This is a genomic window from Flavobacterium orientale (genome assembly GCF_014638005.1).
Lineage (GTDB): Bacteria > Bacteroidota > Bacteroidia > Flavobacteriales > Flavobacteriaceae > Flavobacterium > Flavobacterium orientale.
The window spans coordinates 408,652-466,322 of sequence record NZ_BMFG01000002.1; the positions used below are offsets into that span (position 1 = coordinate 408,652).

At 33.2% G+C, this 57,671-nt stretch carries 48 protein-coding genes and 1 riboswitch (1 of these 49 running past the window's edge); of the genes, 36 read left to right on the forward strand and 12 right to left on the reverse strand.

What is annotated here, in order from left to right; translation table 11 throughout:
* Window positions 1–87: 87 nt before the first annotated feature.
* Window positions 88–405 (forward strand): hypothetical protein, encoded by a 318-nt coding sequence (locus IEV15_RS04325; RefSeq protein WP_188361273.1) that lies wholly within the window; start codon window positions 88–90, stop codon window positions 403–405.
* Window positions 406–442: 37 nt separating this feature from the next.
* On the opposite strand, the gene IEV15_RS04330 is transcribed toward IEV15_RS04325, so the two are convergent.
* Together IEV15_RS04330 and IEV15_RS04335 are read right to left on the reverse strand one after the other, a co-directional pair.
* Window positions 443–934, reverse strand: coding sequence for a dihydrofolate reductase (locus tag IEV15_RS04330; RefSeq protein ID WP_188361274.1), 492 nt, complete (start codon window positions 932–934; stop codon window positions 443–445).
* On the reverse strand, window positions 934–1,275 hold the full coding sequence (locus tag IEV15_RS04335; RefSeq protein ID WP_188361275.1) for a 2TM domain-containing protein: 342 nt from the start codon (window positions 1,273–1,275) through the stop codon (window positions 934–936). Before IEV15_RS04335 ends, IEV15_RS04330 begins: the two co-directional genes overlap by 1 nt.
* Before the next feature lie 240 nt (window positions 1,276–1,515).
* On the opposite strand from IEV15_RS04335, the gene IEV15_RS04340 reads away from it, so the two are divergent.
* A complete protein-coding gene (locus IEV15_RS04340) occupies window positions 1,516–1,812 on the forward strand; it encodes an isoamylase early set domain-containing protein (RefSeq protein ID WP_188361276.1) in 297 nt (98 codons plus the stop codon).
* A gap of 52 nt (window positions 1,813–1,864) precedes the next feature.
* Here IEV15_RS04340 and IEV15_RS04345 read toward each other — a convergent pair whose 3' ends face one another.
* The 6 genes from IEV15_RS04345 to IEV15_RS04370 all read right to left on the reverse strand — a co-directional run bounded on the left by IEV15_RS04345 (window position 1,865) and on the right by IEV15_RS04370 (window position 8,119).
* On the reverse strand, window positions 1,865–2,662 hold the full coding sequence (locus tag IEV15_RS04345) for an energy transducer TonB (protein WP_188361277.1): 798 nt from the start codon (window positions 2,660–2,662) through the stop codon (window positions 1,865–1,867).
* Window positions 2,663–2,671: 9 nt separating this feature from the next.
* A complete protein-coding gene (locus IEV15_RS04350) occupies window positions 2,672–3,496 on the reverse strand; it encodes a thymidylate synthase (RefSeq protein WP_188361278.1) in 825 nt (274 codons plus the stop codon).
* Window positions 3,497–3,843: 347 nt separating this feature from the next.
* A complete protein-coding gene (locus IEV15_RS04355) occupies window positions 3,844–5,502 on the reverse strand; it encodes a NupC/NupG family nucleoside CNT transporter (protein WP_188361279.1) in 1,659 nt (552 codons plus the stop codon).
* Between the two features lie 42 nt (window positions 5,503–5,544).
* Window positions 5,545–6,171 carry a bifunctional nuclease family protein gene (locus IEV15_RS04360; protein ID WP_188361280.1) on the reverse strand — a complete coding sequence of 209 codons (627 nt, stop codon included), beginning with the start codon at window positions 6,169–6,171 and terminating at the stop codon, window positions 5,545–5,547.
* 127 nt (window positions 6,172–6,298) lie between these two features.
* Window positions 6,299–7,267: an electron transfer flavoprotein subunit alpha/FixB family protein gene (locus IEV15_RS04365; RefSeq protein WP_188361281.1), complete on the reverse strand. Its 969-nt coding sequence runs from the start codon at window positions 7,265–7,267 to the stop codon at window positions 6,299–6,301.
* A 105-nt stretch (window positions 7,268–7,372) separates the two neighbouring features.
* Complete coding sequence (locus IEV15_RS04370; RefSeq protein WP_188361282.1) at window positions 7,373–8,119, reverse strand: electron transfer flavoprotein subunit beta/FixA family protein; 747 nt, start codon at window positions 8,117–8,119, stop codon at window positions 7,373–7,375.
* A gap of 262 nt (window positions 8,120–8,381) precedes the next feature.
* Between IEV15_RS04370 and IEV15_RS04375 the strand changes: the two genes are divergently transcribed.
* The 4 genes from IEV15_RS04375 (at window position 8,382) to IEV15_RS04390 (ending at window position 15,095) form a co-directional block, all read left to right on the forward strand.
* Entirely contained in the window at window positions 8,382–9,359 is a 978-nt protein-coding gene (locus tag IEV15_RS04375; RefSeq protein WP_188361283.1) for a pyruvate dehydrogenase complex E1 component subunit beta, read from the forward strand.
* Between the two features lie 68 nt (window positions 9,360–9,427).
* Complete coding sequence (locus tag IEV15_RS04380) at window positions 9,428–11,905, forward strand: DUF5686 and carboxypeptidase-like regulatory domain-containing protein (protein WP_188361284.1); 2,478 nt, start codon at window positions 9,428–9,430, stop codon at window positions 11,903–11,905.
* A 148-nt stretch (window positions 11,906–12,053) separates the two neighbouring features.
* Complete coding sequence (locus IEV15_RS04385) at window positions 12,054–12,584, forward strand: inorganic diphosphatase (RefSeq protein ID WP_188361285.1); 531 nt, start codon at window positions 12,054–12,056, stop codon at window positions 12,582–12,584.
* Window positions 12,585–12,695: 111 nt separating this feature from the next.
* Window positions 12,696–15,095 carry a sodium-translocating pyrophosphatase gene (locus IEV15_RS04390; RefSeq protein ID WP_188361286.1) on the forward strand — a complete coding sequence of 800 codons (2,400 nt, stop codon included), beginning with the start codon at window positions 12,696–12,698 and terminating at the stop codon, window positions 15,093–15,095.
* A 64-nt stretch (window positions 15,096–15,159) separates the two neighbouring features.
* Here the strand turns inward: IEV15_RS04390 and IEV15_RS04395 are convergent, their stop codons facing one another.
* Window positions 15,160–15,774 (reverse strand): deoxynucleoside kinase, encoded by a 615-nt coding sequence (locus IEV15_RS04395; RefSeq protein ID WP_188361287.1) that lies wholly within the window; start codon window positions 15,772–15,774, stop codon window positions 15,160–15,162.
* Window positions 15,774–16,565 (reverse strand): hypothetical protein, encoded by a 792-nt coding sequence (locus IEV15_RS04400; RefSeq protein ID WP_188361288.1) that lies wholly within the window; start codon window positions 16,563–16,565, stop codon window positions 15,774–15,776. Before IEV15_RS04400 ends, IEV15_RS04395 begins: the two co-directional genes overlap by 1 nt.
* A 129-nt stretch (window positions 16,566–16,694) precedes the next feature.
* On the opposite strand from IEV15_RS04400, the gene IEV15_RS04405 reads away from it, so the two are divergent.
* Both IEV15_RS04405 and IEV15_RS04410 read left to right on the forward strand, forming a co-directional pair.
* Window positions 16,695–17,612, forward strand: coding sequence for a GLPGLI family protein (locus IEV15_RS04405; RefSeq protein WP_188361289.1), 918 nt, complete (start codon window positions 16,695–16,697; stop codon window positions 17,610–17,612).
* Between the two features lie 41 nt (window positions 17,613–17,653).
* The gene (locus IEV15_RS04410) at window positions 17,654–20,392 is read left to right on the forward strand and encodes a TonB-dependent receptor (protein WP_188361290.1); all 2,739 of its coding nucleotides are present in this window, start codon (window positions 17,654–17,656) and stop codon (window positions 20,390–20,392) included.
* Between the two features lie 73 nt (window positions 20,393–20,465).
* Here IEV15_RS04410 and metK read toward each other — a convergent pair whose 3' ends face one another.
* On the reverse strand, window positions 20,466–21,716 hold the full coding sequence (gene metK / locus IEV15_RS04415; RefSeq protein ID WP_188361291.1) for a methionine adenosyltransferase: 1,251 nt from the start codon (window positions 21,714–21,716) through the stop codon (window positions 20,466–20,468).
* A gap of 326 nt (window positions 21,717–22,042) precedes the next feature.
* On the opposite strand from metK, the gene IEV15_RS04420 reads away from it, so the two are divergent.
* The 11 genes from IEV15_RS04420 to IEV15_RS04480 all read left to right on the forward strand — a co-directional run bounded on the left by IEV15_RS04420 (window position 22,043) and on the right by IEV15_RS04480 (window position 36,256).
* Window positions 22,043–23,137 (forward strand): T9SS type A sorting domain-containing protein, encoded by a 1,095-nt coding sequence (locus IEV15_RS04420; RefSeq protein WP_188361292.1) that lies wholly within the window; start codon window positions 22,043–22,045, stop codon window positions 23,135–23,137.
* Window positions 23,138–23,311: 174 nt separating this feature from the next.
* Window positions 23,312–24,217, forward strand: coding sequence for a T9SS-dependent choice-of-anchor J family protein (locus IEV15_RS04425; protein ID WP_188361293.1), 906 nt, complete (start codon window positions 23,312–23,314; stop codon window positions 24,215–24,217).
* Between the two features lie 571 nt (window positions 24,218–24,788).
* On the forward strand, window positions 24,789–26,081 hold the full coding sequence (locus IEV15_RS04430) for an O-acetylhomoserine aminocarboxypropyltransferase/cysteine synthase family protein (protein WP_188361294.1): 1,293 nt from the start codon (window positions 24,789–24,791) through the stop codon (window positions 26,079–26,081).
* Between the two features lie 2 nt (window positions 26,082–26,083).
* Window positions 26,084–26,542: an OsmC family protein gene (locus IEV15_RS04435; RefSeq protein ID WP_188361295.1), complete on the forward strand. Its 459-nt coding sequence runs from the start codon at window positions 26,084–26,086 to the stop codon at window positions 26,540–26,542.
* A gap of 98 nt (window positions 26,543–26,640) precedes the next feature.
* Window positions 26,641–27,633, forward strand: a complete 993-nt coding sequence (locus IEV15_RS04440; RefSeq protein WP_188361296.1) for an alpha/beta fold hydrolase — start codon at window positions 26,641–26,643, stop codon at window positions 27,631–27,633.
* Window positions 27,620–28,720 carry a homoserine dehydrogenase family protein gene (locus IEV15_RS04445; protein ID WP_188361297.1) on the forward strand — a complete coding sequence of 367 codons (1,101 nt, stop codon included), beginning with the start codon at window positions 27,620–27,622 and terminating at the stop codon, window positions 28,718–28,720. Before IEV15_RS04440 ends, IEV15_RS04445 begins: the two co-directional genes overlap by 14 nt.
* A 139-nt stretch (window positions 28,721–28,859) precedes the next feature.
* A riboswitch (SAM riboswitch) is annotated at window positions 28,860–28,962 on the forward strand.
* A gap of 265 nt (window positions 28,963–29,227) precedes the next feature.
* Complete coding sequence (locus tag IEV15_RS04450; RefSeq protein WP_188361298.1) at window positions 29,228–30,217, forward strand: homocysteine S-methyltransferase family protein; 990 nt, start codon at window positions 29,228–29,230, stop codon at window positions 30,215–30,217.
* Entirely contained in the window at window positions 30,217–33,327 is a 3,111-nt protein-coding gene (gene metH, locus IEV15_RS04455; protein WP_229734091.1) for a methionine synthase, read from the forward strand. The genes IEV15_RS04450 and metH overlap by 1 nt, the downstream gene beginning before the upstream one ends.
* A gap of 65 nt (window positions 33,328–33,392) precedes the next feature.
* Entirely contained in the window at window positions 33,393–34,349 is a 957-nt protein-coding gene (gene metF, locus IEV15_RS04470) for a methylenetetrahydrofolate reductase [NAD(P)H] (protein ID WP_188361299.1), read from the forward strand.
* Between the two features lie 78 nt (window positions 34,350–34,427).
* Complete coding sequence (locus tag IEV15_RS04475; RefSeq protein ID WP_188361300.1) at window positions 34,428–35,516, forward strand: acyloxyacyl hydrolase; 1,089 nt, start codon at window positions 34,428–34,430, stop codon at window positions 35,514–35,516.
* 2 nt (window positions 35,517–35,518) lie between these two features.
* The gene (locus IEV15_RS04480; protein ID WP_188361301.1) at window positions 35,519–36,256 is read left to right on the forward strand and encodes a head GIN domain-containing protein; all 738 of its coding nucleotides are present in this window, start codon (window positions 35,519–35,521) and stop codon (window positions 36,254–36,256) included.
* A 1-nt stretch (window position 36,257) separates the two neighbouring features.
* On the opposite strand, the gene gldA is transcribed toward IEV15_RS04480, so the two are convergent.
* Complete coding sequence (gene gldA / locus IEV15_RS04485) at window positions 36,258–37,157, reverse strand: gliding motility-associated ABC transporter ATP-binding subunit GldA (protein ID WP_188361302.1); 900 nt, start codon at window positions 37,155–37,157, stop codon at window positions 36,258–36,260.
* Window positions 37,158–37,424: 267 nt separating this feature from the next.
* Here gldA and IEV15_RS04490 point away from each other — a divergent pair, with 267 nt between their 5' ends.
* The 17 genes from IEV15_RS04490 to IEV15_RS04570 form a co-directional block, all read left to right on the forward strand.
* The gene (locus IEV15_RS04490; RefSeq protein ID WP_188361303.1) at window positions 37,425–38,261 is read left to right on the forward strand and encodes a prephenate dehydratase; all 837 of its coding nucleotides are present in this window, start codon (window positions 37,425–37,427) and stop codon (window positions 38,259–38,261) included.
* Between the two features lie 48 nt (window positions 38,262–38,309).
* Window positions 38,310–39,392: a bifunctional 3-deoxy-7-phosphoheptulonate synthase/chorismate mutase type II gene (locus IEV15_RS04495; RefSeq protein WP_188361304.1), complete on the forward strand. Its 1,083-nt coding sequence runs from the start codon at window positions 38,310–38,312 to the stop codon at window positions 39,390–39,392.
* Window positions 39,393–39,471: 79 nt separating this feature from the next.
* On the forward strand, window positions 39,472–39,993 hold the full coding sequence (locus tag IEV15_RS04500) for a hypothetical protein (RefSeq protein WP_188361305.1): 522 nt from the start codon (window positions 39,472–39,474) through the stop codon (window positions 39,991–39,993).
* Between the two features lie 101 nt (window positions 39,994–40,094).
* Window positions 40,095–41,063, forward strand: a complete 969-nt coding sequence (gene rsgA, locus IEV15_RS04505) for a ribosome small subunit-dependent GTPase A (protein ID WP_188361306.1) — start codon at window positions 40,095–40,097, stop codon at window positions 41,061–41,063.
* A gap of 15 nt (window positions 41,064–41,078) precedes the next feature.
* Window positions 41,079–41,531 carry a D-aminoacyl-tRNA deacylase gene (dtd, locus tag IEV15_RS04510; protein WP_188361307.1) on the forward strand — a complete coding sequence of 151 codons (453 nt, stop codon included), beginning with the start codon at window positions 41,079–41,081 and terminating at the stop codon, window positions 41,529–41,531.
* 116 nt (window positions 41,532–41,647) lie between these two features.
* Window positions 41,648–43,543, forward strand: a complete 1,896-nt coding sequence (locus IEV15_RS04515; protein ID WP_188361308.1) for a DUF3858 domain-containing protein — start codon at window positions 41,648–41,650, stop codon at window positions 43,541–43,543.
* A 7-nt stretch (window positions 43,544–43,550) separates the two neighbouring features.
* Window positions 43,551–45,569, forward strand: coding sequence for a transglutaminase family protein (locus IEV15_RS04520; RefSeq protein ID WP_188361309.1), 2,019 nt, complete (start codon window positions 43,551–43,553; stop codon window positions 45,567–45,569).
* A gap of 3 nt (window positions 45,570–45,572) precedes the next feature.
* Complete coding sequence (locus IEV15_RS04525) at window positions 45,573–47,585, forward strand: DUF3858 domain-containing protein (RefSeq protein ID WP_188361310.1); 2,013 nt, start codon at window positions 45,573–45,575, stop codon at window positions 47,583–47,585.
* Window positions 47,586–47,588: 3 nt separating this feature from the next.
* On the forward strand, window positions 47,589–49,574 hold the full coding sequence (locus IEV15_RS04530; protein ID WP_188361311.1) for a DUF3858 domain-containing protein: 1,986 nt from the start codon (window positions 47,589–47,591) through the stop codon (window positions 49,572–49,574).
* Window positions 49,575–49,590: 16 nt separating this feature from the next.
* The gene (locus tag IEV15_RS04535) at window positions 49,591–51,573 is read left to right on the forward strand and encodes a DUF3858 domain-containing protein (RefSeq protein ID WP_188361312.1); all 1,983 of its coding nucleotides are present in this window, start codon (window positions 49,591–49,593) and stop codon (window positions 51,571–51,573) included.
* Between the two features lies 1 nt (window position 51,574).
* Window positions 51,575–51,901: a nucleotide pyrophosphohydrolase gene (locus tag IEV15_RS04540; protein ID WP_188361313.1), complete on the forward strand. Its 327-nt coding sequence runs from the start codon at window positions 51,575–51,577 to the stop codon at window positions 51,899–51,901.
* A gap of 1 nt (window position 51,902) precedes the next feature.
* The gene (locus IEV15_RS04545; RefSeq protein WP_188361314.1) at window positions 51,903–52,121 is read left to right on the forward strand and encodes a hypothetical protein; all 219 of its coding nucleotides are present in this window, start codon (window positions 51,903–51,905) and stop codon (window positions 52,119–52,121) included.
* Window positions 52,122–52,169: 48 nt separating this feature from the next.
* The gene (gene aroA, locus IEV15_RS04550; protein ID WP_188361315.1) at window positions 52,170–53,423 is read left to right on the forward strand and encodes a 3-phosphoshikimate 1-carboxyvinyltransferase; all 1,254 of its coding nucleotides are present in this window, start codon (window positions 52,170–52,172) and stop codon (window positions 53,421–53,423) included.
* A 160-nt stretch (window positions 53,424–53,583) separates the two neighbouring features.
* The gene (gene queA / locus IEV15_RS04555) at window positions 53,584–54,633 is read left to right on the forward strand and encodes a tRNA preQ1(34) S-adenosylmethionine ribosyltransferase-isomerase QueA (protein WP_188361316.1); all 1,050 of its coding nucleotides are present in this window, start codon (window positions 53,584–53,586) and stop codon (window positions 54,631–54,633) included.
* Window positions 54,634–54,926: 293 nt separating this feature from the next.
* Window positions 54,927–56,207 carry a kynureninase gene (gene kynU, locus IEV15_RS04560; protein ID WP_188361317.1) on the forward strand — a complete coding sequence of 427 codons (1,281 nt, stop codon included), beginning with the start codon at window positions 54,927–54,929 and terminating at the stop codon, window positions 56,205–56,207.
* 39 nt (window positions 56,208–56,246) lie between these two features.
* A complete protein-coding gene (locus tag IEV15_RS04565; protein WP_188361318.1) occupies window positions 56,247–57,335 on the forward strand; it encodes an agmatinase family protein in 1,089 nt (362 codons plus the stop codon).
* A gap of 218 nt (window positions 57,336–57,553) precedes the next feature.
* Window positions 57,554–57,671 carry the 5' end (the start) of a hypothetical protein gene (locus IEV15_RS04570; RefSeq protein WP_188361319.1) on the forward strand. 671 nt of this gene lie beyond the right edge of the window, so the window shows 118 of its 789 coding nt (coding positions 1–118); the start codon lies at window positions 57,554–57,556; the stop codon falls past the right edge of the window.

Below are 57,671 nucleotides of genomic sequence, written 5' to 3' on the forward strand. Positions count from 1 at the left end.
TTAGGGATAAAAAAATATCCTTAATTATGGGTATTGTAGTATTCATTTGATTTAAGCAATTTTACAAAAGAATCAAATAATTAAAGTATGTTATCAAGAATAGTTAAAACAGAAATCAAGTGGTTGCTTTTGGCACTGGTAATTACTTGTGTTTTAGTTATAAGTATCAACAGCAATGTTTTCGCAAACACTTCAGAAATTGAAGTGCCTAATACGTTCTTAGGGTTAAATTTGTTTTTGGAAATTTTAGTTTTTTACGCCTTTAGTACCTTTGTGGTATTTGGTATTAAAGGTTTTTTTGAGATGTATTCTCAAAAGTTTGCTAATGTCATCATTTTCTTTTCAGGAATTTTTTTGGCAGTGGTAATATTTATATTAAGTTATCAGATACTTACGCTGGAATAGCTTTGAGTACAGCTTTAATGATTCTAAAAACATCCCTTTACGGGATGTTTTTTTTTAGGTAAGTTTGATAAGTAAAGTCAAATTTATGTTTCTCATCTTTTGGATGGTATTCTTCATGGTGTAAAATCCAATCTGATTCCGGAATTTCAGGGAAAAAAGTATCTGCTTCAAATGAATGATGCACTCTGGTTAACTCAATTTTATGAGCAATATCCATAGATTGAGCGTATATTTCGCCACCACCAATTATGAACAAGTTTTCATCTGATGGACAAAGAGCTATTGCTTTTTTTAAACTACTCACCACAATGCAGTTTGGTGCGTCGTAGTTTTTCTGTCTTGTAATTATAACATGAGTTCTGTTTGGTAATGGTTTTGGAAAACTTTCAAAAGTTTTTCTTCCCATTATTATATAATGTCCTGTGGTTAGCTGCTTAAATCTTTTAAAGTCATCGGGCAAATGCCAAATTAAATCATTGTCTTTTCCTAGAGCTCTATTTTCAGCCGCAGCTGCAATTATTGTAATCATTATTCGGTAGTGTTGGAATTCTCAGACTCAATCTTTTTTTGCAGCTGTTCTATTTTTTTATCTTGTAAAGCTACTAATCGATCAATTTGTTCACGCTCCCAATTTTTGTTCATAAATCGGTCGGTAATATAAACTTTGATAAAATGTAAAATAAAAAAGAAAAACCACAAAGTTACTGCCCATAAATACCAACCTTCAAAAGGTTGTATGTCATAAATTTTATCAACTAATAAAAAGAATAAACTACCAATTAAGAAAAGAATGAAGTGGAAATACAAACGCTTCTTTTGTTTGATTCTTCTTCTTGCATATTCGTATTTTTCGTGCTGTTGATTTTCCATTTTGTGCTTAAATTTTGAATTTAAAGGTATACTTTTTTTTGAAAAGATGAAACACCAAATTAAGATATTTTAACATGAAAACGTTTTCTTATTTTCAGATTGCAATTTAATTCCTTATAAATTAATAATATAGCGAACTTTAGCTGGCTAAAATACGAATATGATAAAAATGAATCTAACTATTTGAAATTCAACATTCTGTTTGTTACTTTGTGCCGTAACTATTTAAATACAAATAAGATGGCACTTAAGAAACAATTTATAAAAACGAAACCGGTTTGTAAAGTAACTTTTTCAATCGAGGCAAAAGAAGCTACAACTGCTGCAGTTGTTGGTGATTTTAACAATTGGAATCCTGCTGAAGGAGAATTAGCAAAATTAAAAAACGGAACTTTCAAAGCTACATTTGATTTACCGGCTTCAAATTCATACGAATTCCGTTATTTAGTTGATGGAGAATTCGTAAACGATGACCAAGCGGATGCTTACAAATGGAATGATTTTGCAGCGGCTGAGAATAGCGTTGTTGCAGTATAATTTTTGTTTTAAAGAAAAGTTAATCCGTTTGATTCTTCAAACGGATTTTTTTTTAATCTAATTTGAATGTAATTGGTATATTATAAGAAAATTTTGCAGGTATACCTTTGATGGTGCCATGCTGAAATTTTGGTAAGCGTCTCAAAATACGTTCCGCTTCTTTTTCTAATAAAAAATGCGGTCCATCTAATTTTTCAATTTGTAGGTAACCATTTCTATCGATTATGAATCTACAAGTTACTTTTCCCCTAATGCCCCTGTCTATAGCTTCTTCGGGATACCTGAAATTTTTTATAATGTGGTTATTCATAAATTGATTCACACAATTATCTAAATCATTAGAATTTTGACATTCAAAAGGATATGGACTTGTTCCAAACTTGAGTTCTGATTTGTGATTCATTTCTTTCAACTGTCTCTCGGTTGCAATTGACAGATTTTTTTTAGATTTATTAGTTATAAAAACAAATTCATAATGTCTAACCTTTAGTGTGTCATCAATTGAATCATTTTTTGGAAGAGGCTCTAATTGTAAAAGAAAATTTTTAAGTTTTTCTTTTAGGTCATTATTTGAAAAATCTATATCAATATCTTCCCTTATTGGTTTGTTATTTTGATAAACAAATGCAAGAGTCAAAACTGCTTTATTGTTTTTTAAATTTATTAGAATTTCTTTTAGAATTTCAGGCGTAATTAAATTTAAAATCTCTCTTTCAAAAATTTCTCTTTCGCATTCACGATACTTGCTTTTATTGGTACAATTATCATGAAACGGAAAATATTTTTGAGTTTTTTTTTCTTGTCCAGTTAATGAAATGGAAAACAATAAAAAGTAAATTAAGATCTTCATAGAAATAAATTAAATTGCCACAACTCCTTTAATATGTGGATGTGGATCATATCCTTCCAACGTAAAATCATCAAAAGTGAAATCGAAAATGGATTTAATATCCGGATTTAAAATCATTTTTGGCAAAGGTTTTGGCTCACGCGAAAGTTGTAATTCCAATTGTTCAATATGATTGTTATAAATATGAGCATCACCAAAAGTGTGAATGAATTCTCCTGGTTGTAAATCGCAAACCTGAGCAATCATCAACGTGAATAATGCATATGAAGCAATATTAAAAGGTACGCCTAAAAAGATATCGGCACTTCGTTGATACAATTGACAACTCAATTTTCCATCAGCTACATAAAATTGAAAAAAAGCATGACAGGGCGGAAGTGCCGCTTTTCCATTGGCTACATTTTCGGAAAATGATTTAGAAGTATCGGGTAAAACTGAAGGATTCCAAGCGGAAACCAACATTCTTCTGCTGTTTGGGTTTTTCTTTAATGTTTCAATTAATTCAGTAATTTGATCAATTTCTTCGCTGTTCCAGTTTCGCCATTGATGACCATAAACCGGACCTAAATCGCCGTTTTCATCAGCCCATTCGTCCCAAATCTTAACACCGTTTTCTTTGAGATAACTGATATTTGTTTCGCCTTTGATGAACCAAAGCAATTCGTGTATAATTGATTTTAAATGTAATTTTTTGGTGGTAACCATAGGAAAACCTTCGCTTAGATCAAAACGCATTTGATAACCAAAAACACTGATTGTTCCGGTTCCGGTTCTGTCTCCTTTTTGCGATCCGTTTTCTAGAACGTGTTTTACTAGATCGTGGTATTGTTTCATTTTTTTCTTATTCTGTAATTATTAAAAGTTTTCACAATGCTGTTCTCATAAACAAATAGGATTGTTGGTATACTGATAATTGCAGTTGATATTATTATAATATTCGGTAGCGTAAAAAGTAAAATGATAGTCAATACCAATCCTATAATAAAACCAGTAACTATCGTTTTTCTGGAAACTTTACCATAAACATCATTAATATGTGTTTTTTCTTTTCTTAAACAATTGAAACAAGTTGTTTCTTTAAAATCTCCATGTTGCATTTGATAAGTTCCTCTATCGCTTTCGTTAATTGAAACTTTATTTTCATATTTGCAATGATTGCATATAAAATGATGTGTCATATCTTATCCTATTATCATTCCCGCAATGGTAGCTGATAGCAAAGAAGCAATACTTCCTCCAATCACCGCTTTTAAGCCAAATTCTGAAAGTGTTTTGCGTTGTCCCGGTGCTAATGATCCAATGCCGCCAATTTGTATTCCGATGGATGCAAAATTAGCAAAACCACATAACATATAGGTTGCCATAATAACTGATTTGTCATACGTAAAATGGATGGTTGAAGCTACATTTTTTAATTCAGCTAATTGAATATACCCTACAAATTCAGAGGCTGCTAGTTTTATTCCAAGTAGTTGTCCCATTAACATTACGTCTTCTTTAGCAACACCAATTAACCACATTAAAGGAGCAAAGACAATTCCTAAAATAGTTTCTAACGAAAATTTAGAATAAGGTGTGTTTGCAGCAATTACATCGTTTAAACCAGACCACCCTCCAATCCAACTTAAAGTATAATTAATCATCGCAATAAAAGCAATAAAAACCAACAACATCGCTGCAACATTGGCTGCTAATTTCAGTCCTTCTGTTGTTCCGGTTGCAATAGCATCAAGAATATTTGACCCAATTTTTTCTTTTGAAACTTCAACATTTGTGTTAATTAATTCTGTTTGAGGATATAAAATTTTTGATACTACAATAGCTCCGGGTGCCGCCATAACGGATGCCGCAAGTAAATGTTTGGCAAATTCCAATCGCAAAACAGGATCATTTCCTCCTAAAAATCCAATGTAAGCCGCTAAAACTCCTCCGGCAACAGTGGCCATTCCTCCGACCATAACCAAAAGAATTTCACTTTTATTCATTTTCTCCAAGTACGCTTTAATCATCAGCGGAGCTTCGGTTTGACCTAAAAAGATATTTCCTGCAACCGATAAACTTTCAGCACCTGAAATGCCTAAAATTTTGGTTAGAAGCATCGCTAAACCTTTAACAACGATTTGAATTATTCCTAAATAGAATAACAGAGAAGTTAGAGCAGAAAAGAAAATAATGGTTGGTAGAACTTGAAACAAAAAGATGAATCCAAAATTATCAACATTCATCATTCCGCCTAATAAAAATTCGCTTCCGGCTCTTGTAAAATCTAAAACTTTAACAAATAATCCGCCTACAAATTCAAATATATTTTTTACAAAAGTAACTTTCAAAACACCAATTGCAAGTATCAATTGTGCCAAAACTCCAATTCCAACAGTTTTCCAGTTGATAGCTTTTCGATTGGCACTAAATACAAAAGCTAAGGCTAAAAGTGAAAGCATTCCAAGAATTCCTTTCCATAAGCTTGTAACGGTAAAACCTTCACTAGCAATTAGTTTTGATTGGGTTTGTTCAGGTTCTATTTTATTGGATGAGAAAAACGAATAGGCTTTATCTTTTGATTTTAAAGTTAATAGCGAATCAGATTTTGTTGCAATTGTAAATCGTTTGGTTGGAGCATCAGAGCCGTTTTCAAAAAGAAATAAATAGTTGTCCTGAACCAAATAATCTCCTTTTTGGGTTAAACTATCGGCACTTATTTTTAGTTCGTAGCTGCCTTCTTTTAATTCTAAATAATCCGTTTTTGATGAACTTAATTGCCACTTTTTCTCAAGTTCTTGTGCACTTAAACCTAACGAGAATAGCAAAGTAAGTGTTAGTAAAATTAATTTTTTATACATTTTTAAGAGGTACTTTTTGGATTATTTATTTAGAATAAAAAGCTAAGATTCTTTCTTTGAAATTTCGTCTCTAATTTTTGCAGCCTTTTCATAATCTTCATTTTGAACAGCTTCATTGAGCATTTCATAGAGTTCCTGAACGCTTTTACTGCTATAGCTATCTTTTGGGGCAGAAGTGTCTTCTAAACCAAAAGTTTCAGGGGTACTCAAAACAGCGTCGTTTTCTTCAACGGCATTTTCAGGCTCCATAGTGTTTCCTTTGAGATAGACACCCGCTTTGTCTAAAATGTTTTTATAGGTGAAAATGGGGGCGTTAAATCGCAATGCCAAAGCAATAGCATCGGAAGTACGAGCGTCAATAATTTCCTCAATTTTATCTCTTTCACAAATAATACTCGAATAAAAAACACCATCAACCAATTTGTGAATAATCACCTGTTTGACAATAATGTCAAATCGATCGGCAAAATTTTTAAACAAGTCGTGAGTGAGTGGACGAGGTGGTTTTATCTCTTTTTCTAAAGCAATTGCAATCGATTGTGCTTCAAAAGCTCCAATAACAATTGGTAGTTTTCGTTCGCCGTCAACTTCATTCAAAATTAAAGCATAAGCACCATTTTGTGTTTGGCTATAAGAAATTCCTTTTATGGCTAGTTTAACAAGACTCATATTATATCAGTACAAAGTAGTAAGTACAAAGTACATAGCTAAATTAATAATTAAAAAATGGGCTATCCAAACAAAGATACAACTATCTCAATTTAGATAGCCCAATGAGGGCACAATTTATAAAAAATTATGAATTTTGAGCTTTAAATTCTTTTAATTTTTGAGTCAATTTAGGAACAATTTCAAATGCATCACCAACCACTCCATAATCGGCAACTTTAAAGAAAGGTGCTTCAGGATCAGAATTGATAACTACTTTTACTTTTGAGGAATTGATCCCTGCAATGTGTTGAATTGCTCCTGAAATTCCAATAGCAATATATAAATTGGTTGCTACAGGTTTTCCCGTTTGTCCAACGTGTTCGCTATGAGGTCTCCAACCTAAATCGGATACCGGTTTTGAACAAGCTGTTGCAGCACCTAAAACGGCAGCTAAATCTTCTAATAACCCCCAGTTTTCAGGACCTTTTAATCCGCGTCCGCCGGAAACTACAACTTCTGCATCGGCAATCGTTACTTTTCCGCTTACCTTTTCTACGCTTTCAACTTTTACATTAAAATCGGCATCATTTAAATTTGGTGAAAAATCTTCGGTTGTTAAATTTGAATTGCTTTCTACCAAACCATAAGAGTTTTTCGCTAAGCCTAAAACTTTTACATCAGTAGAAATTTCAGTGATGTTGAAAGCTTTATTTGAAAAAGCATTTCTTTTTACTTGAAAAGGTGAAGTGCTCAAAGGCAAACCAACCACATTTGATGTAAATCCTGCTTCTAATCCTACAGCAACTAATGGTGCAAGATAAATACTATCGGTAGTTGAAGAAAGAACAATTACTTTAGCACCTTCTTTTTGAGCCGCTTGTTTGATGGCATCAGCATAGGCTTTTGCGTTGAAAGTTGCCAACTTGTCATTGGTAATTTTCAATACTTTGTCAACGCCATATTTTGATAATTCTGAAACATCAGAAGCGTTTACCGTTACGGCTGTTACTGTTGTTCCTAATGATTCAGCTACTTTTTTTGCATAGGAAGCTAATTCGAAAGCTACTTTCTTAAATTTTCCTTCTGCCGATTCTGCATATATTAATAATGACATAATTTTTTTGTTTAAAAGTTTAATAATGGTTTAAGAGTTTACAGGTTTAAGGATTTAAAAGTTGGTGTAATGCCTACTCCCAAAATCCCAACTAAAAACTCCTTACTAAATAACCTTAGCTTCGTTGTGTAACAAACTCACTAATTCATCCAAGTTATCAGCACTTACTAATTTCACCGCTGATTTTGGAGTCGGCTTTTCAAACTTAACCGCTTTCGTGCTGTTATTTGCATCAATTGGTTCTACAACTGTTAATGCTTTTGTACGAGCTGTCATAATTCCTCTCATGTTTGGAATTCGCAAATCTTTTTCTTCAACCAAACCTTTTTGTCCACCTATAATTAATGGTAAAGATGTAGAACTAGTTTCTTTTCCACCATCAATTTCTCTGATTGCTTTAACAGAAGTACCGTCAATTTTTACATCGATGCAAGAATTGATAAAATTATATCCTAATAAACCTGCAATCATTCCCGGAACCATTCCGCCATTATAATCCAATGACTCTTTTCCACAGATAACTAAATCATAGTTACCTTGTTTAATTACTTCCGCTAGTTGTTTTGCAACAAAAAATCCGTCAGTTGGAGCTGCATTTACACGAATGGCTTCATTAGCTCCAATAGCTAATGCTTTTCTTAACGTTGGTTCTGTGTCAGGTCCGCCAACATTTACAACGGTTACTGTTGCTCCTTGTTGTTCTTGAAACCAAACGGCACGTGTCAAACCAAATTCATCATTTGGATTAATTACAAACTGAACACCATTTGTGTCAAATTCAGAATCACCATTAATAAAATTAATTTTTGAAGTAGTATCAGGTACGTGACTGATGCAAACTAATATTTTCATATAATAGGTTTAAGTTATTTTTCGGTTACGAAAGTACAAATAAAATTTCTAATTTTAGTATGCGTGCATAATAAATTTTCAGTAATATATCGTTTTCGTAACCTATTAAAATAGAATTGTGTCAAATTAAGTCTGAAAAATGAAGAATCTTTAAAATTTAAACACAAAAAATGTGCACTATTTTACATTCAAAATATGCAGTAAAGTGATTTTAAATTTTTATTTTTGCCTTTCGTAAAAATGACATTAAGAAAATTTCCATATGAGAACAATTCAATTTAGAGAAGCCATTTGTGAAGCCATGAGCGAAGAAATGCGTCGTGATGAAAGCATTTATTTAATGGGTGAAGAAGTAGCAGAATATAACGGAGCCTACAAAGCTTCAAAAGGAATGTTGGATGAGTTTGGGCCAAAAAGAGTAATTGATACACCAATCGCTGAATTAGGTTTTGCAGGAATTGCCGTAGGTTCAGCCATGAACGGTTGTCGTCCTATTGTTGAATTTATGACCTTCAACTTCTCTTTGGTTGGAATTGATCAAATTATAAATAACGCAGCAAAAATGCGTCAAATGTCTGCAGGACAGTTCCCAATGCCAATGGTGTTTCGTGGGCCAACAGCTTCTGCAGGACAATTAGGAGCAACACACTCACAAGCTTTTGAAAACTGGTTTGCTAATACTCCGGGTCTAAAAGTGGTTGTTCCATCAAATGCTTATGATGCAAAAGGTTTATTAAAATCAGCAATTCGTGATAACGATCCTGTAATTTTCATGGAATCAGAACAAATGTATGGTGACAAAATGGAAGTTCCTGATGGAGAATATACAATTCCTTTAGGAGTAGCTGATATCAAAAGAGAAGGTGCTGATGTAACAATTGTTTCTTTTGGAAAAATTATCAAAGAAGCTTTCATAGCTGCTGATGAATTAGCCAAAGAAGGAATTTCATGTGAAATCATTGATTTAAGAACGGTTCGTCCAATGGATTATGATGCCATTTTAAAATCGGTTAAAAAAACAAATCGTTTAGTGGTTTTAGAAGAGGCTTGGCCGTTCGCAAGTGTTGCTTCGGAAATTACCTATATGGTTCAAGAGAGAGCTTTCGATTATTTAGATGCTCCAATTCAACGAATTACAACAGCGGACACTCCGGCACCTTATTCACCAAGTTTGTTAAAAGAGTGGTTGCCAAACTCAAATGATGTTGTCAAAGCAGTAAAAAAGGTTTTGTATAAATAATCAAAATAAAAACTATATTTGAAACTTCATCAAGGTAATTTTGATGAAGTTTTTTTTTACAAATTGTTATGAATAAAAACCTACTGTTATTTTTTATTTTAATAGCCACTTCTGTCTTTGCTCAAACAAAGGTTAGTGGCGTGGTGTTGGATGAATTCAATCAACCGATACCTTTTGCTAATGTCTATTTCAAAAATTCCAGTGAAGGATTAATCACCAATGAAAATGGTAGATTCTATCTTGAATCACAAAAAAATTACACTACACTAGTTGTTTCATTTATAGGTTTTACAACTGTTGAACTTCCGTTAACAAAATCAGTGACTTATGACATAAAAGTAAATTTGGCAGCCGGCGAAACCTTGCGAGAAGTCGTTTTGATATCCGGAAAAATGTCAAAAAAGAACAATCCTGCTATTGATATTCTTAGAAAAATTTGGGCTCGAAAAAAACAAAATGGATTACGTCAATTTAAACATTATCAGTATGATAAATATGAAAAGGTTGAATTCGATTTGAATACAATTGATAGTGCCATGATGAAAAGTAAGCTTTTCAAAGGAATGGAATTTGTTTTTGAACAAATGGATACTTCTCGAATTACTGGAAAAACGTATTTGCCAATTTTTATTAATGAATCCATTTCTGAAGTTTATGGAAATAATACGATAAACAAAGAAAAGGAAATTCTAAAAGCCAATAAAAATTCAGGATTCAACACAAACCAACAGATAATTGCATTCATTAAAGATTTGTATGCAGAATATGATATTTATGACAATTACCTCAAGTTCTTTGATAAAGACTTTGTGAGTCCGTTGTCTAGAACAGGTATAGATGTTTATAATTATGCATTGACCGACAGTATGTATATTGATAACAAATGGTGCTACAACATTGTTTATTATCCAAGAAGAAAAGGGGAACTGACTTTTAAAGGAGATTTTTGGGTAAATGACACCACTTTTGCTATAAAATCAATCAATATGGCAGTTACCAAAAGTGCCAATATCAACTGGGTTAAAGAAATTTATATCGAACAAGAATTTGATGTGGTAAACGATTCTGTTTTTCTATTAAAAAGAGACCACATGATGTCTGATTTTGCATTCAATAAAAAAGAAGAATCAAAAGGTGTTTATGGAAAGCGAACCACTTTATTTAAAAATCATGCCTTCAATCAAGAAAAGCCGAAAGATTTTTATAAAGAAGAAGTGAATTTTATTGATAATTCAGTCTATGCGAAAAGCGATGATTTTTGGCAGGAAAACCGTTTTGAGAGTTTAAGCAAAGACGAATTAGGAGTTTATAAAATGCTCGATACCTTGCAAACCGTAAAAAAGTTCAAGCAAATGTATAATTTGGTCTCCATTTTAGGAAGTGGCTACATTCAAAAAGGCAACTTTGATTTTGGTCCCATTTTTTCAACGATAGGCTACAATGAAGTGGAAGGAATACGTCTTCGTGTTGGAGGTAGAACTTATTTTGGACAAAATGATCCTTGGCGATTACAATTTTACACCGCATATGGATTTGAAGATGATCAGGTAAAATATGGCCTGTCAGGTAAGGTTTTGTTAAACAAAAAAAACCGATTAATTCTTGAAGTCGGAAACAGAAGGGATATCGAACAGATTGGTGCAAGCTTAACAACATCCAACAATGTGTTGGGTAGAAGTTTTGCTTCATCGGGATTATTCATGGCAGGATCTAATACTAATTTAACAAGTATTAATTTGAGTATGATGTCTTTGAATATTGAGCCGGTTAAAAACCTAACATTAGAAGCCGGAATGTCATATCGAACCTTAAAATCGGCTTCTTCTTCTTTTAGTTTAGATTATTTTACCGATGAAACCTTTACCACCACTGCAAGTGATGTAAAACAATCTGAATTTTCAGTCTCAGTCGATTATACACCAAAAAGAAAAACAATTGGTTATGGAGTTGAACGCAGTATTGTAGATAGTCCTTACAGTAGATTGTTTGTAAACTACAGTCAGGGTGTAAAAGGTGTTTTTGACAGCGATTTTGATTATCAGAAATTACAATTATATTTTAAACAACCTATTCTAGTTGGCGGTTTTGGTCGATTGAATGTGATTACAGAAGTAGGGAAAACATTCGGAGATGTTCCATTGGGATTGATGAGTGTAGTTCCCGGAAACCAATCCTATTTTTTAATTGAAAACACGTTTAATAACTTGAATTTCTATGAATTTGTAACCGATCAATATGCAACTTTTCAATTAGAACATCATTTTTTAGGCAGAATTTTATCTAGAGTACCGGGTTTAAGAAAAATGAATCTTAGAGAAGTAATAGGAATAAAAGGTGTAGTTGGAAGTGTTTCAGATAGCAATAGAAATTTAAATGCATCGAATTTAATTTACTTGGCTCCCGAAAAACCCTATTGGGAATACAGTGCCGGAATAGGAAATATATTTAAAGTTTTCAGAATCGATTTCTCTTGGAGAGGAAATTACAGAGATTTACCCGATGCTAATAATTTTACAGTGAAAGGATCCTTCGGGTTTTATTTTTAATTTAAAAATTTTCAATCCATTTTATTTCATTGTTCTTAATCTTTTATGGACAATATTGTTATTTTATTAAAAGTTGGTTTTAGGCTTAACTTTTAATTGTAAGGTCTTACCTTTGTGTCCCTAATTTTTTGTAAAGAAAAAAGAACTTATGAGTCCAGCAAAACAAAAATCTTTCGATGTATTAATTGAAATACCAAAAGGAAGTCGAAATAAATATGAATACGATTTTGAATTAAAAAAAATCCGTTACGACAGAATGATTTTCTCTTCGATGATGTATCCTGCGGATTACGGATTTATTCCGGAAACCTTAGCATTAGACGGCGATCCATTGGATGTCTTGGTTTTAGTAACCGAACCTACTTTTCCGGGATGTGTGATGGAAGTAAAACCAATCGGTGTTTTCCATATGGCAGACGAAAAAGGGCCTGATGAAAAAGTAATTTGTGTGCCGGTTTCAGACCCAATTTGGAATAAATTAAACGACTTATCCGATGTAAACCCGCATTTACTAAAAGAAATAGAACATTTTTTCAAAGTTTATAAAGATTTAGAACAAAAAAAGGTAGATGTGGAAGGTTGGGGTGATGTGAATGAAGCCAAAGAAATCATTGAACAATGTGTTGACCGTTTTGCTAATTTGGAAAACAAAGTAGCAGGTTTGTTTAGTATTCGTTAAAGATTTTACTATTTTAATAAAAAAAGCAACATTCAATTTAGATTAGTTGCTTTTTTTTATTCCTATTTTGTTACTTTTGCAATCGTTAAAAAAATTATAAAATACATAGTTATGGATTCAATTATGATTTATGTGCCAATATTTATGGCATTATTAGGATTAGCTTTTATGTGGGCCAAAAGAGCTTGGGTTTTAAAGCAAGATGCCGGAGATGGAAAGATGAAAGAGATTTCAGATTACATCTATGAAGGTGCTTTAGCCTTTCTTAAAGCCGAATATCGATTGTTGACTTACTTTGTTATTGGAGCTAGTATTGCATTAGCCGGAATATCATATGTCGTTCCAACAACACATATATTAATAGTGGTGGCTTTTATTTTTGGTGCTGTTTTTTCCGCTTTGGCAGGAAATATGGGAATGAAGATCGCTACAAAAACAAATGTTAGAACAACGCAAGCGGCTCGAACGAGTTTGCCACAAGCTTTAAAAGTTTCTTTTGGTGGTGGAACAGTTATGGGATTAGGTGTTGCCGGTTTAGCTGTTTTAGGGCTAACAGGTTTCTTCATTATATTATTCCATTTCTTTATGAATGGTACCTGGACTTCTACTAGTGACATGACAATCGTTCTTGAAACACTAGCCGGATTTTCTCTTGGTGCTGAATCAATTGCTTTATTTGCTCGTGTTGGTGGTGGTATTTATACCAAAGCTGCCGATGTTGGTGCCGATTTAGTAGGTAAAGTAGAAGCAGGAATCCCTGAGGATGACCCTCGTAATCCTGCAACTATTGCAGATAACGTAGGTGATAACGTAGGTGACGTTGCCGGAATGGGAGCCGATTTATTTGGTTCGTATGTAGCAACTGTTTTAGCAGCTATGGTTTTAGGAAACTATGTGATCAAAGATATGGGCGGTTCAATTGATGATGCTTTTGGCGGAATCGGTCCAATTTTATTACCAATGGCAATTGCCGGTTTCGGAATTTTATTCTCGATCATCGGAACGATGTTAGTAAAAATTAAAGATAACAATGCAAAAGAAAAAGAAGTACAAGGTGCTTTAAACTTAGGAAATTGGGCTTCAATTGTGTTAACAGCTATCTCTTGCTTTGTATTAGTAAAATATATGTTGCCTGAAACAATGAATATGGAATTCTTTGGTGAAGGTTTAAAAGAAATTTCATCAATGAGAGTATTCTATGCTACCATTGTTGGATTATTTGTTGGAGGTGTTATTTCATCTGTAACTGAATATTACACAGGATTAGGAACAAAACCGGTTTTGGCAATTGTACAAAAATCATCAACCGGAGCAGGAACAAACGTAATTGCCGGTTTGGCAACGGGTATGATTTCTACTTTTCCAACGGTATTAATTTTTGCAGGTGCTATTTGGGCTTCGTATGCATTAGCTGGTTTCTATGGTGTGGCTTTAGCTGCTTCAGCTATGATGGCTACAACTGCAATGCAATTAGCTATCGATGCATTCGGACCAATTTCTGATAATGCCGGTGGTATTGCTGAGATGAGTGAATTACCTAAAGAAGTTCGTACACGTACCGATATTTTAGATTCTGTTGGAAACACAACGGCTGCAACCGGAAAAGGTTTTGCAATCGCTTCTGCAGCTTTAACTTCATTAGCGTTATTTGCGGCGTATGTAACTTTTACTGGTATTGACGGAATCAACATCTTTAAAGCTCCAGTTTTAGCGATGTTGTTCGTAGGTGGAATGATTCCGGTAGTTTTCTCTGCTTTAGCAATGAATTCAGTTGGAAAAGCAGCGATGGATATGGTGTATGAAGTGCGTCGTCAGTTTAAAGAAATTCCTGGAATCATGGAAGGAACAGGAAAACCGGAATACGGCAAATGTGTTGAAATTTCTACAAAAGCGGCATTACGCGAAATGATGTTACCTGGAATTTTAACGATTGGTTTTCCTATTTTAATTGCAGTTTTACCTAGTTTATTAGGATACGACAATAAATTAATTGCTGAAATGTTAGGTGGTTATATGGCTGGTGTTACGGTTTCTGGTGTACTTTGGGCTGTGTTCCAAAATAATGCCGGTGGTGCTTGGGATAATGCTAAAAAATCATTTGAAGCAGGTGTAATGATTAATGGAGAAATGACTTATAAAGGTTCAGATGCTCACAAAGCTGCCGTAACCGGAGATACTGTTGGTGACCCATTTAAAGATACATCTGGACCATCGATGAACATCTTAATCAAATTAACTTGTTTAATTGGATTGGTAATTGCTCCAATTTTAGGAGGTCACGATGCCGTTACGGTTGTGGAAGAAGTAGAAGCTATTGAAGTTGTTGATGCAGTTGTAAAATCTGAAAACAAAGAAATCTCAATTGATAAAACAAAATCAGCTGATGGTGTTGTAACCGCAAATGTTACAATTAACACAACTGTGGACGGTGAGTCAAAAACTGCTACTCAAACTTTTGAAGGAACAGAAGAAGAAGTTAACGCAGCAATCGAAGAATTCAAAAAGCAATAAATTACTTTTATGATATAAAAAATCCCGTTTCTTGGTTTAGAAACGGGATTTTTTTATGATTTATCTAAAATAATCCGTTAAGTTCAGCGTCAATTCTGTTTAAAATCATTCCTAAATCTTCAGGATTATCAACAAAATTTATGTTATCTACATCAATAATAAGTAGTTTGCCTTTGTCATACGTTTGAATCCAAGCTTCATAACGTTCGTTTAATCTACTCAAATAATCAATAGAAATGGTGTTTTCATATTCTCTTCCTCTTTTGTGAATTTGACTTACTAAATTAGGAATAGAACTTCTCAAATATATTAGCAAATCAGGAGCTTGAACCATGCTTTCCATGAGTTCAAAGAGGGATATGTAATTTTGAAAATCACGATTGGTCATTAAACCCATTGAATGCAAATTGGGAGCAAAAATATGAGAGTCTTCATAGATGGTTCTATCTTGAATTATCTTTTTTCCACTTTGTCTGATTTGTAAAATCTGACGAAATCTACTGTTCAAAAAATAAATCTGTAAATTGAATGACCAACGTTCCATCTGATGATAGAAATCATCCAAATAAGGATTGTCAACTACATCTTCAAAATGAGGTTCCCATTTAAAATGTTTGGCTAACAATCTGGTTAAAGTGGTTTTTCCGGCTCCGATATTTCCTGCTATGGCTATGTGCATTATGGTAATTGTATTTTAAAAGTGCTTATTTCACGGTCTGTAAAAATAGTCAAAATTTGCTCTTTATAGCTAAAACTTTTGAACGATTTTCTATCTATTGTAATAGGGTTGGTTTCATTTTTACTACTATCTACCAGATACAGTTGATTGTCTTTTGAATAAATATATTCTTGAGTTGATATAAATTTTATTTCATCTGCAATAGGAATTTTGCCTAAAGAATTTATTTTTCCAAACAAATCACAACTATAAGCATGGTTTAAAATATCAACCCAATAAAAATGATTGTAATCACTTTGATATAATTTAATAGAAGTAGAAAACGGAGTGGCCAACGGTTGGAAATTATTTTTAACCAAGTCAAACAATCCCAATTGTTGAGTAAGGTTATTAAAAAGCCACAACTTATTTTGTGCTGCAATCCCAAAAGCACTGGCTACTATTGGCGTTTGATTTTCGGAGAAATTGATTTTTTGAATTTCGTTGAGTTGATTGTCTACAATAATAATAGTATTGAAATCTTCATATAACAGTATTATTTTTAATGGATTCAAAAGGTCAACTTTCGTAATTTTTCCTAATGCAACATTTTTATATTGAAATAGTTCCAGATTGTCATTTTTAAAAAAAACATTGTTTTTAATATAGTAATTAAAGCCAAACTTATCTTTTCCAACAAAAGTGTCAGCATCTAAAAATTCAGTTGCTATGAATGAGGTAGCAATTGATTTCTCCTGTGAGAAAATAGTAGTAGAGATAATGACAATAATAAAAAGGAAATAAATTTTCATAAACACGAAGATACAATTAAACCTTTAATTATAGATTAAGTCAAATAAAGAATAATTTAACAAATGTTTGGTAACTATATTTGATATTTAAAGACATATTTGTTAACGTAATTTTGTAATTTTTAACTTATGAATAAAATAGTCTCACTTTCTCTAGTTGTATTTGGTTTATTTACGACTATTCAAGCTCAAGATTTTCAAGGAATGGCTGTATATGAATCAAAAACAAGTACGGCCGATATGACATCCGGTTTTAGAGGAAATCGTGAAATAACTCCTGAAATGCAAAAGCAAATTGAAGAACGAATGAAAAGCATGTTTGAAAAAACTTTTATTCTGAACTTTGATAAAACCGCTTCAATTTATAAAGAAGAAGAACGTATTGAGCAACCTGGACAAGGAGGTGGCATGCGTTTTATGTCATCTATGTTAGGAGGTGGAGGAACGCATTATAAAAATGTAAAAGAAAAAACCTTTTCGGTCGACAAAGAATTTATGGGAAAAGAATTTCTGGTTAGTGATTCGTTACCCAGATTAGATTGGCAACTAAGTGGCGAAACAAAACAAATAGGAAATTATTTGTGTTTCAAAGCTACTGCAGTTCGCAAAGTAGAGCAGTCTGATTTTAGAAATTTCAGAAGAAATGCTACTGCAAAAGAGGAAAACAAAGACGAAAAGAAAGAAGAAACTAAAGAGGAAAATAAGGAAGAGAAAAAAACAACCAATTTTACAGATGGTTGGGAAATGCCAAAAGAAGTGGTCGTTACTGCTTGGTATACGCCAGACATTCCAGTTAGTCAAGGTCCGGAGAGTTATTGGGGTTTACCTGGTTTAATATTAGAAGTTAGCGATGGAAAAACAACAATCTTGTGTTCTAAAATAGTAATCAATCCAAAAGAAAAAGCATCCATAAAAGCTCCAAAAAACGGTAAAGTTGTCACGCAACAAGAATATGATAAAATTGTTACCGAAAAAATGGAAGAAATGCGTCAAATGAATCAAGGTCAAGGTGGAAATAGAGGTTTTCAAATGAGAGTTGGCGGATAATAACGCTGTAACTTTTATTTCATTTTATCAAGACATTCATTATGACAAAAATTAAATTAGCATTTTTATTTTTAGTAGTTGCAACAGGTATTCAAGCTCAAAGTATCAGATTTGAAGGTGTTATTCAAGACACATTAGGCAAACCCTTGGAAATGGCAAATGTTATGGCCATCAATCAAGAAACAAAGGGAATGGACGGCTACGGAATTACCAATGACAAAGGTAGGTTTCAATTAAGTTTAAAAGCCAATTCCAAATATACAATAAAAGTTAGTTATATAGGTTTTCAAGCTTACGAAACTACTATAGAAACAACAACAGAAGATGTTCAACAACGAATTTCTTTAAAAGAAGGCGGTTTTGCTCTTGATGGTGTTGAAGTGGTTCAGGAAATGCCTGTTTCCATAAAAGGGGATACCATTATTTATAATGCCGATTCATTTAAAACGGGAACAGAACAAAAACTGGAAGATATTCTAAAAAGACTTCCCGGCGTTGAGGTTAATGCTGATGGTGAAATTGAAGTAGAAGGAAAGAGAGTCACACAAATGTTAGTTGACGGAAAGAAATTCTTTGAAGGGGATACTAAACTAGGTTCCAAAAACATTCCCTCAGATGCGGTTGATAAAGTTCAGGTTTTAAGAAACTTCACAGAAGTAAGTCAACTTCGAGGTTTGGAAAACAACAATGATGACGTTGCTATTAATATTAAACTGAAAAAAGGGAAAAATAAATTTTGGTTTGGAGATATTTCTGCAGGAGCCGGACCTGATGAACGTTATGTAGTAAATCCAAAATTGTTTTATTATAGTCCAAAAACCAGCATCAATATTTTGTCAAATTTCAACAACATTGGCGATGTTCCGTTTTCTCTTAGAGATTATTTCAGATTAACAGGAGGTTCACGAAACACTATCGCAAGAAGTGGAACAAATTTTAATGTGTCAAGCAATGATTTAGGAATTTCAACGCAACGAAACGATAGAGCAGAAGAAATAGACAATAAATTTGGTGCAATTAACGTAACGCAACAAATTTCAAAAACTTGGAATATTAGTGGATTTGGAGTTTTATCTTCAAACAAAACAACTACTAATACACAATCGCGTAACGGAATTTTTCAACCCAATTCTACAGAAATTTTAACTCAGGAAAGCAGATCAGATTTGTCAAATGTTAGAAATAATTTGGCGATTTTTAAATTTGGATCTAAATTTAAACCCAATGCCGCTTTTCAGTTTGATTATGATGTTTCTATGAGAAAGTCATCACAATCTGAAGATAATGCTGTTTTCTCAAATTCGATAACTTTTAATCCGGATGGAAATTTAGAGCAAACCAACACTGTTTTTTCATTTAAAGAACAAGATCCAATTGCTGTAAACCAAAGTTTAAATATGTTTTGGACACAAAATGACAAAAACACTTGGGCTCTTGAAATGCAACATTTGTATCAAGATGAAGATCCGTTCTATAATCCCGATTTAGCAAATGACCCTTTTCCTGTAATTGGTTTTGATGGTGATCAAAGTAGTTTTAATATCAATCAAAATCGTTTTGTCAAGACCAATAAATTGGATGCAAAAATTGATTATTACTATTCGTTAAATTTGAAATCGATTTTTAATATCACTCTTGGAAATACCAATTCTTATCAGAGTTACAATTCAAGTATTTTTCAACTTTTAGATAACGGAACACAATTTTCAATTGATAATGATTTGTATAAAAACCAAGTTCAATACAGTTTTAATGATGCCTACATCGGAGCTCATTATAAATTTATCACAGGGAAATTTACGTTTAATCCCGGACTAACATTTCATAGATACAATACCTATAACGACCAGCTAAACTCAAGAGTTCGCGATGATTTCAGTAGGCTTTTGCCGGATTTATTTGCTCAATATCAAATAAAAAAATCAGAATCACTGACATATAATTTTAGAATGGCCAATATTTTTAGTGATATCAATTCCTTTACTCAAGGGTTTACTATCAATAACTTTAATGCTCTGGGAAGAGGTAATCGATATTTAGAAAATGCTTTACAACAAACACATTCGTTACGCTATTTTAAATATAACTTATTTAATTTTACATCTATTTTTGGAAATTTAAACTATTCTAAAACAACAGATCCTGTAGTCAACAGAGTGTTTTTCAATCAAATTTATCAAATTAGTGAGCGTGCAAATTTAGATGTAGAAAATGAAAGTGTTAATGGAAATATTGGTTACCAACGTTCGTTCATGAAATTTTACAAAGCATCGGTTGGTTTAAATATGAATTGGTCGCGATTCAATACACGTCGTATAAATAGTGCTGACCCTGAAAATCCTGATGCCGATTTAATTCAAACAACAGAATCATTTGGTCAATCTTATAGGGGTTCATTAGGAACTCAATTTAAAAAATGGCCTAATGTAGAAGTTGGTTATGCGGTAACTTTAAATGATTACCAAGGCGAAACTTTTAAAACACAACAACCTTTTGTGAAAGTAGATTATTTCTTCTTGGACGGATTTTCATTTGTTGCTAATTATGATTATTATAATTATAGCAATACATCAGGAACGGTTGACAACAAATACGATTTCTTGAATGCAAGTTTGAATTACAGAAAGAAAGATGCAAAAATGGAATATCGAATTGGAGCAACAAACTTACTTAATACAGGTTCCTTAAATGACGATAGTTTCAATCAAACGGGATTCAGAACTTCGCAATATTTTGTGCAACCTCGTTATATAATTTTCTCCTTGAAGTATAATTTATAGTATAAAATTGAACCTAAAATAAAAAGGCTTCTGATTTTGTTTCAGAAGCCTTTTTAGTATAATATAAATTAATTTACAGTTTAAAAGCTGCTTTAACCTGATCTACAAAATCTAGTTTTTCCCAAGTAAACAATTCCACTTCAACGGTTTTTGATAAACCTCCCGGTGCTGTAAAAGTTTTCGTTACGGTTTCAGGTTTTCTTCCCATATGACCATAAGCTGCAGTTTCACTATAGATAGGATTTCTTAATTTCAAACGTTGCTCAATAAAGTAAGGACGCATATCAAAAATGCTTTCAACGATAGAACTGATTTCTCCGTCTTTTAAATTTACTTTTGCCGTGCCGTAAGTGTTAACATTAATTGATGTTGGTTTTGCCACTCCAATGGCATAAGAAACTTGTACTAATATTTCATCACATAATCCCGCAGCGACTAAGTTTTTAGCAATATGACGGGTAGCATAAGCTGCAGAACGATCCACTTTAGATGGGTCTTTCCCTGAAAAAGCACCTCCGCCATGAGCACCTTTTCCACCATAAGTATCCACAATAATTTTTCTTCCGGTTAAACCGGTATCACCATGTGGACCACCAATTACAAATTTTCCGGTTGGATTGATGTGATAGGTGATGTTGTCATTAAATAAATGAGCATATTGTGGGTATTTAGCTTTAATTCTTGGAATTAAGATAGCAACTAAATCACTTTTGATTTTAGCCAACATTTCTGCTTCCGGTCCAAAATCATCGTGCTGCGTTGAAATTACAATAGCATCAATTCTAACAGGTTTGTTATCGTCTGAATATTCTAGAGTCACCTGTGATTTTGCATCAGGACGTAAATAGGTAATTTCTTTGTTTTCTCTACGTAAATTGGCTAATTCAATTAAAATTGCATGCGATAAATCCAATGCTAAAGGCATGTAGTTTTCAGTTTCATTTGTGGCATAACCAAACATCATTCCTTGATCACCGGCACCTTGGTCTTCTTTGTTAGCTCTGTCAACACCTTGATTAATATCGCTCGATTGCTCATGTATTGCAGATAAGATGCCGCAAGAGTTGGCCTCAAACATGTATTCACTTTTGGTGTAACCAATTTTTTTAATAACATCTCTTGCAATTTGCTGTACATCTAAATAGGTGTTCGATTTAACTTCACCTGCTAGAATCACTTGTCCGGTTGTAACTAAAGTTTCACAGGCTACTTTTGATTCCGGATCAAATGCTAAAAAGTTATCAATTAAAGCGTCACTGATTTGATCGGCTACTTTGTCAGGATGTCCTTCACTTACCGACTCTGACGTAAATAGATATGCCATAATTATTTTTTTAATTTTACTGAATTACTTCAGGATTAATAAATATAAACTAGGAAAAAAAGGGGAGACTGCAAAAAATAACTAAAGTAGAAAGCTGCTTTAGCATTTTTTAACGAGGTTGCAATCAGTACAAATTTTTCCTCTCATTTGAATTTGCAAATGTAGTAAAGCAATTTAAATAGCAAAATTAAAATTTGATTTAATTATGTTTGAAACTCTAAATTTTGTTTCAATTTCAAAAATAAAGTTAAAAAACATAGCAATTGTTTTAGGTCTGATTTTTTATTATAACTTTGGTAAGTTTAAAACTATAAAAATTTTAATTTATGAAAAAATTATTACTTTCTCTTTTGATGGTCTCATCAACATTAGCATTTTCTCAAGTATTAAAAAATGAAAATTTTAATACATTTACTGTTGGTAATATTGGAACTGATTTAACTGGCGTTACAGCTGGTCAGGGCGGTTGGTTTACCTTTAATCAGGCAGGTGGAACAAACGGTGGAAATAACAACTATCAAGTTGTTGTAGAAGGTGGGGTTTATGGAAATGTGTTTCAATTTACTGGCTCAGATGCTGCTCCCATTACAAATGCTTCGGGAGGAAAATTTATGTGGCAAAATGATTTGACAACCGTTTGGGCTACAAGAACCGCAGGAAATAACATTATTGAAATTGAGTTTGATTATTTCACAGGACCTACAACAGCAAGTACAAACTCTTTCAGATTGTACATTTACAGTGCTGAGGCAGCCCCTAGAGTGTTAGCTGGTATTGGTATTACAAAAAATGCTACGGTATCATCTGTGGCATATCCAAATGTAGTTAATGGATTTGGTCATTGGACATCTACACCGGGTACAGGTACATATTCTTTTGGATTAGGACCTAATGCTACTACTCCAATATCTTTGACTGCAAATACTTGGGTTAAATTAGGCTTTAGCTTTAACGTAACAACTGGTCAAATAAGATGGAAAGGCCCTGGATTTGACGCGTCTTTCAGTGGAAGTGTAGATTTTCCTGTAACAACTGCTGGAACTGCGCCAGGTGAGATTGATTTTATTGCTTTAGCAGGAACTGCTAATACAGTCGCTTCTGTTTCTAAATTTGATAATTATCTTGTTAAAGCAAGCAATGCAGACACATTATTATCTATTGATGATCAAGCTTTAGTTTCTAGTGAAATTTCGGCTTACCCAAACCCTACAAAAGATAGTTTTGTAATTGATACAAATGATTTAGGTTTGGTTAATTCAATATCTTTAACTGATATCAATGGTAGAGTAGTTAAAAACATTACTTTTGATGGTGTATCTGGTTCTACTAATGTTGATATTTCTGATTTAAATTCAGGGATGTATCTTCTAACAGTAAAAACAGATAATGGAGTTGGGACAACGAAAATTATTAAAAATTAATTTTTTTTATATAAATTTTAGAAACCGGATAAGAGATTATCCGGTTTTTTTTTGGTAGATATAATCTAGATGAAATTGTTAAACTTGTTGATTGATTATATAACTTGTTGATTTTATTATAATTGTATGATATTTTTTATTAGTTTTGTAATTATTAACTTAATCTTTTTACATATGAAAAAACTATTACTTTCTGTCTTTACAATCATTACTCTATCTACAAATGCTCAAACTGTATTGTTTGAAGATAGTTTTGAAACTTATGCCGACTTTATTGTTTCAGGAATAGGAAACTGGACAAATTTAGATGTTGATTTACGGCCAACTTATGGTTTTGAAGGTGTTACTTTTACAAACTCTAATGCAGCAAAGGCTTTTCAGATATTTAATTCTACAACTACCACGCCTCCATTAACCCCTTCAGCAACAAGTAATTGGTCGGCAAGAACGGGAGTTAAGGCTGCGGTATGTTTTGCAGCAGTTCCTAACGTATCAGTATCAGCTAATAACGACTGGCTAATATCTCCGCAAATTCAACTAGCTCCTTCCGGAAACACCCTTTCATTTTGGGCAAAATCTTGTGATACCCAGTATGGGCTTGAAAAATTTAGAGTTGGAGTTTCAACGACTGGTACTGCTCCAGCAGATTTCACTATAATTTCTGCTGGCAATTTTATTACAAACCCTGCTACTGCTGCCTGGGTCGAATATACATTTTCCTTAGGTGCTTACAATAGTCAAAATGTATATATTGCTATAAATTGTGTTTCTGATGATCAATTTGGATTTGCTGTTGACGATTTTAAAGTTACAACGACAGATTTGAGTGTAAACGAATTTGCCAAAAACAATTTTTCATTATATCCAAATCCTTCGAAAGATAATTTTACTTTAGATACTAATTCAGCAGTAATGAGTTCTATTCAGATCACTGATGTTAATGGTAGAATTGTAAAAAACATAAATCTATCAGGTGTTTCAAATACTTCAGTTGATGTTACCGATTTAACTTCAGGTATGTATTTTGTTTCAGTTGAAACTGATTTAGGAAAAGGTACTACCAAAATAGTTAAAAACTAATTAATTTTTAAATATAAATTAATCCGGACTTAGTTCCGGATTTTTTTAATTTATTTTTCCGTAATATTTAAAAAAATTAGAATAAAAATCTATTAAATTATTTTTAAGAAACAAAATTTAGAAAAATAATCTAAATTATTTTTTTATTTAGAAAATGTTTCTACATTTGCCAAATCAATTAATGAAATAATGAAATAATGAAATTTACAATTTGCAATATGTGTTGTCGTATGATGTGGAAATCTCCGCAGAGGAAACCTATTGCATAAATTTTAAATTTTTTAAAATAAATACAATCGAACCTCTGCCCAAAAGCAGAGGTTTTTTTATTATAAAATCTCAGCAACTCAGAACCTCAGTAACTCAGCAACTAAAAAAAAATGAACACTACAAAAAAAATAATGATGAACCGTATGATGATGCACATGTGTTGTATCACAAATCCTCATTGCCAAAAGCGAAAGACATAATCTAGTTATACACTTGTTTTAAAGTCCTTTTGGTAAGCCATCCAAAAGGACTTTTTTTTATCCAAAAATCAAATAATCCAACAATCTAAAAATCCAAAATCATGAGTACACAAAAATTCTCCACAAACGCATTACACGCAGGACACGATGTAACTAAAAACGCAGGAACAAGAGCCGTCCCAATTTATCAAACATCTTCGTATGTATTCAATAACTCGCAGCACGCAGCCAATCTTTTTGGTTTAGCCGAAGCCGGTTTTATCTACACCCGATTAAACAACCCAACCAACGACATTCTTGAGCAACGTTTAGCTGCACTAGAAGGCGGAATCGGAGCCGTTGTCACCGCATCAGGAACGGCCGCTATCGCAACAACATTCTTAACGTTATTAAAAGTAGGTGACCATATCGTTGCTTCCAACAGTTTGTATGGCGGAACCTATAATTTATTGAGTGTAACCTTACCAAGATTAGGCATCACCACCTCATTTGTAGATCCATCAAATCCCGAAAATTTCACCAAAGCTTCGCAAGAAAATACCAGAGCTTACTTTGTTGAAAGTCTTGGTAATCCAAAATTAGACGTTCTCGATTTAAAAGCCATTTCAAAAGAAGCAAAAGCGTTCAAAGTGCCTTTTATTGTTGATAATACCGTGGCAACTCCTTATTTGTTAAACCCAATTCAACACGGAGCAGACATTGTTATTCATTCCTTAACCAAATACATCACCGGAAACGGAACATCTTTAGGCGGAGTCATTATTGATGCCGGAAATTTTGATTGGAGCAACGGAAAATTCCCTGAATTTACAGAACCTTCAGCTGGTTATCATGGATTAAAATACTACGAGGTTTTAGGAGCAGCATCGTTTATCGCTAAAGTTCGTATTGAAGGTCTTCGTGATTTCGGTGCAGCTCTAAGTCCGTTCAACGCCTTTCAAACCATTCAAGGATTAGAAACGTTAGAAATCAGAATCAAAAAGCACAGCGAAAATGCTTTGGCTTTAGCACAATGGTTGCAAAGTCAAGAACAAGTAGCTTGGGTAAATTATCCCGGTTTGGAAACTTCAAAATACAAAACCTTAGCCGATGAATATTTACCTGAAGGAAAAAGCGGCATCGTCACATTCGGACTCAAAGGCGGTTTTGAAGCAGCCAAAAAAGTAGCCGATGAAACCAAATTATTTTCGCTTTTAGCGAATATCGGTGATACAAAATCATTAATCATTCACCCAGCAAGTACAACGCATCAACAATTATCGGATGCCGATCAAGAAGCAACCGGCGTTACCAAAGATTTAATTCGTCTTTCCGTCGGATTAGAAGACATCGAAGATTTAAAAGCCGATTTAAAAGTAGTATTTCAAACCATAAAAACTCCTCAATTAACCTAGTTATGAGTCAGAAAATAGTAAACGTTTTAGGCTATGCTAAAGCCAATAATCAATTTGTTGTAAAAGCACAAAATTTTGATGTTCGGATCAGTAAAAATGAAAATTTTCCCGAGTTAGAAGGACCAAGTCCTTTGGAATATTTGCTCGCCGGTTACGCCGGATGCATTAATGCGGTTGGAAAATTAGTAGCTAAAGAACAAGGAATATCCTTAAAATCACTTCAAGTTGAAGTTTCCGGAACCCTAAGTTTAGACAAATACCAGGGAAAAATTAGCTATGAAAGAGCCGGATTCAAATCAATTCAAGTCGTTGTTAAACCAACTTCTGATGCCACTTTAGAGGAGTTGAAAAATTGGATTGAAGCCCTTGAAAACCGCTGTCCCATTCAAGACAATCTGATTAATCCCACTCCGGTTGAGCTGACTTTATTAAAAGAATTCTCAACCACAGAAGCAGCATAATACAACTTTTATGTTTGTATAGGTTTTGTTTGTTTGTTTAAAGCTGTCTTTTTTCCACGTTTGAAAAAAGACAGTTTTTAAAAAAAAGCTAGAAAAAAATGAAAAACTTAAAAAAAATAGATTTATTTAATTTCAATTTAGAAATTGGAAAAGTCAGACCCTATATTCCACTTTATTTCGAAACGTTCGGACAACCCGTCGGTTCTGCTCCGGTAGTATTAGTTAATCACGCCTTAACCGGAAACTCAACAATTACGGGGGAAAACGGTTGGTGGAATGATTTAATCGGCGAAAATAAAACCATTAATACAAATGATTTCACCGTCATCGCTTTCAATATTCCCGGAAACGGATACGATAATGTTTTCGGAAATTTAATCTCTGATTACAAAGATTTTACCATTCTCGATGTCGCAAGAATTTTTTGGGAAGGATTATTTCATCTCAATATCGATGAACTTTTCACCGTCATCGGCGGAAGTTTAGGTGGTGCAATCGCTTGGGAAATGGCTGCACAACATCCCACCAAAATTAAAAACCTAATCCCAATTGCCACCGATTGGAAAGCGACTGATTGGGTGATTGCGAACGTACTCATTCAAGATAAAATTCTCAACAATTCCGATGATCCCATTGCCGATGCTCGTTTGCACGCGATGTTGCTTTATCGAACACCGCAGTCCATTAATCAACGTTTTAAACGCAAACAAAACAACGTTTTTGAAGTTGAAAATTGGTTAACAAATCACGGTTCCAAGCTAAAAAACCGCTTCCGATTATCATCCTATAAATTGATGAATCATCTGCTAAAAACAAATGATATTACCAAAAATAGAAAGGATTTTGTAACCGTTGCAAGTCAAATTCAAGCCAATATCCACATCGTTTCTGTCGATACCGATTACTTTTTCATTGCCGAAGAAAATCGTGAAACCTATCAAAACTTAAAAAAAATAAAAGAAAATGTTTTCTATCACGAAATTCAATCCATTCACGGTCACGATGCTTTCTTAATCGAATTCAATCAATTAGCCACTTTTTTATCACCCATTTTCAATACTCAAAACACGCATAAATATGTCAACGCTTAGAATAAATGTCATCCTCTTCGGAATCGGAAACGTAGGAAGCACGCTCATCAGTCAAGTTTTAGAAAGCCAACAATTTTTTCTCGAAAAAAGAAATATTGATTTGCGATTTCCCATCATAACCAATTCAACCGTAGCATTCTTCGAAAAAGACGGCATCAAAAACCAATGGGAAAGCAATTTTCAATCCACCGCTTTTCCTTATTCCATCGAAGATATCGTAGATTATGTTCAAACCAATAACCTCGAAAATCTCATCGCCGTCGATGCCACTGCCAGCGAAGAGTTGATTAAATTTTACATTCCGCTCATTCAAAACGGATTTAGCATCGTAGCAGCCAACAAAAAAGCAAATACCTTGCATTCCGATTTCTACAAAGAATTACGTCGAAATCTTCAAAAATTCGACCAGTCTTTTTTATACGAAACAAATGTCGGTGCCGGTTTACCCGTCGTTCAAACCATCAATGAATTATACCTTTCCGGCGAAAAAATCACGAAAATCAGAGGCGTTTTTTCCGGTTCATTAAGCTATATTTTTAACCGATTTGGAAACGAAAACACACCTTTTTCATCCATTTTAAAAGAAGCCGAAAAATCCGGCTACACCGAACCCGATTCCAGAGAAGATCTTTCAGGAAACGATGTCGCCCGAAAATTACTCATCTTAGCCAGAGAAATAGGCATTCAAAAAGAATTTTCAGATGTGCAAATTTCATCGCTTTTACTACCTAATTTAAACGAAGAAAACACCAAAGCTGAATACGCTTCCAACAAACAATTGCTCGATAAACCCTATGAAATAGCCAAAATTACGCAAGCCGAAAACCACGTACTTCGTTATGTTGGCGAACTCGATGTAACCAACCAAAAACTCCAAGTCAAACTCATTTCAACTCCAAAAAATTCAGCCCTCGGACAACTCAAAGGAGCCGATAATCTCATCGAAATTTACACAAAATCCTATGGCGAAATACCAATCGTCATTCAAGGTGCCGGTGCCGGAAAACAAGTCACAGCCAGAGGAGTTTTTAACGATATTCTCAAAATTGCCGAAAAAATCAAGCTAAAAGAATCGGTTTTTAATTAATTTAAGCCAATTAAATGTTTGTCAAATTCATTATTTATAGAATATTTTTCTGTAAAATAGCAAATTTTAATAAAAAACAGAAAATTATTCTATAATCCCAAATTACTCATTATATTTGCCCCGTTCATACACATACTGATCGTTATCACGAAAGCCGGAGGGACTAGACCCTGTGAAAGCTTAGCAACCCTGCAACTGTAGAAGGTGCTACATTCTATTCGCCGCGGCGAAACAGATAACCCATTTATTTCCTCTATTTTCCTGATAATTTTTTTAGTTAGAAGCTAATCCCGCTTTCCGCTGCAATTTTTTGCCGCATCTGGCTTTTTTTCTACGCTTCAAAAAGAGTATCCTTTGGTCGCTTTTTTAAAGCAAGAAAAAATACCCGTCTGCTGCAAAAAATTTCCGCTACAATCGGGGCTATGGCTTCAGTGCAACAAACAAATCATAGCGAACTTTGCGTAAACCCTTTGCGAACTTTGCGGTTAAAAAAGATTAATAAATAAAATGTCAAAAATAGAAAAAGCCATTCAAGAAAGAATCCTCGTCCTCGACGGAGCGATGGGAACAATGCTGCAACGAAACAATTTCTCCGAAGAAGACTTTCGCGGAGAACGTTTCAAAGATTTCCCACATCCATTAAAAGGCAACAACGACTTACTCTCCATCACCCAACCCGAAGCCGTAAAGGCCGTTCACCGAGACTATTTTGAAGCCGGAGCAGATATCGTAGAAACCAACACTTTTTCCGGAACTACCATCGGAATGGCCGATTATCATCTGGAAGATTTAGTGTACGAACTTAATTACCAATCCGCCAAAATCGCCCGTGAAGTAGCCGATGAATTCACCGATAAACCACGATTTGTCGCTGGTTCCATCGGACCAACCAACCGAACCGCATCCATGAGCCCGGACGTAAACGACCCCGGATTTAGAGCCGTTACGTTTGACGATTTACGCATCGCCTACAAACAACAAGTCGAAGCTCTGATAGACGGTGGTAGTGATGTTTTATTAGTTGAAACTATTTTCGACACACTCAACGCCAAAGCAGCCCTTTTCGCCATCGAAGAAGTGAAAGAAGAACGAAACCTCGATATTCCGGTGATGGTTTCCGGAACAATCACAGATGCTTCCGGGCGAACACTTTCCGGTCAAACAGTAGAAGCTTTTCTAATTTCTATTTCGCATATTCCATTGTTAAGCATCGGATTTAATTGTGCGTTAGGAGCCGACCAATTAAAACCATACTTGAAAAGATTAGCTCATAACACCCAACTCAATATTTCTGCTCATCCCAATGCCGGACTACCAAACGCATTCGGGCAATATGACCAAACACCGGAAGAAATGCAAGCGTTAATCCGTGAATATTTGCAGGACAATTTAATCAATATCATTGGTGGTTGTTGTGGTACAACTCCGGAACACATCAAATTAATTGCTGAAGTGGCCAAAGAATTTAAACCCAGACAAATTTTAGAAAAGATATAATGCCTGAATCAGATTGTAAAAAATATTTAAAATTATCCGGTCTCGAACCGCTCATCATAACTCCTGAAACGAATTTCGTAAACGTCGGCGAACGAACAAACGTAACCGGTTCACGAAAATTCCTTCGTTTAATAAAAGAAGAAAAGTACGAAGAAGCTCTCGATATCGCTCGAAATCAAGTAGAAGGCGGAGCCCAAATCATCGACGTCAATATGGACGAAGGAATGCTGGATGGTGTTTATGCGATGACCAAATTCCTAAACTTAATCGCCGCCGAACCTGATATTGCTCGAGTTCCGGTGATGATTGACAGTTCCAAATGGGAAATCATCGAAGCGGGATTAAAAGTCATTCAAGGAAAAGGAGTCGTAAATTCCATTTCGTTAAAAGAAGGAGAAGAAACGTTCATCCATCACGCCAAATTAATCAAACGTTACGGTGCTGCCGTCATCGTGATGGCTTTTGATGAAAAAGGTCAAGCCGATAATTATGAAAGACGTATCGAAATCTGTAAAAGAAGTTATGATATTCTTGTCGAAAAAGTTGGTTTTCCAGCGGAAGATATTATTTTCGACCCTAACATTTTCCCGGTTGCCACAGGAATGGACGAACATAAATTAAATGCTTTAGATTTTTTCAGAGCCACCAAATGGATTAGAGAAAATCTACCACACGCTAATATTTCAGGCGGAGTGAGTAATGTTTCTTTTTCTTTCCGTGGAAACGACAAAGTACGTGAAGCGATGCATTCTGCTTTCCTATATCACGCCATTCAAAACGGAATGACGATGGGAATTGTGAATCCCGAAATGCTCGAAATTTATGATGAAATTGATAAAAAACTATTAGAACACGTTGAAGACGTTTTATTGAACAGAAGAGAAGATGCCACTGAATTGCTCTTGGCTTTAGCCGAGAGTTATAAGGGAGATTTTAAAGTCAATGAAAAAGCGATTCAAGAATGGCGAAATGGTTCTGTTCAAGAAAGATTAACCCATTCATTAGTCAAAGGAATCGATGAATTCATCGAAATTGATGTAGAAGAAGCCAGACTAAATGCTACAAAAGCCATCGAAGTCATCGAAATTAATTTAATGGCAGGAATGAATGTAGTAGGCGATTTATTTGGAAGTGGAAAAATGTTTTTACCACAAGTTGTTAAGTCTGCCCGAGTGATGAAAAAAGCGGTGGCTTACTTGCTCCCTTTCATCGAAGAAGAGAAAGATTCAACTGCTTCGTCTTCAGCCGGAAAAGTCTTGATGGCAACCGTGAAAGGCGATGTGCATGATATCGGTAAAAATATTGTCGCGGTAGTTTTAGCTTGCAACAATTTTGAAATCATCGATTTAGGCGTAATGGTTCCGACGGAAAGAATCATCGAAGCGGCCATCCGTGAAAAGGTAGATATCATTGGTTTAAGCGGATTAATCACACCATCGTTGGATGAAATGGTTTATTTGGCGAAAGAAATGGATAAGTTGAACATCAAAATTCCAATTATGATTGGCGGTGCAACGACATCTCGTGCTCATACTGCCGTGAAAATTGCACCTGAATATAAAGAAACCGTTGTGCATGTAAATGATGCTTCGCGAGCGGTTACTGTTGCTACAAGTTTATTGCAACCGGAAACAAAAACAGCCTACGCCAAAACAGTTCGAGAAGATTATGATCATCTTCGGGAAGGTTATTTAAATAGGAGTAGAGAAAAGAATTTTCTATCGATCGAAGAAGCCAGAAAAAATAAATTACAACTCAATTGGAAAAATTACCATCCAACAAAACCCAATTTTATTGGCACTAAAACGGTAGAAGTTGAATTATCCGAATTAGTTGATTTCATTGATTGGACACCGTTCTTCCAATCGTGGGAATTATTTGGAAAATACCCAGCTATTTTAACCGATGAAGTCGTAGGGCAACAAGCCACTGATTTATTTGAAGATGCACAAAAAATGCTACAAAAAATCGTCTCTGAAAAATGGCTTACTGCCAAAGGAATTTTGGGAATTTTTCCGGCGAATCAAATCAATGATGATGATATCGAAATACAAGCCCCCCCCGCCCCCGAAGGGGGAGCTCTCAAAATGCCGGAAAAGCAAACGTGGGAAACTGCAAGTCCAATAATATATGATCAATTGAAATTGAAGGCAAAGGAAATGCGAAATATACCTACTGATGCTGAAAAAATGCTGTGGAATGTTTTGTCAAATAAAGGGCTTGATGATTTTAAGTTTCGAAGACAACATATTATTGGAGAATATATTGTAGATTTTGTTTGTTTAGAAAAAAAACTAATAATTGAAGTTGATGGTTCAATTCACAATTTACCGGAACAAATTGCACATGATAAATTAAGAACAGAGTGGCTGGAATCTAAAGGTTTTAAGGTGGTTAGATTTTTAAATCATGAAGTTTTAAGTGATTTATTCAATACAATAGAATCTATCCGCAAAGAATTATCCGCAACGAACGGAGCTCCCCCTTCGGGGGCGGGGGGGGCTCGTTTCTTGACTTTACGCCAACAATCTCAAAAAACCGCCGGAGCACCAAACATTGCACTAGCGGATTTCATCGCTCCAAAGGATTCAGGAATTCAAGATTACATCGGTTGTTTTTGTGTTACAACCGGATTTGGAGTGGATGAAAAAGCATCAGAATTTGAAAAACAATTGGATGATTATAATTCCATTTTAGTAAAAGCATTAGGTGATCGATTAGCAGAAGCTTTTGCAGAATATTTACACCTAAAAGTGCGAAAAGAAATTTGGGGTTATGCATCCGATGAAAAATTATCAAATGAGGATTTAATAAAAGAAAATTACACCGGAATTCGTCCTGCTCCCGGTTATCCTGCTTGTCCGGATCATTTGGAAAAACCACCCATTTGGAAATTATTAGATGTAGAGGAAAAAATAGGTGTAAAATTGACTGAAAGTATGGCCATGTGGCCAGCCGCATCGGTTTCGGGATACTATTTTGCCCATCCGGAAAGCAAATATTTCGGATTAGGAAAAATCAAAAAAGACCAAGTAGAAGATTACGCCAAACGAAGAAACATTAGTTTAGAAATGGCGATGAAATGGCTTTCGCCGAATATAGCAGAGTAAAAACAGTTGTCTGTTGTCCGTTATCAGTTAACAGACAACCGACAACCGATAACAGATAACCGAAAATGAAAGTAACCCAACATATCGAAAACGCCAACGGAAAACCTTTATTCTCATTTGAGATTTTACCACCTTTAAAAGGTCAAAATATTCAATCTATTTTTGATTCGATTGATCCATTGATGGAATTTAATCCACCATTTATTGATGTCACATATCATCGGGAAGAATATGAATTCAAGGAATTACCAAGCGGATTATTACAAAAGAAAATTGTGAAAAAACGTCCCGGAACGGTTGGAATTTGTGCCGGAATTCAAAATAAATATGATGTAGATGCCATTCCGCATATTTTGTGTGGCGGTTTTACCAAAGAAGATACCGAAAATTTATTAATCGATTTGGATTTTTTGGGAATAGATAATGTAGTGGCATTGCGTGGCGATGCACTGAAAAACGAAATTTATTTCAGACCCGAAAAAGAAGGAAATGAGTACGCTTCCGAATTAGTGACACAAATCCACAATTTGAATAAAGGAATTTATTTGGATGAAGATTTACAAAATTCATCATGCACTAATTTCTGTATTGGCGTTGCCGGTTATCCTGAAAAACACATGGAAGCTCCTAGTGTTGACAGCGATATTCATTTCTTAAAACAAAAAATAAAAAACGGAGCCGATTACATTATTACCCAAATGTTTTTTGACAACAAACGTTTTTTTGATTTTGTTGCAAAATGCAGAGCAGCAGGAATTACTGTGCCAATTATACCCGGATTGAAACCCATTGCGACCAAAAAGCAGTTAAATTTGATTCCGCATCGATTCAAAGTTGATTTGCCGGACGAATTGATTATGGCCGTTGTAAAAGCAAAAGACAACGAAGCCGTAAAAGAAATCGGAGTCGAATGGTGTGTTGAACAATCAAAAGGATTGGTTGCAGCAGGTTTTCCGGTTTTGCATTATTATTCGATGGGGAAAGCCGAGAATATTAAAGCAATTGCTAAAGAAGTATTTTAAACCAAATGATAGAGAATTTCCTTTAAAATTTGACTCCTAAACATATTCGATTATATTTGCGATTCTTAAAAAATAGGAATGAGTAAACATGTTTTTTGGTTTTTATTATTTTGCTCATTGACTTTTGGCCAAGAAAAAACCACCAATGGTTATTTCGATTTGAATTATATTCATGGTAACATTCTCAATCATGTACCGGATATAAATCATTTGATTACGGGTCATCCGCAAGGATTAATTCTAAGCTATAATTTTAAAACTACCGGAATTAAAGAATGGCATTCCATTTATAATTATCCCGATTATGGTGTTTCATTCTTGTTTCAAGACTTTGAAAATCAATATTTAGGAAAAAATTTCGCCATTAATGCACATTATAATTTTTACTTTTTAAATCGAAATTTGATGTTTCGGATTTCTCAAGGAATTGCCATGACAACAAATCCTTATGACAAGGAATTGAATTTTAAGAACAATGCTTTTGGTTCTCGATTTATGAGTAGTAATTATTTTTTACTGCATTATCAAAAACCTTATTTTGTTGGTCCTATTGGGTTTAATGCCGGTTTGTTTTTTACACATTTTTCAAACGGTAGGATAAAATCTCCAAACAGAGGATTAAATACGTATGGCATAAATTTAGGATTGAATTATAATTTAGGCGAACCTTTTAAATATCCAAAAGTGGATTCCATTGCCAAGTTTAAAGAACCTATTCGTTTTAATTTTACCTTTAGAACTGGCGTAAATGAAAGTAGCGTGGTAGGAAGTGGCCAAAAACCATTTTATCATTTTAGTACTCATGTAGACAAACGAATTGGAAGAAAAAGTGCCTTGCAACTTGGTACAGAATTATTTTTAACACAAAGTTTAAAAGAATATATTGCTTACAGAGCAATTGCGTTTCCTGAGTTGGAGCCGATTGACCCAGATACAGATTATAAGCGAGTTAGTGTTTTTGCCGGACATGAATTGTTTATTAATAAATTATCCATTGAAACCCAGTTGGGAATTTATGTTTACAAACAATTTAGAGAAGAAATGGACATTTATCAACGATTGGGATTGAAATATTATATAACACCAAAACTATTTACCGGTGTGGCATTGAAATCGCATGGAGCAAAAGCGGAAGCCATTGAATGGGGAATAGGGGTAAGATTGTAATTATGAAAAAAGGCATTTTTTTATTGGTCGTACTTTTTATTCAGACAAGTTGTTCGTTGTCTGAAGACTGTTTTAAAAAATCGGGAAATTTTGTTTCTAAGGTTTTTGAAACAGAAGAATTTTCTAATCTATATATTGGAAATGGAATTGCTGTTAATATTAAAGAAGGAAACGAACAAGAAGTTGTAGTGGTTGCCGGCGAAAATTTAATTGATAATATTAAAGTTTATGTTCAAGACGGTGTGCTTTTTCTTGAAGATAAAAACGATTGTAATTTAAATAGAGATTACGGAAAAACCACCGTTACAATTACTACACCAACACTTATCAATATAAATTCTAAAACAGAACAACCCATTCGTTCAATAGGTATATTAACCTTTCCAACACTACGATTGATTTCAATGGACGACGGTTCAACTGCAGGAACAGGAGATTTTTACTTTGATGTAGCCGTTTCTCAATTGGTAGTAGAGAGTAATAATGCCTCTGCATTTTACATCAATGGTACATGTTCAGAATTGAGTCTGAATTTTTATGCCGGAAACGGTAAATTCAAAGGACAACAATTGGTAGCACAAACAATAAAACTTTTTCACCGCGGAAGTAACGATGTGGAACTTTTTCCAATTCAATCCATCGAAGGGAATTTATATGGAACCGGAGATGCAATTTTAAAAAACAATCCTCCAAGTATAAATGTGCAACAACATTATACGGGAAGATTGATTTTGAATTGATTTATTTTTTAGTTTTTTCTCTGAAAATAGTTTCCAAATTTTTACTTTTCAATTGAATTTGAAGCGTTTTTAATCCTTTTTCAGTTGCAAAATCAAACAATTTTGACCGCATATCTTCGGAGGTTAAAAAAGTAAATTCCCAAGTAGTGTCGTGGGTATTTATTGCCGATTTTAAATTGAGTAAATCTTTTAAATCATCGTTTGAAATGTTTTTGTCAAACTCCACCTCAATCAGTTGTTCTTGTTCTTCAGTTATAAGTTTATCCAATTTTTTATCGGTGACAATTTTTCCTTGATTGATAATTATAACCCGATCACAAATGGCTTCAACTTCCTGCATAATATGTGTCGAAAGAAAAACCGTTTTATTGGCTCCAATATTTTTTATTAAATCTCTGATTTCAACCAATTGATTAGGGTCCAATCCGGTTGTGGGTTCATCCAAAATCAAAACTTCAGGATTGTGAAGTAATGCGGTGGCTAAACCAACACGTTGTCGATAACCTTTTGAAAGCTGACCAATTTTTTTATGACTTTCAGGAGTTAAACCTGTTAATTCAATCACTTCTTGAATTCGTGATTTGGGAACATTATACACATTTGCATTGAAAGTCAAATATTCGCGAACATATAATTCTAAATATAACGGGTTGTGTTCGGGAAGATATCCCACATTTTTTTGAACGTCTTTTTTTGAATTTTCAACATCAAATCCGGCTACAGAAGCTGCTCCTTCATCAGAAGCAATATAGGTAGTCAAAATCTTCATTAAAGTAGATTTTCCGGCACCATTTGGTCCCAAAAAACCAACAATCTCGCCTTGTTTTACAGAAAAAGAAATGGCATCAAGTGCTTTTTGTGTTCCGTAGGATTTGCTAATATTTTGAACTTCAATTGACATGGTCTATAAATTTATCACAAAAGTAAAGTTTTTTATTTAACTCACTTTTTTTAATAAAAGTATTTTGCTTTCAAATTAATTCCTATATTAGCAAAACTTAAATCAGTAATAATGATTTCGCACAACACAGTATATTATACAAATTTCTTTTATTTTTTCTTTTGGAAAAGGTCGGGATATGTATTGTGTAGTGTAAGGTAAATTTTTAATTCATCAAACAATATAAATCCCGATTCCAAAAGAGTCGGGATTTTTTGCATATAAACTATGGAAACAAAAGTGGCAATTCAGGGAATTAAAGGGTCTTTTCATCATCAAGTGGCACAGGCTTATTTTGACGATTCATGTAAAATTGAAGAATGTAATTCCTTTGATTCGGTTGTAAAAGCGATGCTTGAGAACAAAGCTCAAAAGGGAATTATGGCACTCGAAAATTCTATTGCAGGTTCAATAATTCCAAATTATGCCTTGATTGATAGAAATAATTTGCACATAATTGGTGAATATTATTTAGATATTCAATTGGATTTGATGGTGTTAAACGGACAGTCAATTGAAGAGTTAACTGAGATTCATTCGCATCCTATTGCTTTATTGCAATGCGGAGAATTTTTAAAAAATTATCCCCATATTAAATTAGTGGAAAGTAGTGATACGGCGGCGGCGGCAAAAAATATAAAACAAAATAATTTGAAAGGAATTGGTGCTTTGGCGAGTCCGGTTGCGGCGGAATTGTATAACTTGAATACTTTGTTCTCCTCCATTCATACCATAAAAAGCAATAAAACCCGATTTGTAGTTTTGAAAACACAAAACAAAGAATTGCCGCATGAAGAAATTAATAAAGCTTCCATAAAGTTTGAACTCGATGATACGCAAGGAAGTTTAGCCACTGTTTTAAATGTGATGAATAATTGTAAATTGAATTTAACAAAAATTCAATCCATGCCAATTATTGAAACACCTTTTCAGTATTCATTTTTTGTGGATGTAGTTTTTGAAAAATACAAGCACTATGAAAAAGCAAAAAAATTATTAGAAATTATGACCACACATTTCAAGGTTTTAGGCGAATATAAAAGTGGGAAGGAATTCAATAACTAATAACCAAAAATCAAAAAAACACTATATTTTTACAGTAGAAATTAAGCTATGGAAAATAAAACAACTTTAAAAAACTGGTATAATAATTTAAATTTAGCCCATCCTTTAGTGATAGCCGGACCTTGTAGTGCTGAAACAGAAGACCAAGTGATGCAAATTGCCAGAGAACTAAAAGATTCTGACGTGTCCATTTTTAGAGCCGGAATTTGGAAACCCAGAACGCGTCCGGGAGGTTTTGAAGGGGTTGGAGCGATTGGTTTAAAATGGTTGCAAAAAGCAAAGGCCGAAACCGGACTTTTAATGGCGGTTGAGGTTGCCAATGCCAATCATGTCAAATTAGCTTTAGAACATGATATTGATGTGCTTTGGATTGGAGCAAGAACAACAGTTAACCCTTTTGCAGTGCAAGAAATTGCAGATGCTTTAAAAGGAACCGACAAAATTGTTTTATTAAAAAATCCGGTAAATCCCGATTTGTCTTTATGGATAGGCGGATTGGAACGTTTGTATAATGCCGGAATTGAAAAATTGGGCGTAATTCACAGAGGGTTTTCTACCTACGAAAAAACCAAATACCGCAACAACCCGGAGTGGCAAATTGCAATCGATTTGCAAAATAAATTTCCTGACTTACCTTTAATTTGTGACCCTTCACATATTACGGGTAACCGAGAAATGATATTTGAAGTTTCACAACAAGCTCTTGATTTGAATTATGACGGACTGATAATTGAAACGCATATTGATCCTGAAAACGCATGGAGTGATGCCGCACAACAAGTGACTCCTACAAAATTAAAACAAATTTTTGTTGATTTAAAAGTAAGAAAGGAAACGGATGATGCCGATGATTTTACAAAACGAATGAATAAATTACGAACTCAAATTGATGAGTTTGATACTAAATTGCTTGAAATTTTAGGAAACAGAATGAAAGTAGCCGATCAAATTGGAACTTTAAAAAAAGAAAAAAATGTGGCTATTTTACAAAATAAACGTTGGCAAGAAATCCTCGATAAAATGATAAATGATGGTAATCATAAAGGGTTGAGCGAAGAATTTATCATTCAACTTTTTAAAGCTATTCACCAAGAAAGTATTAATCATCAGGAGAAGATCATAAACAATTAATTTGCAACTATTTTATTTTTTTGTGTAACGTAATATTTTTTTGTAATATCGCACCTTAATTAATAGAAAAAACATAACCATGAAAAAAATTATTTTTATTGCATTAATGTCTGTTAGTGCTATCGTTTCAGCTCAGGTTGATAAAATTTACAAACACAACGGAGAAACAGTAGATGGAAAAGTAATTAGATTAGAGGAGTATACTGTTGTATTTAAGTACGATGGTGAAGACGCTGAAAATGTAATCGGAAAATATGCAATAGAAAAAATTGTATATGGTAAAAGCGGTAGAGTTGAAGAAGTTACAGAAAAAATTGTAGTGAATGGTGAAGCAGATTGGGAAAAAGTAGTGATTCTTGAAGAGAAATCATATATCGCGGGACTTAAAAAAGTAGATGAAATCAGAGGTAAAACAGGGTTAATCAATTACCACACTGGAAATACTGCTGATAAAAAAGCTGAGAAAAAATTAAAAATGGCTGCTGCAGCAATGGGTTGTCCTTTTATTTTACAAACTGCTGATAAAACTACAGTAGGGGCAAGTTCTAACTCTTTAGGAGGTTCACAAGCAATCAAAAAAGGTTTGGCTTACAAATACTAAATTTTGAAAAGATTTAAATATAGAAAAGTTGCCTAAATGGCAACTTTTTTTTGTTTTATAAATCTAAATTTTCTTATCAAGAATTATAATATCTTTGTGGCATGACAGGAATTGTTTATAAATCTACAGGAAGCTGGTATACCGTTAAAGCAGATAATAATGAATTTTTTGATTGTAGAATCAAAGGGAAATTCCGCATGAAAGGAATAAAAAGCACCAATCCAATCGCGGTTGGTGATGTAGTTGATTTTGAAATAGATGAAACTTCAGATGCCATAACCGGATTGATTCATAACATTCACGACAGAAAAAATTATATTGTCAGAAAGTCTGTGAATCTTTCTAAACAAACACATATTATTGCCTCGAATATTGATATTGTATTTTTAATCGTTACAATCAACAATCCAATTACAACTACCAGTTTTATTGATCGCTTTTTGGTAACAGCCGAAGCCTATCACATCAAAGCAGTTTTGCTTTTTAATAAAATTGACACGTTTGATGAAGCAATGACCGATGATCAATTGTATTTGCAATACATCTACACTCAAATCGGTTATGACTGTTTGCGAGTTTCTGCTACAGAGGCTAAGGGTTTGAATGCATTAAAAGAAATGATGAAAGGGAAAGTTTGTATGTTTTCAGGTCACTCCGGTGTTGGAAAATCTACTTTGGTTAATGCGTTAGAGCCATCTTTAAATTTAAAAACCAAACAAATATCTGATCTACATCAACAAGGACAACACACTACCACTTTTGCGGAAATGTTTGACTTATCATTTGATTCAAGAATTATTGATACTCCGGGAATCAGAGGTTTTGGAATCGTAGATATGGAGAAACCTGAAATTAAAGGTTATTTTCCTGAGTTTTTTGAATTGGAAGATCAATGTAAATTTAACAATTGCTTACACAAAGACGAACCCAATTGTGCCATAAAAACAGCTTTAGAAAACGATAAAATTGCTTGGTCTCGTTACAAAAGTTACCTACAAATCCTAGAAGGAGACGAAGAGCAATACCGAAATGATATTTACGCAGATGGTAGAAATCAAGATTTAGATTAATTCAATTAACTTAAAATGAAAGCGGTAATCCAGAGAGTTTCTGAAGCTTCAGTAAAAATAGAAAATGAAATTGTAGCTTCAATTCAAAAAGGAGTTCTGGTTTTAGTTGGAATTGAAGATAACGATTCTAAAGAAGATATTGAATGGCTTTCATCAAAAATAGTGAACCTTCGCATTTTTGAAGATGACAATAAGGTGATGAATTTGTCTTTAAAAGACGTCAACGGAGAAATGATTGTTGTGAGTCAATTTACACTTCATGCTTCTACTAAAAAAGGCAATCGTCCATCTTATATCAAAGCAGCAAAACCTGAAGTTGCTGTTCCAATTTATAAAAACTTCATCAAACAAATTGAAATTGATTTAGGAAATAGCATACAAACCGGCCAATTTGGAGCAGATATGAAAGTGAGTTTAACAAACGACGGTCCGGTGACGATAATATTTAACACAAAAATCAAAGAATAAAATTTTAGTATCATAAGAATTATTTTATATTTGGAAAACTTAATTTTTTCCAAAAAAAAAGTAAATTAATTGTTAATTTTTTAAATGAGTGATCATTTAAAATAGGCCATTATCTCATGAAAAAAATCACCTACATTTTTATCTTTATTTTAGTATCTACAAATATAATTGCTCAAAATTTTTCAGAATTACTAATTTCAAAAGAGCTACGTGAAAATGCAAATGCATGTCTGCGTAATCAAGAAACTGAAATTATAATAAAATCCCGAAAATCCATGACTATAAAGTCAAAAAGAGTAGTAACCGTTTTTAACGAATACGGATTACAGCATATGGATTTATATGAAAACCATGATAATGCCAGGAAAGTTATTTCAATCGAAGCTCAGATTTTAAATGCTCATGGAGGTGAAATAAAAAAATTCAAAAAGAAAGATTTTAGAGATCAAAGTGTTGCAGATGGAATTTCAGTATTCACTGACAATAGAGTTTTGTTTTTGGATTATACGCCAATAAATTATCCTTTTACTGTTGTTTTTACAAGTGAAGTAGAAACATCAAATACAGCTTTTATGCCTAGATGGGTACCTCAAGAAGGTTATTTTTTAAGTGTTGAAAAAAGTAAGATAAGTATAAATTACCCAACTGATCTGGGATTCAAATATAAAACCGGAAATTTTGAAGAAAACAATGTTATAAAAAAAGAGGAATCCGGATTTATTTCTTTTGAAATTGAAAATCTTTTAGCATTAAGAACAGAAGAATATGCTCCGAGTATTATTAAATTCACACCTTTTGTAATGTTTGGATTAGATAAATTTCATTTAGAAGGAGTTGACGGTGAAGCAGAAAATTGGACAAAGTTTAGTGAATGGTATTATCAAAATTTGTTGAAAGGTACAGATGAATTACCAGGAGAAACGAAGTCAAAAATAAAAGCTTATGTTGGTGATGAGAAGGATCAAATGAAGATTGCTCAGAAAGTTTTTGAATATGTGCAAAGTAAAACACGTTATGTTAGTATACAATTAGGTATAGGAGGTTGGAAGCCAATGTTAGCAAAGGATGTAGATCGACTTGGTTATGGTGATTGTAAAGCATTATCAAATTACACTCGTGCATTGCTTGATGTGGTTGGCGTTACTTCTTATTTTACCATTATTTATGGTGATAGACAACAACGAGATATTGATCCGGACTTTGTTTCAATGCAAGGAAATCATGCAGTGCTATGTATTCCATATGGAAATGAACTAAAATGGATGGAATGTACCAGTCAAATAGCACCATTTGATTTTCAAGCTAATTTCACGGATGATAGAAATGCATTACTTATTAAGCCGGACGGTGGCGGCATTGCCAAAACAAAAATATATTCAGAAAACGACAATTCACAATTTACTGTTGGAAATTACTCCCTTTCTCAAAATGGCTCCCTTTCAGGTGAAGTTGCTATCAAATCTCGTGGAACACAATATGATAGAAAATATAATTTAGAAAGAAGCTCAAAAGATGATTTAGACAAACATTATAAATCATATTTTGGTACAATTAATAATTTGAAGTGGAAAAATCCGGTTTTTGAAAATGATAAAAACACCGTTGAATTCACTGAAAAAATACAATTGGAGGCGGAAAATTATGCAACAAAAAGCGGTCAAAGAATATTATTTGCATTAAATGCTTATAATCAATATACGTCTTTGCCAAAACGATATAGAAATAGAAATACACCATTCGAAATCTCCAGAGGATTTTATGATTTTGATGATATTACAGTTGACTTGCCTGAAGGATTTTCAATTGAATTTATACCAAGTTCATTTGAACTAAAAGAAAAATTCGGACATTATAAAACTGAAGTTAGTTTAGTAGATAAAAAAATTACTTACAAACGTTCTTTTACAATATATAAAGGAAGTTATACAAAAGCTGAGTATGAAGATTACCGAAAATTTATTGAACAGATTGCCAAAAATGATAATGCTAAAGTAGTATTAATAAATAACTAAAAACAATATGAAATTTTTTAAACAAATTAGTGTAGTTTGTCTCTTTATTTTGATAACATTTTCAGGATACAGCCAAACGTATGATTTAGGAAAAGTAACCGTTAAAGAATTGGAAGAAAAAGAGCATCCAACAGAAAAAGACGCAGAAGCAGCTGTACTCTTTGATATCGGGAAAACTTATTTTGATTATGACACCAACAAGGGGTTTTTAATGATAACAGAAGTTACAACTAAAATAAAAATCTACAAAAAAGAGGGTTACTCTTATGGTGATGTTGAGATTCCTATTTATGTAGGAGATAGTGAAAAAGAAAATGTGAACTTTTCTAAAGCCTTTACCTATAATTTAGAAAATGGTAAAATTGAAAAAACTAAATTAAAGAGTGACGGTGAATTTACCGAAAAGACTAATAAATATTGGAACAAAGTAAAGATTTCTATGCCCAATGTAAAAGAAGGTTCAATTATAGAATATAAATATGTACTTACATCTCCTTTCTTTTCAAACTTACCGGAATGGTATTTTCAAAAAGGAATACCTGTAAATTATTCAAAATTTGAAACCATTATACCAGAATATTATGTCTATAATCCCAGATTAAAGGGATATTCAATGCCCATTGTTTCAAAGACAAGTAAGTCAAAAACTATTAATTATACTGAGAAAACTTCAAGGTCAGGTACAGATCCAAGACCCTCAAATTTTTCTAATGAGCAGATGTCTTATAATGAGGCTGTAACCACGTATATAGCTGAAAACCTGTGGTCAATGAAGTCAGAATCTTTTGTTGGAAATATTAATAATTACAGGTCAGGTGTCAACCATGAATTAACAGTGCTAAAATTCCCAAATTCACCAATCAAAAGTTTTTCAAGCACATGGGAAGATGTGACAAAAACAATTTATGATAGCTCAAATTTTGGTGATGAAGTTAAAAAAACAGGTTATTTTGAAAAAGATATTGATGTTGTTTTGCAAGGAAAAAATACAACAGATGAAAAAGTCGCGGCCATTTTAGACTATGTTAAGAAACAAGTAAAATGGAATGATTTTACTGGGGTTTATTGTAGTGATGGTGTTAGAACAGCCTATAAAAATAAAACCGGTAATGTAGCCGAAATTAATTTAATGCTGACGGCAATGTTGCGTTATGCCGGATTAGAAGCAAATCCTGTTTTGGTGAGTACTCGCTCAAATGGGATACCATTATTTCCTTCAAGATCTGCTTTTAACTATGTTATCGCCGCAGTTGAATTTCAAGACGGATTTGTTTTGCTTGATGCAACAGATGCTAACAGTAACATAAACATATTACCAACAAGAGTGCTGAATTGGGAAGGAAGATTAATTAGAAAAGACGGCACCTCAACTTTTGCTCGTTTAATTCCACCATTTGTTTCAAAAGAAAGTACTTTAGGGTTAGTAACAATTGAACCTGACGGAGTTGTAAACGGAAAAATTAGAGCAACACACTTTGATTATAATGCCTATCAGTTCAGAAACAGATATTTGAATTTATCAAAAGAGAGTTATTTGGAATCATTAGAAAAGAAATATACAAATATTGAAATTGATGATTATGTTTTAAATAACGATAAAGATTTATACAAACCTGTGATTGAAGAATATAGTTTTAAACATAATGGACTAACAGAGATCATTGGAGATAAAATGTATATTTCTCCGTTATTATATTATGCGATGTCAGAAAACCCTTTTAAATTAGAGAAAAGAGATTATCCTATTGATTTTGTTTATCCGGCAGAAGATAAATATACTCTTACACTAAATATACCGGAAGGATATGTCGTGGAGTCTTTACCTAAACCACAAGTATTTGCCTTAAATAATAATCAATTGACATATAATTTTTCTATTCAAGCAACCGGATCAAAAATTCAACTTAATGCGGTTTTAAATATCAACCAATCATTTATTACTCCAAATCATTATGAAGAAATAAAGAATTTCTTTAAAAATGTAGTTGAAAATCAATCAGATAAAATTGTATTGAAAAAATCATAATTTATGAGAAATACTGCCATAGTTTTATTTTTTTTGATTTGTAATACAGTTAGTAAGGCCCAAAATTTTGATTTAGGAAAAGTAACCGTTAAAGAATTGGAAGAAAAAGAACATCCCACCGAAAAAGATGCAGAAGCTGCTGTATTGTTTAACATTGGGAAGACATTTTTTGAGTATTCAGGTGATAATGGGTTTCAGATAGTAACAGAAGTAATTACCAAAATAAAAATATATAAAAAGGAGGGATATGAATATGCAAATTATTCTGAAAACTATTATGTGGGAGGGAATGGTCAAGAAAAAGTTTTTTTTTCAAAAGCCACTACATATAACTTAGTGAATGGAAAGATTGAAAAAACAAAGTTAGATAATCAAGGAGAGTTTATTGAAAAAACAAATAAATTTTGGTCAACAAAAAAGATAACAATGCCCAATGTAAGAGAAGGTTCTATCATTGAATTCAAAGTTCGTATTACTTCGCCTTATATTTCTAATTTTCGGGAGTGGGAATTTCAAAGTGGAATTCCGGTAAATTTTTCAGAATATACCACATATATCCCTGAATACTTTGTTTACAATAGCCATTTCAAAGGTTTTTTAATACCAACAGTAACTAAAGATTATAAAACTAGAAATATCTCATACACCTACACAGAAGATGTTATTCCTGGAATGAATACATCTATGCCTGAAAGAATCAAAACAAATATTGAGTTTAGAGAAGATATGGTAAAATATTCATTAACTAATGTCAAACCTTTAAAAAGAGAGGCTTTTGTTAATAATCTAGATAATTACCGAGCATCAATAGTACATGAAATTGCGGGAACTAGATTTCCGAACAAGCCATATGTAAATTTTTCTACAGATTGGGAAAGTGTAACTCAAAACATTTATAAAGATGAAAGCTTTGGTGATGAATTAAAAAAAACAGGCTATTTTGAAAATGATATAGATGCCGTTTTACAAGGTATAAATACTGACCTTGAAAAAGTAGCAGCAATATTAAATTTTATTAAGAAACAAGTAAAATGGAATGATTTTAATGGGGTTTATTGTAGAGATGGTGTTAAAACAGCCTACAAAAATAAAACCGGTAATGTAGCCGAAATTAATTTAATGCTAACAGCTATGTTGCGTTATGCCGGATTAGAAGCAAATCCCGTTTTGGTAAGTACTCGTTCAAACGGGATACCATTATTTCCCTCATTATCGGCTTTTAATTACGTTATCGCCGCAGTTGAATTTCAAGACGGATTTGTTTTGCTTGATGCAACAGATGCTAACAGTAACATAAACATATTACCAACAAGAGTGCTGAATTGGGAAGGAAGATTAATTAGAAAAGACGGCACCTCAACTTTTGCTCGTTTAATTCCACCATTTGTTTCAAAGGAAAGTACTTTAGGGTTAGTAACAATTGAACCTGACGGAGTTGTAAACGGAAAAATTAGAGCAACACACTTTGATTATAATGCCTATCAGTTCAGAAACAGATATTTGAATTTATCAAAAGAGAGTTATTTGGAATCATTAGAAAAGAAATATACAAATATTGAAATTGATGATTATGTTTTAAATAACGATAAAGATTTATACAAACCTGTGATTGAAGAATATAGTTTTAAACATAATGGACTAACAGAAATCATTGGAGATAAAATGTATATTTCTCCGTTATTATATTATGTGATATCAGAAAACCCTTTTAAATTAGAGAAAAGAGATTATCCTATTGATTTTGTTTATCCGGCAGAAGATAAATATATCATTACACTAAACATACCGGAAGGATATGTTGTGGAGTCTTTACCTAAACCACAAGTATTTGCCTTAAATAATAATCAATTGACATATAATTTTTCTATTCAAGCAACCGGATCAAAAATTCAACTTAATGTGGTTTTAAATATCAATCAATCATTTATTACTCCAAATCATTATGAAGAAATAACTAATTTCTTTAAAAATGTAGTTGAAAATCAATCAGATAAAATTGTATTGAAAAAATCATAATTTATGAGAAATGCTGCCATAGTTTTATTTTTATTCATTTTTAGCACAGTTAGTAAGGCCCAAAATTTAGATTTTGGAAAAGTGTCGAAACAAGAATTAACTGAAAAGAAACATCCAAAAGACACATCAGCTGTTGCAGCAATTTTATTTAAAAAAGCTAAAACCAGTTTTTTTTACACAGAAAAAGATGGTTTTCAGTGTGAAACTAAATATGAAATACGATTAAAAATTTATAAAAAAGAGGGTTTTTCTTGGGCAAATTATTCAATTCCTTATTACATTGGATGGACAAATCTGGGAAAAGACAACATTTTTTTTTCAGACGTTACAACCTATAACTTAGAAAATGATAAAATTGTAAAAACAAAACTCAGTTCAGACGGTACATTTAAAGAAAAAATAAATGACTATTGGATGAAAAAAACAATTACGTTTCCTAATGTTAAAGAAGGTTCAGTAATTGAATTTAAATACAAACTTGTTTCTGAGAATTTAGTAAAGTTACCCGATTTCGACTTTCAAGAACTTATTCCGGTAAATTTTGCAGAATACCGAACTGAAATTCCCGTAAATTATGAGTATAAAACAATTTTAAACGGATATTCAAAAGTTGACCAAGAATCAAAAGATGAAATAATTACCCAATCTATAAATGCGGCCTTTAATCAAACAAACTATTTGACTTATACGCTTAGAAAAAATAAATATACTTTAGAAAATATTCCCGCTCTAAAAGAGGAACCCTATATTGATAATGCAGAGAATTATAGAATAAAAATTAAAAATGAGTTAAGTGCTGTAGTTTTTAAAGATGTTGCTCCAAAAAAATACGCTGAAACTTGGGATGATGTTGCAACCGATATTTCTCAAAACGATCATTTTAAAAAACAAATTGAAAGCAAAGGCTTTTTTGAAAGTAACTTGAATTCAATTTTAAGTAATTCATCAAACCAAACGGAAACTGTAGATGCCATTTTAAAGCATGTTAAAAACAGAATAAAATGGAATGGAATTTATGGCATTTTTCCAAAAGAAGGACTAAAAAATTCCTATAATAATAGAACAGGAAATGTTTCAGATATTAATTTAAATGTATTGGTATTGTTGAGAAACGCAGGAATTAATGCCTTTCCGGTTTTAGTTAGCACTAGAAAAAATGGAAAAATATTCTTTCCAAGTCGAGATGATTTCAATTATATTATTGTAAAAGCAATTGTTGATGGAAAACAGGTTTTGTTAGACGCAACGGATCCAAACACAACTTCAAATATTTTACCATTTCGAAGTATAAACGGAAAGGGTGTAATGATTTCTCTAACTGGTAAGTCAGAAGAGGTCAGTCTTGTGCCTACTTTTTTATCAAAATCAATAACATTCGTTCAGGCTGATTTAAAAGAAAATGGTAGTATAAATGGAAAAGTTAGAGCTACTAAAAGCGATTATCAGGCTTATTTTTTCAGAGATCGCTATATGGGAATTAATCAGGAAATGTATTTGGAAAAATTAGAATCTGATTACAAAAATGTAAACATATCAGATTATAAAATTGAAAATATTGAGGATTTTGATAAAACAATAATAGAAACTTTTTCTTTTACAAATTCAAACGAAGTGAATTTGAATAATAAAACAATTATATTTAATCCTTTGCTTTTTTTTACAAAAAGCGTGAATCCTTTTAAAGAAGAAAAACGTTTCATGCCAATTGATTTTGTTTTTCCAACTCAAGAAAAATACTTGATTACTATAACAATTCCTGAGGGTTACCGTGTAGAATATTTACCACAATCGTATAATGTGGCGTTACCCAATAATGATATTGTGATTAATTTTAACTTGTCAAGCGATCCTACTAAAATTGTTATAAATTCATCATTTGACATTAATCAAGCTGTTTTCGAACCTAATTATTACCAAGATATAAAGAATATTTTTAAACTTTATATTGAAAAACAAACGGAGTCTATAATTCTCAAAAAAATCGAATAATAAATTTTATTGCATAATGAAAAAGTTTAAAATAATCTTTTTTCTGTTGTTATTCAGTAATTTATTAAATGCTCAAAAATTAGAGTTTGGCAAAGTATCAAAACAAGAGTTGAGCGAGAAAAATCATTCAATAGACACTGCTGCTGTAGCAGCAATATTGTTTAAAAAAGCTAAAACTTCTTTAATTTATACAGGAAAAGCAGGGTTTATAAGTGAAACAGATTATGAAGTAAGATTAAAAATTTATAAAAAAGAAGGTTTTTCTTGGGGAAATTATTCAATTCCCTACTATATTGGTTGGGGTAATCCGGATAATGATTACGTTTCTTTTTCAGAGGTAACTACTTACAATTTAGAGAACAATAAAATTAAAAAATCAAAACTCACCTCATTAGGTTCTTTTAAAGAAAAAATCAATGATTATTGGATAAAGAAAACAATTACATTTCCCAATGTAAAAGAAGGATCTGTAATTGAATTCAAATATAAAATCATCACTTTAAGTATTGTAAAATTACCTGATTTTGATTTTCAGGAAACAATACCTGTAAATTTTGCTGAATACCAAACAGAAATCCCGGTTAATTTTGGATATAATACAATTTTAAATGGAGATTCAAAAGTTGAAAAAGAAACTAAAGAGGTAAAATATGGACAATCTCTTTATTCATCTCCTATGGGCTCAAGTTATTTAAACTATACACTAAGAAAAAGTAAATACACTTTAAAAAATATTCAAGCATTAAAGCAAGAACCGTTTGTTGACAATTATGAAAACTATAGAATTAAAATTAAAAATGAACTAAGTTCCGTAGCTTTCAGAGGTTTTCCAATTGAAAAATTTTCACATACATGGAATGAAGTTACTAAAGACATTTCTCAAAATGAATATTTTAAAAATCAAATTCAAAGTAAAGGATATTTTGAAAACGATTTAAAAAATGTTGTCAATGATTCTATGAATGAAACAGAAAAAGTCAACGCTATTCTAGACCATGTAAAACATAAAATTAAATGGAATAAATATTTGAGTTATTTTCCAAAATTAGGAGTAGAAAAAGCATACATTAATGGCGATGGAAATGTTGCTGATATAAACTTGAACCTTCTTATAATGCTTAGAAGTGAAGGTGTCAAAGCTTATCCTGTTTTGGTTAGCACACGTGATAACGGCTTAATTTATTTCCCAAGCAGAGAAGATTTTAATTATGTAATAGTTAAAGCAATAATTAATGATAAACAAATGTTGATTGATGCAACAGATTTAAATTCAACTTTCAATATTTTACCTATTAGAGTTTTAAACGATAAAGGAATTATGATAACGGAATCTGAAGAATCTGAGGAAATTAATCTGTCACCTACAACTTTATCCAAATCCATAACTTTTATTCAAGCAGATATTGATATGCAAGGGATGATAAATGGAAAAATCAGAAGCACAAAAAACGATTATTTGGCTTATATTTTTAGAACTATTTATACTAATATTAGCCAAGATTTGTATTTAGAAAAATTAGAATCTGATTATAACAATATTGAAATCTCAGATTATAATATTGATAATTTTAAGGATTTAGAAAAAACTATAATTGAAACTTTTTCTTTTTCGAGCGAAACCGAAGTAGAAATAAATGACAATAAAATTATTTTTAATCCTTTACTTTTTTATACAAATAAAAGCAATCCATTTATTTCGGAAACTCGAACCATGCCAATTGATTTTATTTTTCCCAATCAAGACAAATATGTAATAAATATTTCAATACCCGAAGGTTATGAAATTGAACATTTGCCTGAACCAACAAACGTTTATTTGCATAATAACAGTATAGTTTTTAACTTCAACATTTCAAGTGATAAAAACAAAATTACAATTGCATCTACTTTTGATATTAATCAAGCTACTTTTAGTCCTATTTATTATGATGATATAAGAAATATTTTTAAACTTTACATTGAAAAACAAACGGAGTCAATAATTCTAAAAAGGAAATAACATGAACCTGAAAAATTCACAACTGGAAGTTGACAACTGGATAAAAAATCACGGAGTTCGTTATTTCAACGAATTGACTAACATGGCTCAGCTTACTGAAGAAGTAGGTGAGGTGGCTCGAATCATAGCCCGTCGTTATGGTGAACAATCCGAAAAAGAAAGTGATAAAAACAAAGATCTTGGCGAAGAATTAGCCGATGTGGTTTTTGTAGTTTTGTGTCTGGCAAATCAAACCGGAGTTGATTTACAAGCCGCTTTTGATAAAAAAATGGATATCAAAACCAAGCGTGACCACGATAGGCATCAAAACAATGAAAAGTTGAAGTAAAATGAATAAGAATTTAGCAGTTTTTTTAGCGAGTATTTTGGTTATGAGTCCACTATTCGGATTATTGCTTTATTTTTTTGAAAAGGAATTAACTAGTAAACAAATTGTTTTTCAAAGTTTATTTTTTGGAGTTTTTATGGCATTAGGTGAAATTTTTATTTTTGAAAGAATAAGAAATAAATCCAAAAAGAATAAAAATAAAGAGGATATAAATGAATAGTAATTGTTCCCTGCTTATCTTTGAGTTTCTTTCTGAGAAATAAAAAAAATGAATTTAAACCTTTCATATAACCCACAACCCGTAACTCGCAACCCGCAACTTAAAATCACCGGTTCCAAATCAGAAACCAACAGATTGTTGTTGTTGCAAGCCTTATATCCAAACATTACTTTAGAAAATACTTCCAATTCCGATGATTCAGAAGTGATGTTAAAAGCAATCCAACAACCGACAACCGATAACGGACAACGGACAAGCGAAATAGACATCCACCATGCCGGAACAGCCATGCGTTTTCTTACCGCTTTTTTTGCCATTCAAGAAGGAAGAGAAGTAATTTTAACGGGTTCATCCAGAATGAAAGAACGACCCATTAAAATTTTAGTGGAAGCCTTAAATCAACTTGGAGCTGAAATCACTTACGAAGAAAATGAAGGTTTTCCCCCAATCCGAATCAAAGGAATAAAAATAATAAAAAATAAAGTTTCGCTTCCCGCAAACGTGAGTAGTCAATATATTTCTGCCTTATTATTAATTGCTCCAAAATTGGAAAATGGTTTAGAAATCACACTGGAAGGTCAAATAACTTCTATCCCATATATTAACATGACATTAGCTTTGCTAAATGAAATTGGAGTTAAAACTTCTTTTAATGGAAATAAAATAGCTATTTGTCATGCTGAACTTGTTTCAGCATCTCAAATCAGGGTTGAATCCGACTGGTCATCTGCATCCTACTGGTATTCTATCATCGCATTATCAGAAATCGGAGCACAAATCACACTTTCAAGCTACAAAGAAAACAGCCTGCAAGGTGATGCCGCTTTAGTTGAAATTTACAAAAGTTTCGGAGTTGAAACCGTTTTCAATGACAACCAATCAATAACACTTTCAAAAAACCGTAACCCGCAACTCGCAACTTTCAACTCGCAACTAAACAATTCCCCCGATATCGCCCAAACCATCGCTGTAACATGCTTCGGATTAGGCATCGGCTGTAATTTAAACGGCTTACACACTTTAAAAATTAAAGAAACCGATAGATTAGAAGCTTTGAAAACCGAACTTTCAAGATTAGGAGCAACGATTTCAGTGACAAATGATAGTTTGACTCTAGAAAGTTCAAAATCAATTATTCCATCAATAAATATTGCCACCTACCAAGACCACAGAATGGCAATGGCTTTTGCCCCATTAGCATTAAAAGTTCCGATAATTATCGAAGAATCAGAAGTCGTCACAAAATCATATCCTACCTTTTGGGATGATTTAAAAGGTTTTGGATTTCAATTTTCACAATAAACTCACCTCAGAAACTCAGTGGCTCAGCTACTCAGCAACTTAATTTAAAAATAAACCTCAAAACACTTGACAACGCCTATCTCACAATCGTATATTTGCATCCAGAAAAATTAGAAGTAGTGAAAACTAGTCACTAATTACTAATAACTAATTACTTTATATGAAATTATCTCATTTTCAATTCAATCTTCCGACTGAATTACTCGCTGAATTTCCTGCCGAAAACCGTGACGAATCTCGTTTAATGGTAATTAACAGAGCCAAAAAAACAATAGAACATAAATTATTTAAAGACATCATCAACTATTTTGACGATGGCGATGTAATGATTATGAACAACACTAAAGTTTTTCCTGCTCGTTTGTATGGGAATAAAGAAAAAACCGGAGCCAGAATTGAAGTGTTTTTATTACGCGAATTAAATGCAGAACAACGCCTTTGGGATGTATTAGTAGATCCGGCTCGTAAAATCCGTATCGGAAACAAATTATATTTTGGTGATGACGATTCGTTAGTCGCTGAGGTTATTGATAACACCACCTCTCGCGGAAGAACATTACGTTTTTTATATGATGGTTCCTATGAAGAATTCCGTTTAAAACTGAGAGATTTAGGTGAAACACCAATCCCAAAATACATCAATAGAGAGGTAACTCCTGAAGATGAAGAAAGATACCAAACCATTTATGCAAAAGTAGAAGGTGCTGTTGCCGCTCCAACTGCAGGATTGCATTTTTCTAAACACCTTTTGAAAAGATTAGAAATAAAAGGAGTAAATTTTGCTGAAGTTACTTTGCATGTTGGCTTAGGAACCTTCAATCCGGTAGAAGTTGAAGATTTGTCAAAACATAAAATGGATTCTGAAGAATTAATTGTTTCCCAAGAAGCATGTGACATTGTTAATGCAGCAAAAATCAGAAAAAGTAGAATCTGCTGTGTTGGAACAACAACCATGAGAGCAATAGAAAGTTCAGTTTCATCTAATAATACTTTAAACCCGTTTAATGGTTGGACAAATAAATTTATTTTTCCGCCATATGATTTTAGTATCGCAGACTGCATGATTACAAACTTCCACACGCCAAAATCAACACTTTTAATGATGATTTCGGCTTTCTGTGGACACGATTTAATGAAAAAAGCCTACGAAGAAGCCATCAAAGAAAAATACAAATTCTATTCTTATGGTGATGCTATGCTAATAATTTAATTTTATTGTCAATCTGAACTTGTTTTAGATTCTAAAATAATACCAAATCCCAATCTTTTTAGGTTGGGATTTTTTTTGGGCGTGTTCCGCCGAAAAGGCGAATGGGCTTTCGCTACTCGCTTTTTTGTTCCGTCCCGCTGGGCTGAAACAAAAAGAGCTCAAACAATGGCTCTATCCCTCACGCAATCGTTGCTCCATTTCAAGTTTTGATTTCAAATTAACGCACAGACAAATCGCGACCTGTCTCCAAAAATCCAAAAAATTACTATCTTTACCACACAAACAAAAACTGCATGGAATTTCAAAATACCCGCGAATTTGCACAACAATTAGACGCACAAGACGAACTTTTTAAGTACCGTGATGAATTTCTTTTTCCAAGAATAAATGGTAAAAATGTAATTTATTTCACGGGAAATTCACTCGGACTACAACCCAAACGCACTAAAACCTATGTTGATGAGGTGATGAGTGACTGGGCAAGATTAGCCGTAGAAGGCCATTTTTATGCAGACAAACCTTGGTGGGATTACCACGAACGATTTGCAATTCCATTGAGTGGATTGGTTGGAGCAAAACCGTCCGAAATTACAGTGATGAATACGCTAACTGTCAATCTTCACTTGATGATGGTTTCTTTTTATCGTCCAACAGAAAAAAAATATAAAATCATCTGCGAAGAAAAAGCGTTCCCATCTGATCAATACATGTTTCAAAGTCAAGTGAGATTTCATGGCTTAAACCCAAGTGATGCCATAATTGAAATTAAACGAAGAGAAGGTGAACATAATATTAGACATGAAGATATCTTAACTAAAATTGAAGAAGTTGGTGACGAATTAGCATTGGTTTTAATAGGTGGCGTAAATTATTACACGGGTCAAGTATTTGATATCAAAACGATAACTGAAGCCGCTCAAAAAACGGGAGCTTATGTAGGTTGGGATTTAGCACATGCAGCCGGAAACATCGAACTTCGACTAAATGAATGGAATGTGGATTTCGCTTGTTGGTGTAGCTACAAATATATGAACTCCGGACCCGGAAATGCATCAGGATGTTTCGTTCATGAAAAACACCATCACGATACCGAACTTCCTCGTTTTGCCGGATGGTGGGGACACAATAAAGAACGTCGCTTCAAAATGGAACCCGATTTTGATCCCGTTCACGGAGCAGATGGTTGGCAAATCAGTAATCTACCCATTTTATCATTAGCACCTTATTTGGCCTCTGTAGAAATGTTTGCCGAAGTGGGAATGACTAAATTAATTAAAAAAAGAAACCTTTTAACCGCCTATCTAGAATTCATCCTACACGAAATTGACAAAGAAATCGACGGAACCGAATTTGAAATCATCACACCTCAAAACCAAGAAGAACGAGCATGCCAACTTTCTGTTTATTTACACGGACAAGGAAGAAGTTTGTTCGATTACCTTATGAAGAACGGAGTTATCACCGACTGGCGTGAACCAAACGTAATCCGTTTAGCTCCCGCACCATTCTACTGCTCTTTTGAAGATATGTACGAATTCGGACAAATCTTGAAGAAAGGTATATCAAAACCTTAGCACCTTAGTACCTCAGAACCTTAGTACCTTTAAATAAAAATGACTAAACAAGAAATACTCCAATCCTTCGACCCCAGCCAACCCGGTTTGGCAGACGCAACTATTTTTGGCTTACCTTTTTCTATTGAAGACAGTGAAATAATCGTGATTCCTGTGCCGTGGGAAGTAACAGTTAGTTATGGTTCCGGTGCATCAAAAGGTCCTGAAGCCATTTTAGAAGCTTCTTTTCAAGTAGATTTAAATCACCAAGAATTCCCAGAGTTATGGAAATTAGGAATCTTTTTAGACGAATCACCAAAAGGAATAAAAAAGAATTCAAAAAAATATAAAAAACAAGCAGCCCCAATTATTGAAGCTTTAGAAAGTGGAGCTGTTTTAGACAATCATCCGGCTTTGCGTAAAAGTTTAGATAAAATCAATTACGCTTGTTCCGATATGGTGGAAGCCGTTCGCGAAAAGACATTGCATTGGTTAAATCAAGGTAAAAAAGTGGTGCTTTTAGGTGGCGATCATAGCACGCCCCTGGGTTATTATCAAGCTTTAGCAGAGAAACACGACAATTTCGGAATTCTTCATTTAGATGCTCATATGGATTTCAGAATTGCTTATGAAGGTTTTACCTATTCGCACGCATCCATTATGTATAATGCATTACAAATTCCTCATATTACAAAAATTGTTCAAGTTGGAATTCGTGATTTTTGCGAACAAGAAGTCGATGTAGTGAAGCAGCAAGGAAGTCGAGTAGTGGTTCACACCGATTCTGATTTGAAAAAAGAAACATTTGAAGGTAAAACTTGGCAACAACAATGCGACCAAATCATTGCTGCTTTACCTCAAAAAGTGTCCATTAGTTTTGATATTGACGGACTTTTACCATGGTACTGCCCAAATACGGGAACTCCGGTTCCGGGCGGATTTTCATTTGAACAAGCAGCTTATTTATTAAGTCGTTTGGCAGAAACCGATAAAGAAATCATCGGATTCGATTTAGTTGAAGTCGCACCCGGAGAAAATGACGACTGGGATGGTAATGTTGGTGCCAGAATGTTATTTCACATGTGCGGTGTTTTAGCTAAAAACAATAAAATGGAGGTGGGAGAAAAAATCGTTTTTCCAAGAAATTAAGCATTCAATAAAAATAAAAGAACCCCAAAATAGTGTAGAACTTTTTGGGGTTTTTCTTTACGAGCATCTTCAATGGTTGAGTTAAAAGTTAAGTTTTAACTAAATTCAAAGGTTTAAATTGGAGTTACCTATGTAAAACCGTAATTTTAATGATGAAATAAATAGTCTTTTGGTATTATTCTTGAATAATGGCTTGTACTATTACTAAAAACTAAGTTATGCGTATCAAAAAATTAATTATACTAGCTTCCATTTTGGTTTTGTTCACCATGTGTGCACCAAGCCGTCCCGCAGTAGTTTATCAGCCTGAACCACCGCCAATGTGGGGTCCGGTAG

Bases quoted from the DNA above. Each gene is read 5' to 3' on its own strand.
- IEV15_RS04325 (WP_188361273.1), top strand. From the start codon at position 88: ATGTTATCAAGAATAGTTAAAACAGAAATCAAGTGGTTGCTTTTGGCA.
- IEV15_RS04330 (WP_188361274.1), bottom strand. From the start codon at position 934: ATGATTACAATAATTGCAGCTGCGGCTGAAAATAGAGCTCTAGGAAAA.
- IEV15_RS04335 (WP_188361275.1), bottom strand. From the start codon at position 1,275: ATGGAAAATCAACAGCACGAAAAATACGAATATGCAAGAAGAAGAATC.
- IEV15_RS04340 (WP_188361276.1), top strand. From the start codon at position 1,516: ATGGCACTTAAGAAACAATTTATAAAAACGAAACCGGTTTGTAAAGTA.
- IEV15_RS04345 (WP_188361277.1), bottom strand. From the start codon at position 2,662: ATGAAGATCTTAATTTACTTTTTATTGTTTTCCATTTCATTAACTGGA.
- IEV15_RS04350 (WP_188361278.1), bottom strand. From the start codon at position 3,496: ATGAAACAATACCACGATCTAGTAAAACACGTTCTAGAAAACGGATCG.
- IEV15_RS04355 (WP_188361279.1), bottom strand. From the start codon at position 5,502: ATGTATAAAAAATTAATTTTACTAACACTTACTTTGCTATTCTCGTTA.
- IEV15_RS04360 (WP_188361280.1), bottom strand. From the start codon at position 6,171: ATGAGTCTTGTTAAACTAGCCATAAAAGGAATTTCTTATAGCCAAACA.
- IEV15_RS04365 (WP_188361281.1), bottom strand. From the start codon at position 7,267: ATGTCATTATTAATATATGCAGAATCGGCAGAAGGAAAATTTAAGAAA.
- IEV15_RS04370 (WP_188361282.1), bottom strand. From the start codon at position 8,119: ATGAAAATATTAGTTTGCATCAGTCACGTACCTGATACTACTTCAAAA.
- IEV15_RS04375 (WP_188361283.1), top strand. From the start codon at position 8,382: ATGAGAACAATTCAATTTAGAGAAGCCATTTGTGAAGCCATGAGCGAA.
- IEV15_RS04380 (WP_188361284.1), top strand. From the start codon at position 9,428: ATGAATAAAAACCTACTGTTATTTTTTATTTTAATAGCCACTTCTGTC.
- IEV15_RS04385 (WP_188361285.1), top strand. From the start codon at position 12,054: ATGAGTCCAGCAAAACAAAAATCTTTCGATGTATTAATTGAAATACCA.
- IEV15_RS04390 (WP_188361286.1), top strand. From the start codon at position 12,696: ATGGATTCAATTATGATTTATGTGCCAATATTTATGGCATTATTAGGA.
- IEV15_RS04395 (WP_188361287.1), bottom strand. From the start codon at position 15,774: ATGCACATAGCCATAGCAGGAAATATCGGAGCCGGAAAAACCACTTTA.
- IEV15_RS04400 (WP_188361288.1), bottom strand. From the start codon at position 16,565: ATGAAAATTTATTTCCTTTTTATTATTGTCATTATCTCTACTACTATT.
- IEV15_RS04405 (WP_188361289.1), top strand. From the start codon at position 16,695: ATGAATAAAATAGTCTCACTTTCTCTAGTTGTATTTGGTTTATTTACG.
- IEV15_RS04410 (WP_188361290.1), top strand. From the start codon at position 17,654: ATGACAAAAATTAAATTAGCATTTTTATTTTTAGTAGTTGCAACAGGT.
- metK (WP_188361291.1), bottom strand. From the start codon at position 21,716: ATGGCATATCTATTTACGTCAGAGTCGGTAAGTGAAGGACATCCTGAC.
- IEV15_RS04420 (WP_188361292.1), top strand. From the start codon at position 22,043: ATGAAAAAATTATTACTTTCTCTTTTGATGGTCTCATCAACATTAGCA.
- IEV15_RS04425 (WP_188361293.1), top strand. From the start codon at position 23,312: ATGAAAAAACTATTACTTTCTGTCTTTACAATCATTACTCTATCTACA.
- IEV15_RS04430 (WP_188361294.1), top strand. From the start codon at position 24,789: ATGAGTACACAAAAATTCTCCACAAACGCATTACACGCAGGACACGAT.
- IEV15_RS04435 (WP_188361295.1), top strand. From the start codon at position 26,084: ATGAGTCAGAAAATAGTAAACGTTTTAGGCTATGCTAAAGCCAATAAT.
- IEV15_RS04440 (WP_188361296.1), top strand. From the start codon at position 26,641: ATGAAAAACTTAAAAAAAATAGATTTATTTAATTTCAATTTAGAAATT.
- IEV15_RS04445 (WP_188361297.1), top strand. From the start codon at position 27,620: ATGTCAACGCTTAGAATAAATGTCATCCTCTTCGGAATCGGAAACGTA.
- IEV15_RS04450 (WP_188361298.1), top strand. From the start codon at position 29,228: ATGTCAAAAATAGAAAAAGCCATTCAAGAAAGAATCCTCGTCCTCGAC.
- metH (WP_229734091.1), top strand. From the start codon at position 30,217: ATGCCTGAATCAGATTGTAAAAAATATTTAAAATTATCCGGTCTCGAA.
- metF (WP_188361299.1), top strand. From the start codon at position 33,393: ATGAAAGTAACCCAACATATCGAAAACGCCAACGGAAAACCTTTATTC.
- IEV15_RS04475 (WP_188361300.1), top strand. From the start codon at position 34,428: ATGAGTAAACATGTTTTTTGGTTTTTATTATTTTGCTCATTGACTTTT.
- IEV15_RS04480 (WP_188361301.1), top strand. From the start codon at position 35,519: ATGAAAAAAGGCATTTTTTTATTGGTCGTACTTTTTATTCAGACAAGT.
- gldA (WP_188361302.1), bottom strand. From the start codon at position 37,157: ATGTCAATTGAAGTTCAAAATATTAGCAAATCCTACGGAACACAAAAA.
- IEV15_RS04490 (WP_188361303.1), top strand. From the start codon at position 37,425: ATGGAAACAAAAGTGGCAATTCAGGGAATTAAAGGGTCTTTTCATCAT.
- IEV15_RS04495 (WP_188361304.1), top strand. From the start codon at position 38,310: ATGGAAAATAAAACAACTTTAAAAAACTGGTATAATAATTTAAATTTA.
- IEV15_RS04500 (WP_188361305.1), top strand. From the start codon at position 39,472: ATGAAAAAAATTATTTTTATTGCATTAATGTCTGTTAGTGCTATCGTT.
- rsgA (WP_188361306.1), top strand. From the start codon at position 40,095: ATGACAGGAATTGTTTATAAATCTACAGGAAGCTGGTATACCGTTAAA.
- dtd (WP_188361307.1), top strand. From the start codon at position 41,079: ATGAAAGCGGTAATCCAGAGAGTTTCTGAAGCTTCAGTAAAAATAGAA.
- IEV15_RS04515 (WP_188361308.1), top strand. From the start codon at position 41,648: ATGAAAAAAATCACCTACATTTTTATCTTTATTTTAGTATCTACAAAT.
- IEV15_RS04520 (WP_188361309.1), top strand. From the start codon at position 43,551: ATGAAATTTTTTAAACAAATTAGTGTAGTTTGTCTCTTTATTTTGATA.
- IEV15_RS04525 (WP_188361310.1), top strand. From the start codon at position 45,573: ATGAGAAATACTGCCATAGTTTTATTTTTTTTGATTTGTAATACAGTT.
- IEV15_RS04530 (WP_188361311.1), top strand. From the start codon at position 47,589: ATGAGAAATGCTGCCATAGTTTTATTTTTATTCATTTTTAGCACAGTT.
- IEV15_RS04535 (WP_188361312.1), top strand. From the start codon at position 49,591: ATGAAAAAGTTTAAAATAATCTTTTTTCTGTTGTTATTCAGTAATTTA.
- IEV15_RS04540 (WP_188361313.1), top strand. From the start codon at position 51,575: ATGAACCTGAAAAATTCACAACTGGAAGTTGACAACTGGATAAAAAAT.
- IEV15_RS04545 (WP_188361314.1), top strand. From the start codon at position 51,903: ATGAATAAGAATTTAGCAGTTTTTTTAGCGAGTATTTTGGTTATGAGT.
- aroA (WP_188361315.1), top strand. From the start codon at position 52,170: ATGAATTTAAACCTTTCATATAACCCACAACCCGTAACTCGCAACCCG.
- queA (WP_188361316.1), top strand. From the start codon at position 53,584: ATGAAATTATCTCATTTTCAATTCAATCTTCCGACTGAATTACTCGCT.
- kynU (WP_188361317.1), top strand. From the start codon at position 54,927: ATGGAATTTCAAAATACCCGCGAATTTGCACAACAATTAGACGCACAA.
- IEV15_RS04565 (WP_188361318.1), top strand. From the start codon at position 56,247: ATGACTAAACAAGAAATACTCCAATCCTTCGACCCCAGCCAACCCGGT.